This window comes from Porticoccus sp. W117 (assembly GCF_030341905.1).
Taxonomy (GTDB): Bacteria; Pseudomonadota; Gammaproteobacteria; order Pseudomonadales; family Porticoccaceae; genus SCSIO-12696.
The window spans coordinates 1-57,347 of sequence record NZ_JATAAF010000017.1; the positions used below are offsets into that span (position 1 = coordinate 1).

Sequence of the window (57,347 nt, forward strand, 5' to 3'; positions counted from 1 at the left end):
GTGGTCGGCAGGAACTAGCTCGTCAATGCTGACGAACTCCATAGTGGACTGGGTTTGGGGGCGGTCTTTTAACATGCCCCATTATAAAAAGTCCCCGCACGAGGGCGAGGACTTTGTCAGCAGTCTGGAACGGCCAGCAATTTGCTGGCCGTTTTTTTATGGATGGGAAATCAACGGGCAATAACTTGTCTACACTTACCTTCTAAACAGAATAAACAGGGGTAGATGATGGCATTTGTGTCGCGAAATCTGTTGGCAACGATTTGTGGTTTGGTAATCTGTGGAGGGGCTGTGATGGCGGGGCCGGATAGAGTAACCGGGGTGGCGGGCACCACCCGTTCCGAAGTGATTGCCCGTCAGGGCATGGTGGCCACCAGCCAGCCGTTGGCTACTCAGGTGGGGCTGGATATTCTCAAACAGGGCGGCAATGCCATTGATGCGGCGATTGCTGCCAATGCGGCGTTGGGGCTGATGGAACCCACCGGCTGCGGTATTGGCGGCGATCTGTATGCCATTGTCTGGTCAGCCAAAGACAAAAAACTCTATGGCCTGAACGCCAGTGGCCGTTCGCCTCAGGGCCTCAGTTACCAACAATTGCGCACGGAATTGGACAAACTGGGCCGCGACGATTTGCCTCCCTATGGCTTGTTGCCCATCTCGGTTCCCGGCGCTGTGGATGGCTGGTTCCAGTTGCACAACAAATTTGGCCAGATGCCTATGGCCAGTATCTTGTCGCCAGCCATTGAATACGCGGAGCAAGGCTTCCCGGTCAGTGAATTAATCGCCCACTACTGGCAACTCAGTGTGCCGCGTTTGCAGGATCAACCCGGTGCCTTTAAACGCACATTTACCCTTGATGGCCGTGCACCGGTAACGGGTGAGTTGTTCCGCAACCCGGATTTGGCCAGCACTTATCGCTTGTTGGCAGAGCAGGGGCGGGATGCGTTTTACCAGGGGGAGATCGCCGAGCGCATCGACCGCTTTATGCGCCACCATGGTGGTTACTTGCGCAAGGAAGATTTGCAAAATCACCGCTCTGACTGGGTGGAGCCGGTATCGGTGAACTACCGCGGTTACGATGTGTGGGAATTGCCCCCCAATGGCCAGGGGATTGCGGCTTTGCAGATGCTCAATATTTTGGAAGCCTACGATCTGAAAAGTCTCGGCCATAACAGTCCGGAATTGTTGCATCTGATGGTGGAGGCCAAAAAGCTGGCGTTTGAAGACCGAGCCAAATTCTACGCAGACAGCACATTCAACGAGTTGCCGCTGCAAGGTCTTATCTCCAAAAAGTACGCGGCCGAACGCCGCAAGCTGATTGGCGAAAGGGCGGCTAAGCGAGTGGATGCAGGCAATCCCAATCTCTATCAGGGGGATACAATTTACCTCACTACCGCCGATTCAGAGGGCAATATGGTATCGCTGATTCAGAGCAACTACCGGGGAATGGGTTCCGGTGTGGTGGTGCCTGGCCTGGGGTTTGGCTTTCAGGATCGTGGCCAACTGTTTTCCATGGACCCAAAACACGCCAACTCTTACGAACCGGGCAAACGTCCGTTCCACACCATTATTCCCGCCTTTGTGACAAAAGCGGGAAAGCCATTAATCAGTTTCGGCTTGATGGGTGGCGGCATGCAGCCTCAGGGGCATGTGCAAGTGTTGGTAAACATGATCGACTTCGGTATGAACTTGCAGGAGGCAGGTGACGCCGCTCGCTGGCAGCACTTTGGTTCTACCGAGCCTACGGACAGCAGTGAGGCGTACCTGGTGGATGGTGGGCAGCTTGCGGTTGAATCCGGCGTGCCTTACCAGACCGTGCGTGAACTGATGGAGAAGGGCCATAAGGTGAGATACGACCGAGGTGGCTACGGCGGTTACCAGGCGATTCGTTACGACAGGGAGAAGGGGGTGTATTTCGGTGCCTCTGAATCCCGCAAGGATGGTCAGGCGGCGGGGTACTGAGCGGACTTATCGCTTTTGTCACCCTGAGGAGCGCAGCGACGTGAGGGTCTCACAGGCTGAAATTTGAGATCCTCACGTCGCTGCGCTCCTCAGGATGACTGTGGTAGTTGGTTTTGCGTAGAGAGTTAAAACGGCCACGCACTGTGGCTACGCGCCACTGTGAAGATATAGGCAAAGCATAGCGCCGCCGCGACCGCGGCCCAGAGTTTGCCGCGTTTGATTGCCACCGTGCCAAAGCCGATATAGGCCAACAGGCCGATTACTTTGGCAGTGAGCCAGTGATGCACAAACGGGTATTGTTGAATAGTAGCAGCCAGATAGATGGCGCAGCCGAGCAACAGGGTATCGTTGATGTGGGGAAGGGTTTTTACCCAGCGGTTTTGCAGTAGCGAGGATTGTTTACTGGCCCACCAGGCGCGAATCAGAAAAAAGGAAATGCTGATAATCGCGAAGGTGATATGGGCGTGTTTGATATGGAGATAAGACAATGCGTTGAGCTTTTGTAGGGTGGATTAGCCGCAGGCGTAATCCACCGGTTTTTTATGTATTGCTTTGCGGTGGATTACGTCGCTGCGCGACTAATCCACCCTACGATTTGGGGTTTTGCTATTTCCCCAATTCATCTTTCAACTGCTGCAAATAAGCCTGCAGTTTACGGGTATTTTCCGGGCCGCTGCGAATCAGCTGTTTTTGCACTTGCGACAGGGCTTCCAGATTTTTGTCTTTAAAACTGTAGTGCACCGACTCCAACACCAGCTCTGGCGGCTCCTCAAAGGAGGGTGTAGAGAGCAGTTGATCGATGGCTTCCAGCAGTGTCCCCTCATAGGTTCGATCCGGGTAGCCTTGTTCACCGAAAGCCTGCTCCATCAATGGCTGTAGTTGCTTCAGAGCTTGTGCCATTTGCTCCGGTTCCACGGCCACCAATTCATTCACCAGGCTGTCGTAGCGGCGGTAGTTCTGTGTGGAAAGCGTCAGCGTCTGGCCCTGTTTGTCAGCAACAAATTTGCCACTGGGAGCGCTGACCGGAAGAAATTTTTGCAACAGTTGGCCGCGGCTGATGCCATCGGTAACGGCAGTGGCACGACGCACCAGATTGTCCGTTTGCAACCACTTGTTGTTAATGGTGCCTTCACCCAGCTGCGCCAGCGCCTCGCGCACAAAGCTGTCGCTGTTGTCCAGATTGGGCAGTTGTACGGGCTCTGGTTGTGGTACCTCAACGGGTGTTTCTACCACGGTTGGTGGTGTGGGTTCTGGTTCCACTTCTGGTGTTGCCACTTTTTTCGGAATGATTTGCTCTGCTTGCTCGACCATGGGCTCCGGCGCCTCTGTAACAGGCTCTGGCGCAGGTTCCGGAGTACGGCTCGCCCACCAGCCGCCCAGTGCCAACACGCCGATAGCAATGACCAGAATAATGGCTTGGGTACCGCGATTGCGGGGCTTGTCAGAGGGATAGTAATAAGACTGCTCGTTGCGTTCGTCGGGCGCTGGGGTCATGGTTTGTCTCCGGGTAATTCTCAAGGGCCATGATAATTCAATACAGTGCAGAAATAATGGATTTGCCTATAATGGCTGAAAATACTGCGAGCCTGTGCGAATAGTGAGCGAGCCTGTTGACGATAAAATCCAGCGTAACCAGTTGTCGGATATTTACCGGCGCCACTGGGGGCGGTTGTGTGCTTACGTGCGCGCCCAGTTTGGCTCTGGTCCGCCCGACCCGGAAGACGTGGTTCAGCAGGTATTTGAAAAGTTTGCCAGCCTGGATAACGCACATCAGGTGCGCAGCCCCAAGGCGTTCCTCAACCGCATGGCACACAATGTGGTGATTTCCGAAAAACGTCGTCAGGCCACTCGTCATCAGTACGCGGAATCTGCTCGGCAAGAAGATGTTGACTCCGGGGGTTACGATTTGAACCCCGAACGCGTCTTTATAGCAGAGGAGCAGTTTTCCATGGTCCAACAAGCCATTGCCCAGATGCCAGAAAAGCGCCGCCGGATTCTATTGATGAACCGGGTGCACGGCCTTTCCTATGCGGAAATTGCCCGCCAGCTGGGAGTTTCCGGCACAGCCATCAAAAAACAGATGTACAAGGCAATTCGTGAACTGGACGCCGTTGTACAGCAACAACATTCAGAGGAAGGAACGCAGTCATGAGTGAAAGGGACATCAGAGATCAGGTGTATTACTGGGTAACGGAAATGTCATCCGGCAGCGTGGATGCGGACACCATTGCCCGTTTTGATGCCTGGTACGCTGCCGATAAACGTCATGCCAAAGCCTATGATGAGGTAGAAGGACTGTTCTTTGGGCTGGCGGATGTGCCTGGCCTGGATGGTATGGCTGCACTGCAGCCCACCGTTGCCGAGCACCCCGAAAAGCCCGTCGAATCGGGATTGCTGAGCTGGTTGAAGTTGCCAGCGATGTGGGGCGCTGTTGCCGCCTGCCTGCTGGTGGCCGTGGTGGTATTGTTGCAACCCTTTACAGATACTCAACCGGAATCCTTGCAATACAGCTCGCCGGTGGCGGAAAGTCGCGAAATTCCCCTGGATGACGGCAGTAAAGTGACTTTGGGGGCGAGCAGTAAAATTCAGGTGGATTACAGCTCGGATGAACGTCGCATCACACTGATTCGAGGGCAGGCGTTTTTTAATGTCGCCAAGCAGGCGAATCGACCTTTTGTAGTTCATACGGGCAATACCAGCGCCACAGCCGTGGGTACACGCTTTGATGTGCGCCGCGGGGTCACAGAAACTGCTGTCGCTGTGGAGGAGGGGCTGGTGGATACCCGCCACCAAAACTCTGAACCGTTGCGTCTGTCTGCCGGGCAGCAGGTGATGGTGTCCACAGATGCGGGAATGGGTGATGTGCAAGCGCTTGATCAAGTAGGCCAGTGGCGCGAAGGGCGGCTGGCTTACGTCAATGTGAAACTGGTTGAAATGATTGCCGATGCCAATCGTTACCATCCGAGTAATATTATTCTGGCCTCTGACGAAATTGCCGATCTGACCCTGACGGCTGTGTTCCGCAGTGATCAAATTGACGCCATGCTGGAAACCCTGACTCAGGTGTTTCCCATCAAAACCGTTACCGGTGCCGATGGCTCCATTCTGGTGATGCCTCGCCGAGATGATGAGTAAATAATTATTGAAAGGGGGTTACGATTTGGTAACCCCGTGCGTCTACCCTTCGCAAACACAAAAAATGTGTCACCAGACGCAAACAAAATGAGGGGTAAGTAAATGACATTCCTGACAAAACCACTAACACGAAAAATCGCTGCACACAGCCTGCTGTTGTCCGGGGCATTGAGCCTGCCGGTGTTGGCCCAAGGTGCCGAGTTTGATATTCGTGCCCAAAGTCTGGACAAGGCTCTGGCGCAACTTTCCAGCCAGGCAGATATGCCTATTGTGGCACCGCAGAATCTGCTTTCTGGCAAAAGTGCTGAGTCACTGTCGGGCTCTATGTCCACAGAACAGGCACTGGATACTCTGCTGAAAGGCAGTGGTTTGACTTACAACAAAACTGGCAGCGGGCAAATTGTGATCGTTCCAGTTGCCGCAGAAAGCGAATCTGGCGATGCAAGCGATGATGCCGCGTTAAACGAAGCGGACGAAGAAGTCATTGTTACTGGTTCAGCGTTGATTAAAGACCCCGGCCAGGTAACTAAAAATGTAATTTCGTTTAGCCGCGATAAAATTGAACTCAGTGGCGCGACTTCTCTGGAAGAACTTTTGCGCCGTGTGCCGCAAAATGTAAATGCAGCCACCGAAACCGCTTCGGCTTTTGCCGGTAACTTTGGTGGTGCCCGCAATGTGTTCGGCGCTTCCGGTATTAACCTTCGTGGCCTGGGTGAAGCTGCAACGTTGATCCTGATTGACGGTCGTCGTACCGCTGGTGGCGGTATTTTGGGTAATGCGGTGGACATTACCAATATTCCTCTGGCACAGGTTGAACGCGTCGATATATTGTTTGATGGCGCTTCTTCGATCTATGGTGCGGATGCCATTGGCGGCGTGGTAAACATTATTACCCGCAAAGACTACGAAGGTGGCACCGCCTTGGTAGAATATCAGGGTATCGAAGACGGTGGCACATCCCAATCCCGTGTGGTGCTGACCAAATCCTTTTCCTGGGATACGGGTAATCTCGGCATTAATTACAGCTACGAGGGCCGCTCCGCACTTTCCGGCGAAGAGCGCCCGAACTTGCGCTTCCAAGCCTTTGGCAGTGGAATTTCTGGCGCTGCAGGCGCATTGCCGGTTACTGACCCAGCAAGTATCGCTTCCACCAGAACCCAATTCTTCCCCGTTCGGCGGTCATTACCTCTGTTTTACGTGGCACCGGATGGCACACGCTTTCAAGCCACAGAGCTACAGATAACGCCTTTTGGTAGCCTGAGAGTTGTAGATATAACCCCTGACCCTTCGTGGACACCGGTGTTTAATGCGCAATTTCCTGGAGATGGCCAGGATTTAACTTTACAGAATGCGGTTATTGGCGTGGGCGCTGGCGATCCTCCCACGGATGGACGCAATTTGATACCGGCGCGCACGGATCACAGCATTCGCTTTAACCTCAACCAGGAGTTGTGGGGCGAGACAGAACTGTTTGCCTCGGTTGCTTACGGTACCAGTAAATCCTTCGCCAGTGTTACCCAACAAGAGCTGACAGTGGGCAGCCAGCCCTTAATCGTAGAAAACTTTATGGGAGTGGTTAACCCCGATAACCCCTTTCTTGTGCAGTACCAGACAAATGTTGCCCTGCCGGGGCTGCCAAATCAGACAACGTCTACTGGCAGAACCAGCGTTGATGTAAATTTTGGACTCAAAGGTGAGTTGGGTGACGGTTGGCAATGGGAAGTAGGGGCACTGTACTCTGAGCTGGAAAACGATGGCAAAATTCAAAATGAACTGGTAAGTGGCATAAGAACTTTCCTTGAGTTCCCCACCAGAAATACCATTAATATCTTTGATCCGGTTACCCAAATGATTGCGCCGAGAGAGATACAGGGCAATTACAGTATCTCCACCGGGCAATCGTTTTTGGGTGAGAGCCGTGAAACCTTTATGGCGGATTTCCTGAGCCCGGAACAACCCATTTTTGCCAAAAACAACATTCGTGAAATACAGACTACTGTTCAGGGCCCATTGCTCGAACTGCCAGCTGGTAACCTGAACGCGCTTTTCCGTCTTGGTTACAAAGAGGAAGAACAGGAAACTTTGATTATTTCGGCGGTTAACCGAATTGTGGTTGAGCCGGGCCTGTTTGGTCGCCCTTTTGAAAGCAATGCTATTGAATCTCTGGGTACTGAAGAAACCACCTTCCTGGCAGCGGAATTTTTTGTGCCATTGGTGACGGATGTTCCCGGCGTAGCAGACCTGTCTTTGTCGTTGTCCGGTCGTGTTGATGACGTTAACTACTTTGACGATAACACCAGCAATTATGGCTACGGCTTGAACTGGACGATAAACGAAGAATTAAAAATACAGCTTAATCGCAGTGATGCCTTTAATGCCCCGGATTTTGGCGCATTTGCAGCACCTGTTTTTTTGGATCATAACATATCGACGACTCCCTTCTTTTTGGGGGCGACGGAAGATTTTTCACGGAGCTATATCGCCAGTTTTATTACCGGCGGCAATCAGGATTTGTTGCCACTGGAGTCCACCTCTAATTCAGTGTCCCTGCAATACACTCCACGTTGGCTGGAAGGCTTCAATGCCAAAATTACCTGGCATAAAGAACGCTTGAGAAACGAATTCAGTAACCCAGTGAGGCAGGCGATTCAGTCGTTGGATTTCACGACCTTGCCTACAGAAGATTTTCTCGCGCTTTACCCGAATCTGACGGTTGGCAACTACGAGCCTTTTCGCTGTGAAGCGGGGCAGATGGAGATTGATGTGGATGGTATTGTGCTGCCCTGTATTAATGGTAGTGCCTTCAACCTTGAAGGGCGCACAGAAGCGCACTTTATATTTGATCAGCGGGTAACCAATGGCCAGTCCACCAATTCCAGTGGTGTGGATGTTCGTCTCAGCTACTTTACCGACACCGACTACGGCTCTTTTGATGTGCTGGTGGATTATGCACGCCAAAATACTATGGAGCGTCGGGCCATTAATGCCGAAGGCCCCATTGTTGCAGGTGGGTTTAATGGTGCTGATCAGGAGGATGCTCTGGCTAACCAGTTTGTTGATATTGTTGGCAGCACTCCTTCAGGCACCCGTTTTGTGGCAGTACCGGAAGATCGTTTGAGTGCTACGGTGAGTTGGGAAAAAGATGGCCTTAGATTGTCTCTAAATGGCCGTTATGTATCAGATGTCAGCAGCGATCGCTTGGTGGATATCAGTGCCTTTGACCCGACAACATCGGATTTGGTGTTGCAGACCACCACGGTATCCCAGGATCCGATCTTTGACCTGACTGCGATTTATGACTTCAATGAAATGGAAAATGCGCCAGCACTGCTAAAGAATGCCCGGCTTAGGCTGAGCCTGCCAGACATTACAAGTGCTGAAACCACCCGCTCTGTTTCGCCCACATTGCCAACAGACCAGCTGGCGCCATTGGTGCCTCAGTTTGTTAGCTCGTTTGGCCGAACTTACACATTGTCATTGGAGAAAACCTTCTAACCTCAGTACCAAGGCTGCTGAAAAGGGAACCCGATACGGGTTCCCTTTTGAGTTTCTGGGGTTTGAAAATGTAAAGTTTTGTATTTTTGTTTTTTTGGGAGATCAGTATGAAAGTTATTCATTTAATACGTCATTCGGCGCTCGCCCTGTGCATTGTTTTTATTAGTGGTTTCAGCGCTGTATCTGTTGCTGAAAATGAAGTGTCAGGTAAAGCTAAATTTGCCCAAAACTATCAAGCTTCGGCGCAACAACTGTTAAGAACAAAAGTGCGTTTGCAAGACTTTCGCAAAAAGCTGCCTATGGCCAAAGATCCTCAGGAAAAAGCCACCCTGAAAGCAGTGATCGAACAGTTTTCCAATGGCGCTGAGGTTCCTGTGGAACAGCTCAACAATGCAATTGCCACGTTTGAAAATCACAATGGCCAATTTTCTGATGAAGTGATGGATGCCATGATACTGATCAGTGCCTGTGCCTTGTTGGCTGAAGGTGAAACTCAGGCAATAGCCAAGCCGTACTTGCCGAAAGTGCAGGACGCCACACTCACAAAAGCCGCCCTGGCGCGTATTGAAGATCGTTTATCTGGCTTTTCCAGTGATATTAATTTTTACCAAAGTGTGTCGGATTTTTTGCGGGACTATAGATTCATCAATCGGTTATTCGATACCGCCCACAGCAGTCATTTAAAAGACGGTATTGCGGGTAGCGGCACATGGAATATCAACGATTTTGTTACTGCCAGCGACGAACATCGCCCGCTGGTTAAAGCCCAGGTACACAAGTTCAGCGATTACTACCTGAAGCGTTATGACCAGCCAGAAATCGTTAAACAGATGTCAGACTCAGAAAAGCTCAACCTGTGGCGTATGCGCGGTTCACGCTACCATGTGGATTATCTGGATATTGGTATGACATTACCGGAGCTGGCGTTCAACGGTTTGGATGGGAATGCTCATACTACCGACCAGTATCGTGGCAACTTTCTGTTGCTGGATTTCTGGACCACCACCTGTGGCCCCTGTAAAAAAGCCATGCCTGATAAAGATGCCCTGGTAAAACAGATGAAGGCGCAGAGCAAGGCTTTTCAATTGGTGAGTATTGCCTGCGATGAAGATATTGACGATGTGCATCTCTATCGTGAAGAAGATTTTCCCATGGACTGGACAAACTGGCACTTCCCCGCAAATACACAGCATGGAGAATCGTTGGCCATTAGAGCCTATCCCACCTACATTCTGGTTTCTCCGCAAGGAGAAATTCTTGAGACAGGCAATGACTTTGATGCCATGGCTAAAATAGTCCGGGATAGTCTGAAATGAGCAATAAGATGAAGAATATTAGAAATCAGAAAAAAACATTGAGCCTTTCGGCACTGGTGATTGCGGCCTTGCTGTCAGGATGCAATGAAGACAGTAAGCAAATGGCTGCGAAAGGTGAGCACGGCGACCATTCCCCGGAAAACGCTTCGCAAGACAATAAGGCCATCAACCTGAAATGGACGAAAAGTGATACCTTGACCATCAGGAAAAAAATGATCGGCACGCTGACTAGAATTGAGCGCGCTGAAACTGACCAACAGCGCGCCCGTGAACAAAGTGAGCTGGATAAACTGAAAAGTGAATTCGATGGGCTGTTGCCTGCGGTTCGTCAGGCAGTTGACTATGTGCAAAACCATCCCGGTGATCTCAGTGATCAGACTATGGATGCCATGATGCTGATAATGGCTGCTGCCAGGGTGGCAGAAGGTGAGGTGAAAGCACTCGCCGGTGGTTCTGTTGGCGCTGTTGAACAGCTGCTGCTGACAGAAGCAGGCAGTACTCGCCTTATGGAGCGAAGTGTTGATATTGACAATGATCTGTTCGATCTTGAAACGATCGCTTCCTATTCCGAAGACACTGCCTTTCTGGACACTCTGTTCGTCACCATCGATAACAAAAGACTCAAGGATGCCATGGTGGTTTCCGCTACCTGGAACCTGAACAGATTTGTTTCAGGCACTCCCGCGCAACGGCAGGCCTACCGAATTCGCAATCACCTGTACACTGATTATTACCTTGCTGAGTATGGCGCTCCGGAAAAGGTAGAAGCGATGTCTGAAAAAGCTCGCCGGGATTATTGGATTGTTCGCGGTGCTCGTTTTCATGTCGACAACCTGGATATTGGCGATACCGTGCCGGAACTGGAGGTGACAGACCTGCAAGGCCAGCCAGTTGCCGCCGCTGACCATAGCAATAAATGGCGTATCCTGGATTTCTGGACAACTGATTGTGCTTTTTGCAAAAAAGCAATGCCAGATAAACTGGTTTTGGTGAATGAATTGCCAAAAGATCAATTTGAATACATCAGTATTGCCTGTGATCAGGAAGCGGAAGATGTGCTGCTCTACCAGGAAGAAGACTTTGCCATGCCCTGGACGAACTGGCACCTGCCTGCTGAAACCGAGCGGGGCTTTTCTTGGGCAATTCGCAGTTACCCAACCTATTTTATTGTGTCCCCGGATGGCAAGATTATGAAAAAAAGCAGTCACTTCCCATCAATTTCTGCAGCGATGGAAGGGTATTTAAAAGAATAGCCATAAACCTCAGAAAGCAGCGCAAAAAAAACGCCAGCAAAAAAGCTGGCGTTTTTTTTAATCTCTGGTCATCCCCGCGTTGTACGGCTATGCCTCAGCCTTGCGGCTGCCCAAATTAAAAATTTGTCGCGGGGGTGACGTCGTTCAGGTTACTTCCCGTAACCCTCCGGTAATTCCAGCCCGGTGTGCTTGGCAATAAACGCCCACATATCGGAATATTCCTCGATGGTTTTGTGGGTGGGTTTGCCAGAGCCATGGCCGGCGTTGCTTTCAATGCGAATTAACATTGGCTTGTCGCCTGTGTAAGCGTGTTGCATAGCGGCGATGTATTTAAAGCTGTGCCCCGGTACAACCCGGTCGTCGGTATCTGCGGTGTTTACCATAACCGCCGGGTAGTCCAGATCGGCAGCGTTGTGGTATGGCGAGTATTTGATCTGTGCGGCAAATTCATCCGGATTGGCGGAGTTGCCATAATCATCCACCCAGTAGCGACCAGCGGTAAACTGGTTGAAGCGCAGCATATCCATTACGCCCACAGTGGGCAGGGCGGCGGCGTACAGTTCCGGACGCTGGTTGATGGTGGCACCAATCAGCAAGCCGCCGTTGGAACGGCCGTAGCTGGCCAGGTGTTCCGGGCTGGTGTAGCCCTCTTTGATCAGGTATTCGGCACCGGCGTGGAAATCATCGAACACATTCTGCTTGTTCAGTTTGGTGCCCGCTTTGTGCCATTTTTCTCCGTACTCACCGCCACCGCGCAAATTGCACACCGCGTAGATGCCACCCATTTCCATCCAGGCGAGGTTTGCCACTGAAAAGCGTGGTTTAAGGGAGATGTTGAAACCGCCATAGCCATAGATCAGGGTAGGGTTTTTGCCATCCAGCTCAACGCCTTTTTTGTGGCTGATGATCATGGGGATTTTGGTGCCATCTTTGGACGGGTAGAACACTTGTTTGGACTCGTAATCGTCCGGATTGAAAGCCAGTTCAGGCTGCTTCCACAAGGTGCTTTCACCGGTTTCTACGTTGTAGCGGTAGATGGTGCCAGGGCGGGTGTAGCCAGAGAAACTGTAGAAGGTCTCCGGCTCTTCGGCCTTGCCACCAAAACCGCTGGCAGAGCCAATACCTGGCAGCTCAACCGTGCCGGCGGGCTTGCCATCCATGTCGAACAGGCGCACTTCAGTAAGGGCGTCTTTCAGGTATTGGGCGATAAACTTGCCACCGACCAGGCTGAGGCCATCCAGGTTCAGGTCCTGTTCCGGAATTACCTCAACCCAGTTTTCCTCCGTTGGATTGTCCAGATCGATCATTACCACGCGACGCAAAGGTGCATTGTGGGTGGTGACGAAGTAGAGCTTGCTGCCGGCTGAGTGCACCAATCCCCAGGCATAATCAAAGTTATCGATCAGGGTCACGGGCGCCGCATCGGGCTTGGTGCGGTCAATATACTGCACTCGATAACGACGGTCCGTACCGGTACGGGTGTAGATCAACAGATAGCGGTTGTCATCGGTCAGTGATGGCGAGAAACCCCACTCTGGCTCGTCTTTGTTCTCGAAAATCACCACGTCTTCGCTCTGGGGGGTGCCCAGCTTGTGGAAATAGACTTTCTGGAAGTGGTTCAGGCTCTGGAAGTCCGCGCCGCTTTCGGGGATTGGGAAACGGCTGTAGTAAAAGCCGGATTCGTCTTCCAGCCAGTTGACGCCAAAGCCGTATTTGGTGCCGAGGATTTCGTCGTCCAGTACCTTGCCGCTGTCCACATCGAGGATTTTCCCGGTGCGCCAGTCGGAACCATCTTCCTGAATGCCATAAGCGATGTACTTGCCGCTGGGGCTGTAATTCACCTCTGCCAGAGCGGTGGTGCCATCGTCAGACCAGGTGTTGGGGTCCATCACCAACGTTGGCTCGTCGTCCAGGCTGGTCATTTGGTAGACCGGGCTCTGGTTCTGCAGTCCGGAGTTCATGCGCAGGAAGTAGCGGTCACCTTTTTTAGTGGGCATCCCCACTTTGGCGTAATCCCACAGTTGGGTCATGCGCTGTTCAATTTGCTTGCGCTCAGGCATGGACTGCAGGTAGTCGTTGGTGACAGCGTTTTGTTCTTTTACCCACTGAGCCACTTGCGGGTTGTCGCGAACATCATCTTCCAGCCAGCGGTAGGGGTCTGCCACCTTGGTGCCGTGGTAGTCGTCCACAACGGTTTCATCCCGCTTGCTGTCCGGGTAGGTAAACGCCGATTTGGCAGCAGGGGCTTGTTGGTCGCCGCCGGAACAGGCGGTGAGTGTGGCTACCACGGTCAGGCCAACCAATGGTGCCAATAGCTTGCGGGACATACCTCTCTCCTCAGTTTTTAGTCGTAATCTGTACAAATAACCGAGGGAGCCTATTGTTTTTGGAATAAATAGGCAAGGTATTGACTAATTTTGAGAATTTTTAAAGGTTATATTGGGAATTGTGTAGTTTTTGTTTTGATTGATTGGCAAATAATGCCTATTTATTCTTATTGGAAAACTGCCGCTGCACAATATGCTGGATCAGCGCCTCCTGGGCAGCGGTTTCTTCTTCGGTAAAGTTGATGCGCAGGTGGAAGGAGTGCTCGGAATCATCGGCGTTTATTTCGCAGGCAACCACTTCGCCGTTGATCACCAGGTGAGTGTTGGCGGGTTTGAGGGTGATGTTGAGTCGCAATTTCTGGCCCACCGGCAAGCGTTCATCGCCACTGAAGGCAATGCCACAGCCACTGATGTTTACTTCGGTGTCCCGTTGCTGGTGCTCTACCACCAGGCGCTCGTCGCCAATAATTTCATCGGTGAGCACTTCAATTTTCTGGTTGAGTAGCCCCAGCACTTTGGCGGTGGTTGGGTTTTCACGCCACATGACGTTGATTAACCCATTCAGCTCGCGATCAATTTTGGCGAGCACATGGGCTGCGGTAATTCCTACATCCTGAGCATTGTTGGCGGTGTCGTTGGCGGCATCGTCCAGCAGGCTGTAGCTCAGGCCAATGGTGTCGTTGATGCGGAAATAGCGGCGGCGTTCGGTTTGGCTCACGGTTGTTCTCTTTTGTGTTTTCTGGTGGTGGATTACGCCTTCGGCTAATCCCCCCTACATTGGTTATAAATTTGCGTAGGGTGGATTAGTCGCGAAGCGACGTAATCCACCACAAATTCAGCTACAACAAATCTTCCAAAGCACTGATGTCTTCCTGGCTGATGCCATCGTCCACCTGCAGGCTTTGGAACAGGCTGCTGGCACCCTGGTTCAGGGTTTTCAGACTTTCGGTGACATTACTGTTTAGACCCTGGCGAATAATTAGCTCAACCCGGCGATTTTGGGCGCGGTTGCCCTGGCTGTCGTTTTTGGCCACGGGTTTGGTGTCGCCGTAGCCGGTTACCCGAAAGCGCTTGTGATCCACCACGCGGTTTTTCTGTAATTCGTGGTTTACCGCCAGCGCCCGTGCTGTGGACAAATCCCAATTGGAGCGGAACTGGCGTGTGGCGATGGGGATGTTGTCGGTGTGACCTTCCACGGCGATCTTGCCGCCCACGTCTTTCAGCAGGAAGCGTATTTTGTCCAGTACCGGCACAAAGGCGGGGTTGATATCGGCGGAGCCGGAGGGGAACGACCCCTGTTCGAGGATGCGGATAGTGATATTGCGCCCGGCGCTGTTTACTTCTACCTTGCCCGCCTTGATTTCTTCATCCAGGGCTTCGGCAATGCGCTTGGCGTCTGCTTCGGTTTGCTGAATCAGTTTTTTCAGCTGTTCGATCAGGGCTTTGCGGGCTTCATCCGCTTTCAATTCTTCTTCTGTTTGGGCGTCCTGCTCGCCGCCTTCTCCCTCGCCCTTGCCTTTACCCTTGTCGCCTTCATCCACTTCGCCCTGGCCTTTGCCTTTTTCCGATTCGCCTTCTTCCTTGCTGCGAATGTCCAGGGTATTGCGGTTCGAATCCACGGTTTTTTGCCGCACCACGTTTTCCACTGTGGGGTCGTCCGGGCGGGCGGGGCTGAATTCACGGGCGATAATGCTGGTGCCTTTGGGAATGTCTTTGACGTTGACTTCGTTTTGCACGCCAAAGGCGTCTTTCATGGAACCGGCCACTTGCTTGTACTTCTGCACGTCCATTTCTGAGAAGGACAGCAGCAGTACAAAGAAGCACATCAGCAGTGACATCAAATCGGCGAAGGTCGCCAGCCAGGCAGGGAGGCCTCCGGGGGCTTCGTCGTCGTCAGAATCTTCAAATTCGATCATGCTGTTGAGAACCAGTAGGGCGGCAAATCAGGCCGCGCTTTCCTCAGCTTCCAGCTCCCGCTTGGATGGATCCAGATAGGCTTTCAGCGTGGATTCAATCACCCGCGGATTCTGGCCTTCCTGAATACCCATTACCCCGTCGATGCACATGGCCATCACTCGGCCTTCTTCGGTTTTGCGCAGGGTGAGTTTGTCGGCGATGGGGCTGGCGAACATATTGGCGATCATGGCGCCGTACAGGGTGGTGAGCAGCGCCACCGCCATGGCGGGGCCAATGGCTTTGGGGTCGTCCATATTGCCGAGCATTTTTACCAGGCCGATCAGGGTGCCGATCATTCCCATAGCGGGGGCTACGTCAGCGGTGGCTTCAAATACTTTGGCACCCCAGGTGTGGCGGTCGATGGTTTGCTTCATTTCCTTCATCATCACAGTCCTAACCAGATTGGCGTCGTGACCATCCACCAGCATTTTGATGCCGTCATCGAGGAATTTGTTGCTGATTTCCTGGCCGTCCAGAGCGATCAAGCCTTCTTTGCGGGCGATTTTTGCCAACTCGACAATCTGAGGTATCAGTTCTTCCGGTTTTTCCAGCTTGAAAATAAAGGCCCGCATGGCCACCTTGAAGGCCATCAGGTATTCCTTGAGGTTGAACTTCATCAACACCACAAGGATGGTGCCAACCGCCACAATCAAAATAGATGCCGTATCCACAAACGCCATAATGTCGGCGTCTTCACCAGCAAGCATTGCTGCAATAATTGTTGCTGTGGCGCCCAAAAGCCCGAGCAGAGTTGCCAGATCCACAGGATACTCCTTTATTGATAACCTACTGAAATAAATAGGTTTCTATTCTTGTTATCGATAGTTTTAGCCGATGGTAGCAGGGCGAACTCAAAAGGCGCCACAAGCGTGGCTGCGTTTTGAGCAGCAGTCGACTTTTACGGCTTTGCTCTCCGTTATCGTCTGCCAGGGAGATTACTTTAGGTTGTTCTGCATTTTGTTATCACAGGCGGAGCATTTGAATTCGATCAGTGTCCTACTCTTACACATTCGCGACGGTTGCTGATCAAAAAACGGCCAACCTGATAGCGGGTGGCAAAGTGCCGTGGTAGTCTCTGCCCGGTTTAAAAGGGTATTTGCTGAACAGCCGTGCCCACTGTTTATAGATCGATACACTGTGTTCGGAGAAATCCATGAAAATTCTGGTAGCGGTAAAACGCGTGATTGACTACAACGTCAAGGCCCGCGCCAAGCCTGACGGCTCGGCGGTGGATCTGGCCAATGTAAAAATGGCCATCAACCCGTTTTGTGAAATTGCGGTGGAAGAAGCGGTGCGCCTGAAAGAAAAAGGCATCGCTACAGAAGTAGTCACCGTCTCTATTGGCCCCCAGCAGTCTCAGGAGCAGCTTCGCACTTCTCTGGCCCTGGGCGCTGATCGCGGCATTCTGATTCAAACCGACGCCGAGCTGGAACCCCTGGCGGTAGCCAAGTGCCTGAAAGCGGTATGCGATAAAGAGCAGCCAGACATTGTACTGCTGGGCAAACAGGCCATCGATGGCGACAACAACCAGACTGGCCAGATGTTGGCGGCCATCAGCGGCTACCCGCAAGGCACCTTTGCCAGTGTGCTGGAAGTGGCCGATGGCGCTGTGGAAGTAACTCGAGAGGTGGATGGCGGCCTGCAAACCCTGAAACTCAACTTGCCCGCTATTGTGACTACCGACTTGCGCCTTAACGAGCCTCGTTATGCGTCACTGCCCAATATTATGAAAGCCAAGAGCAAGCCCATGGACACTACCAGCCCGGACGAACTGGGTGTGGATGTGACGCCACGCACCAAGGTGCTGAAAGTAGCACCACCAGCCCAGCGTGAGGCGGGCGTTAAGGTGGCCGATGTGGCGGAACTGTTGGACAAACTGAAAAACGAGGCGAAGGTGATCTGATGAGCGTACTGGTAATTGCAGAACACGATAACAACACCCTCAACCCAGCCACTTTGAATGCGGTGGCTGCGGCTCAGGCCATTGGCGGTGATATAGAAGTACTGGTAGCGGGCAGTGGCTGTGACGCTGTTGCTCAGCAGGCGGCGCAAGTGGCCGCGGTCAAAAGGGTACGTGTAGCTGATAACAGCGCCTATGATCACCAATTGGCAGAGAATGTCGCCCCGCTGGTGACGCAATTGGTGGAAGACTCCGCTGGTGGCTACAGTCACGTACTGGCTGCGGCTACCACTACGGGTAAAAACCTGATTCCCCGCGCCGCGGCACTGTTGGACATGCAGGCCATTTCCGACATCAGTGCGGTAGAGAGCCCCGACACTTTCCAGCGTCCCATCTACGCGGGCAACATTATTGCCACCGTACAGAGCAGTGATTCAGTGAAACTGCTCACCGTACGCGCTACCGCCTTCGACCCGGTTGAGGCCAGTGGCGGCAGCGCTTCCGTGGAAGCGGTAGATGGCGCTCACGACAGCGGCTTGTCCAGCTTTGTGCGTGAAGATGTGGCGGAGTCCGATCGTCCGGAACTGACCGCTGCCAAGGTGGTGATCTCCGGTGGTCGCGGTATGCAGAACGGTGACAACTTCGACATGCTGTACCGCATTGCCGACAAGTTGGGTGCCGCTGTGGGTGCTTCTCGCGCCGCTGTGGATGCGGGCTTTGTACCCAACGATATGCAGGTGGGTCAGACTGGCAAGATCGTCGCCCCCGAACTGTATATCGCTGTGGGTATCTCCGGCGCTATCCAGCACCTGGCAGGTATGAAAGACAGCAAAGTGATTGTCGCTATCAACAAGGACGAAGAAGCCCCTATCTTCCAGGTGGCGGATTACGGCCTGGTGGCGGATTTGTTTGCAGCATTGCCGGAGTTGGAAGGTCAGCTTTAATAATGTCCCGTCATTGCGAGGAGCGCAGCGACGCGGCAATCTCGCTAAGCCCACTGCCAGCCTGATAAAGATTGCCGCGTCGCCCTTTGGGCTCCTCGCAATGACGAGTAACAACCAAAAAGGCCCGCGATATCAGTATTGCGGGCCTTTTTGATTGCGAGCAGACTAGCAGCGTTACTCGTCACAGAATTCCTTAATCTGCTTATTCGCTTCATCCAGATACTGCTGGCGCTCATCGTCAGACATCATACGGCGCTCGCCGGTTTCCGGGTCTTCGATTCTCAGGCGCGGGTAATTTTCCAGGTTCCACAGGTTCTTTTTCGCCTGCTCACAGTGTTCCGGGTTCTTGCGGCTCGGAGGGGGTTCTACCTCTGCCGGGGGGGCAACGGCTTGTTGCTGTTGTTCCGGGGCCGGTTGCGGTTGTCTGTCGGCTTTTTTGGAAATATCTACCGAGGTTCCCTTGCGGCCAACTACTTTCACTTTTTCCGCTTTTTGTCCCGCTGGCGGGTGAGAGGAATAGTGAACGACGCCGTTTTTGTCCGTCCATTTATAAATGACTTCTTTGGCCTGCAAACCGGGGGAAAGCAGCATGACAATTGCTAAAATCCATGCACTGGAGAGTATTTTCATTGTTTTGCTCCTTCAATGGTGACCGTATTGTACGCCAGTCAATGGTGCTGAAAACTGTGCACAGGTCATAAAACCGTCTTTTGTGATTATAGATGGTTTTATCGCAATTGGTTGTTTTTGCTCGTTATTGGCCTATCATGTCTGCTATCCAAACTACGGGACACCCTATGGACAACCACAGCGACCGCGATAACCGGGAACCAACGGTGGAAGCAGAGACGAATACACCGCCGAAAACACAGGACGATTCCTCGCAAAATCTCGCCCAGGAGCTGGAACAGGCATTGCCAGTTCAGGAGCACGAAGAGGAAGAGACCGTGGACGGTCGTCCGGTACGGCGCCGCGGTATTTACCTGCTGCCCAATCTGCTGACTACCGGCGCCTTGTTCAGTGGCTTTTACGCCATATTGGCGGGTATGAATGGCCACTTTGAGATGGCCGCTATCGCCATTTTTGTGGCCATGGTGTTCGATGGCCTGGATGGTCGGGTAGCCCGCCTTACCAATACTCAGAGCGCTTTTGGGGTTCAGTACGACAGCTTGTCCGACATGGTGTCTTTTGGTGTGGCACCGGCGGTGGTGTCGTTCAGCTGGGGGCTCAATGAGCTGGGTAAGCTGGGCTGGGCAGTGGCATTTATCTACGTGTCTTGTGCAGCACTGCGACTGGCACGCTTCAACACCCAGGTGGGTACTGTGGATAGCCGATTCTTTATCGGCCTGGCGAGCCCAGCCGCAGCGGCTTTGGTGGCTGCCATGGTGTGGGCTGGGCACGATACTGACATCGGTGTGGGCCTGGCGCTGGTAGCGGCCATTATTACGGGTGTGGCGGGTATTTTGATGGTGTTGAACGTCAAGTATCACAGCTTTAAAGGGCTCGACCTCCGTGGCAGGGTGCCTTTTGTGATGATCCTGATTGCCGTGTTCGTGTTTGTGGTGGTTTCTATCGATCCGCCCAAAATGCTGCTGTTGCTGGGCCTGGCCTATGCGGCTTCCGGGCCGGTTGCGCAGATTGTACGGCGGCTGCGACGGCAGCCTTGATGTTGTACTTGCACTGCCGCTGAAAAACTGCTCAAATTCAGCGCATATCCAGCACAGCGAATGACAGTGAATACTACCTTTATTCAACACAGTAACCGATTCGGCCAGGTTCCCAACCTGGCTGGTGCTGTGCTATCCCCGCTTATTCTCCTTCTGCCTTAATTTCAGGCAGAAGGCTCCCGAATACCCGCTTTATCCGCTCTCCACAGAGCAACCCCGTAAAATCAGTAACCCAGATATAGTTAGAGAGGCAGCAATGAGTAAGGATCGTTTGGTTATCTTCGATACCACCCTGCGCGATGGCGAGCAGAGCCCCGGTGCATCCATGACAAAAGAGGAGAAGCTCCAGGTTGCCCGCACTCTTGAAAAACTGGGTGTCGATGTCATCGAAGCGGGCTTTGCCATTGCCAGCCCCGGCGATTTTGACGCGGTGCGCTCCATTGCCGAGCTGGTAAAAGACAGCACCGTGTGCAGCCTGTCGCGAGCGGTGCGGGCGGATATCGAACGCGCCGGTGAGGCTGTGAAAGTGGCTAACTCCGGCCGCATCCACACCTTTATTGCCACCTCACCCATCCACATGAAGTACAAGCTGCAGATGGAGCCGGATCAGGTAGTGGAGCAGGCTGTTAACGCGGTAAAAATGGCCCGCAACCTGATTGATGATGTGGAATTTTCTCTGGAAGATGCCAGCCGCTCGGAATTTGACTTTATGTGTCGCATTACCGAAGCGGTGATCGCTGCCGGTGCCCGCACCATCAATGTGCCGGATACCGTTGGTTACGGTACGCCAGAGGAATACGGCGATGTCATTGGCCGCATGATCGCCAATATCCCCAATTCCGATCAGGCGATTTTCTCTGTTCACTGCCACAACGACCTGGGCCTGGCGGTGGCCAACTCGTTGTCTGCGGTTCACCAGGGTGCTCGCCAGGTGGAGTGCACCATCAACGGTTTGGGTGAGCGTGCCGGCAATGCTTCCCTGGAAGAAATTGTCATGGCCATTCGTACCCGCCAGGATCTGTACCCGGTACAGACCGGCATTCGTACCGAAAACATCGTGCCCGCATCGAAACTGGTGTCTGCCATTACCGGCTTCCCGGTGCAGCCCAATAAGGCCATCGTTGGTGCTAATGCCTTCTCCCACGAATCCGGCATTCACCAGGATGGTGTGCTCAAGCACCGGGAAACCTACGAAATCATGAAGGCTGAGGATGTAGGCTGGAACACCAACAAGCTGGTGTTGGGCAAACTGTCCGGTCGGGCGGCGTTTTCCTCTCGCCTGGATGAGTTGGGCATCGGCTTTGATACCAAGGAAGAACTCAACGACGCCTTTGCCCGTTTCAAACTGCTGGCGGACAAGAAGCGGGAAATTTACGACGACGACCTGCGCAAGCTGGTATCGGAAATGCACAACGAACATCCCCCGCTCGATACCGAGGGCCATGTGTTCAAGCTGGTGACCATGGACGTGGATTCCCGTATGGGTGAAACCCCTGTGGCCCATATGGTGATTAAGGAAGACGGCATCGAACACGACCTGAAAGGGGAGGGCAACGGCCCGGTGGATGCGGTGTTTAAAGCCATCGAAGGCCTGGCCAACAGCGGTTGCGAGCTGGAGCTGTACAACGTTAATGCGGTGACTGCCGGTACCGAATCCCAGGCGGAAGTAAAAGTGTCTCTTAACAAGGGCGATCGCAAGGTAAATGGCTCCGGTGCCGACCTGGATATTCTGGTGGCCAGCGCCAAGGCCTATATCAATGCCCTTAATGCCCTGGGGCGGGAAGAGCGCACTAACCCTCATATTGGCGCGGTGTAAACTGTGCTGCAGCGGGACTATTTATTAAAGAACCTGGGAATCGTGCAATACGTTCCCAGGGAATTTATGGTTCCGCAAACTCCTTCACCTCAAGCGTCAGAAACAGTATCGGAAACAGATGTAGAGTCAGTTGTGGCTCGGCCTGCAACGCCGAAAAAGCCGCCCATCGGCCTGAAAGCCCCAGAGCCCAGCACAACGCCTGCGCCGGTACAAAAGCCGGAAACCAGCGCCAATTCAGTGAACGAGGATGCAGAGCCCCTGCGCTTTGCCATCTGCCACTGGCTGGTTGGCGATACTCTGGTGTTCAGTGCCCTGGACTACGATCAGAACCCACCCCAGAACCAGCACCAGCTACTCGCCAATATCTTGCGCGCCATCGGTCGTTTGAATTCATCGCTTGCGGAGCCGGAACTGGTGCAATGGCCGTTGGTGACGAATGCCCCCGGCGGCGAGCAGGAAGCCAAAGCCATGTTCAGCTCGTTGCTGCGTGGCCGTGTGGAACAAAGCAATTGCAATCTGGTATTGGTGATGGGGCAGCGGGCTGGCCAATTCCTGTTGCCTGAGGAACAGCGCGATCCAAACCGCTATCCACTGTCCGAACAGTGCCAACTGGTGGTTACGCCCGGCCTGGATGAGATGCTGGCGGATGGAGCCACTAAGCGTATTACCTGGGACTTGTTGCGCACTTTGGTTAGTAACGCGAACCAGTGAGCGATGCGACCATACGCCCCATGGAGTTGGGGGATATTGAAGCGGTAACCGCCATTGAGGCGCAGGTATCCCCACACCCCTGGAACCGCACTCAATTCCAACAAAGTTTGGGCAGTTCTCATCGCTGTTGGGTGTTGGAGTCCAGCGGCCAGGTGATAGGCTATTACCTGTATTCGCTGGTGGTTGGCGAAGCAGAAATTCTCAATATTGCGGTGGCGCCGCAACGGCAAGGTGCAGGCTTGGGGCGCTTGCTGCTGGATCACTGTTTGCTGGAAGCGGCCAAAAAAGCCCGCATGATTTTTCTGGAAGTACGTGCCAGCAACTTTGCCGCTATCCATCTTTATCTGGACAGTGGTTTCAATCAGATTGGTGAGCGCCGCGACTATTACCGAACCGCCAAAGGCAGTGAAGATGCACTGATGATGGCAAAGGAGTTGGTGTGACTAAGCAGGTAAAACTGACTATTCCGGGCAAACTGCTGTTATTGGATTTACTGGGGGTGGTGCTGATCGGTTTTGGTTTGTACATGAAACTGACCAAAACACCCGGTAGCCTGCCAATATTGTTGATTGTGCTTGGCGCTGCTCTGACGCTGCCGCTGATTATTTTTATTGTTAAACAAGCGGGCAGCAAAAAAGCTCGTGGTATAAAGGGCATTATTAAATAAGGAGCGCACTATGGAATTGGACCTCGCCTATTGGCACTGGTTGATCTTTGGCATCGCACTGGTTGCCGCAGAAATCTTTTTACCCAGCTTTACCATCCTCTGGTTTGGCCTCGGTGCCATTGTTGTGGGGCTGATCAAGGCGGTGGCGCCGGAAATGGAGTTTGCCACAGAGCTGTTGATCTGGTTGGTGGCTTCCTGTGCCTTTACCGTATTCTGGTTTAAATATTTCAAACCCCGGATGGCCGACCGCACTACCGCTGGCATCAGCGCCGAGGCGGTGGTGGGTGAAACCGGCCATGTGATTCGCGCTCCGGTAGAGGGCAATCGTGGACAGGTGCGCTTTGCCACACCGGTACTTGGGAACGATGAGTGGGAATTTATCTGCGAGCAAGATGTTGAGGTGGGAGATCGGGTATCCATAACCCGTATTTCCGGAAACACATTAGTAGTGTCCAAGAAATAACTTTAATTGGAGTAATAAAACATGGATTCAATCATTACCCTTGGTATTGGCGTTGTCTTTTTATTTATTGTTTTAACCAGCGGCATAAAAACCGTTCCACAGGGAATGAAATATGTGGTGCAACGGCTGGGGAAATACCACAAAACCCTGCCGCCGGGCTTGAACTTTATCGTGCCTTTTTTTGATGCTGTGGCCTACAAGGTAACCACCAAGGATATCGTTCTGGATATTCCCTCTCAGGAAGTGATTACCCGCGACAATGCCGTCATCATTGCCAACGCGGTGGCCTATATCAATATTGTGACTCCTGAAAAAGCAGTGTACGGCATCGAAAACTACGAGATTGCTATTCAAACTCTGGTGCAGACTTCGCTGCGTTCCATTATCGGTGAGATGGACCTGGACGATGCCCTGTCGTCTCGCGATCAGATCAAGGCCAAACTGAAAGGTGCGATTTCCGACGATATTGCCGACTGGGGTATTACCCTGAAAACCGTAGAAATTCAGGACATCAACCCGTCGACCACCATGCAGAAGGCGATGGAAGAGCAGGCCGCTGCCGAACGTGAGCGCCGTGCCACGGTAACCCGTGCAGACGGTGAAAAAGAAGCCGCTATTCTGGAAGCCGACGGCCGCTTGGAAGCCTCACGCCGTGATGCCAAGGCAAAAGTGGTGTTGGCGGAAGCCACCAAAGAAGCGGTGGAGCGTGTTGCCTCTGCGGTTCAGGATAAAGAACTGCCGGTGATGTACCTGCTGGGTGATAAATACGTAGACGCTATTCAAGATATGTCAGCGTCGGAGAATGCCAAAACTATTGTGTTGCCAGCGGATATTCCTGCGGCGGTACGGGGGATTATGGGGGGGAGATAAAATCTTTGAGTTGACTCGTAGCCCGGGTAGAGCGTAGCGGAACCCGGGAAACAGCGACCTTGAAAACTCTGTTCACCTTCTGTCCCGGGTTCCGCTACGCTCTACCCGGGCTACAGGATTAATGTTAATCCAGCCTACGGTTGCGGGAGTTTTTCAATCAACATCGCCAATTCCTGCTCCGCTTGTTTTAACTCACCGTTTTCCAACAGTGCAATAATTTCTTCCACTTGCGTTTCAGTTTCACTGTCCACTTGCAGGGCACTTCCAGTGACAACCACTTCTTCGTCCAATTGACTCTCTACATCAGCAACCTCAAAAATTTGATCCGACTCCTGTCTGGATAAGCGCCGCTCGCGCAATTCCGCAGCCACTTGCGGTGATGTCAGAGCTTCTTTTTTACGGGTTTGAGCGACTTGTGGTGCGCTGGCCGACACGGGTGTTGGCTCCACAACCGCTAAATCCGCAAATCGCGCTGCTTGCGGCTCAGACGATATTTGCGTCTGCTGATAGAGCATCACATTAAACCCCACAGAGGTCGCCAGCAGCAGGCAGGCAGCCGCCGCTACCGGTGTGCTCCAGCGTCGCCAGCCGGAGTATTTCACGACAGTGGCGGTGGGTTTGCGCTCAGCGGCCAGATCCGCATTGGCGGCGGCCAGGATTTTGTCGTCCAGGTCGCGAGTATTCATGGTTTCCTCCCGGCTCTGCTGATAGAGCTCGGAAATGGCTTTGTCGTGTTCATGTTCGTGTTCAGGCATCGCAGTATGCCTCCATACCTTGTTGCAATTTCTTGATGGCGTAGCGCAGTCGGCTTTTGGCCGCTTCCAGGCTGCAGTCAATCAACCGGGCGATCTCCGGTACTGTAAAGCCCGCTTCTTCTTTTAGCAGAAAAACTTCCCGTTGTTCTGTGGGCAGGGTTTTTAACAGCGCCAGCAGGCGTTGCACCTGCTGATGGTTGGCAGATTCCCCCTGAGGGTCTGAGGCGGCTAACAAAGGTTGCGTCTCATCCCATTCCATCATCGGCTGACGCTGTTGGCTGCGGTAGTGATCCAACAGCCGGTTGCGGGCAATGGTGTACAGCCAGGTTTTAAAGCTCGCGGTGGGGCGGTAGCGCAACCGGGCTTTGATCACCTTCATCCATATATCCTGGAACAGTTCTTCCGCCGCAGAGTCGCCCACCTGACGCCACAGAAAGCGCAGCAGCGAATCCTTGTGGTGGCGGTAGAGCTGCTCAAAGGCGGTTCCATCGCCTTCCTGCCAGGCTCGCATCAGTGCGTGGTCGTCCATAGATACCCCCAGTTTACCGAGCAGACAGATGCTCGTTGACCTGTAGTGATTGTGCCATTTTAACCAACTGGATCATTTCTGCGCGATAGCCTTGGCGATCATTGCCTCGTGCGCCCTGTGCCAGTGCCAGCAATTCTGCGTAGCCAAAATCCTGCAGCCAGGTGTTGCCACTCAGGTGTTGGGCAAATGCCGCCGCTGCCGCGCTCCAGCGGAAGTTCTCGCTGCTGTTATCCAATGGCGTAATTTGCTGGCGTTTAATGGCCTGCTGTAACAGGGTACTGGTTGTCTGCTCCGGCAGCTTGTAACGCAGTTTTAAATAAGCCAGTTCGTCGCCTTTCTCCTGGGACTGTGGCTGGTTGCTGTAACGCAGGGGGTCAACGGTGAGTGCGTTGCTATCTGTTAGCACTATTTCATAGAGTGCGGTGACACTGTGCCCGGCGCCGATTTCACCGGCATCTACTTTGTCGTTGTTAAAATCCTCCCGCTTCAGCAGGCGGCTTTCGTAACCGATCAGGCGGTACTCTGCCACTTGTGGCGAAAATTCAATTTGTATTTTGACGTCTTTGGCAATGGTATACAGGGTGCCGCTGAGTTGCTCCACCAGCGCTTTGCGGGCTTCTTTGGCCGTGTCGATATAGGCAGCATTGCCGTTGCCAATTTCCGCCAGTTCATTCATCAGGGCGTCGTTGTAATTGCCTGTGCCAAAGCCAAGCGTTGTAAGCTCGATACCACTGCCCCGTTGCTGTTTAACCAAATCTTTTAACGCCTCTATATTGGTTACCCCCACATTGAAATCCCCATCGGTAGCGAGGATAACCCGGTTAACGCCATCGTCTTTAAATTCTTGCCGGGCAATCTGGTAAGCCAGCTCAATGCCCGCAGCTCCGTTGGTGGAGCCGCCCGCCTGTAGCTGTTTCAAGGCCCGATAAATAGCATGGCGGTCATTGCCTGCGGTGGCTGGCAACACCACACCTGAAGCCCCCGCATAAACCACGATGCTGACAGTGTCGTTTTTACGCAGTGATTTACTCAGTAGCTTCAGGGAGTTTTTCAGCAAGCCGAGTTTATTGGGGTAGTTCATGGAACCGGAGACATCCACCAAAAAAACCAGGTTAGCTGGTGGCAGTTGTGAGGATTCTATTTCATAACCCTGCAACCCCACATGCAATAGATGGCGACCCATTGCCCAAGGACTGGGAGCCACTTCTGTGGTGATGGAAAAGGGGGCTTTGCGATTGTCTGGAGCCGGGTACTGGTAATCAAAGTAGTTTATAAATTCCTCACTGCGAATAGCGTCTGCCGGTGGCAGGGCGCCGCTGCTGAGATAACGGCGCGCGTTGGCGTAAGCGGCGCTGTCTACGTCAATGCTAAAGGTGCTAACAGGCTTTTCGCTGACCTGTAGAAAACTGTTGGCATCGCGGTGGCGGTAGTTTTTCCGGTTTGGCTCCTGGTGATATTGGGGGGAGGATGGTGCCATCACACGTGCCAGTAGTGGGCGAGCACTGTTGGGATCAAACTTTTTGAAGTTATCTTGCGGAGCATCTGACATCTCGGCAACCGTATGAACCTCTTCTTCCTGAAAAATATTTGCATCCGCCTGGCTGACGCGATCTTCTTCTACGGTGGTGCAAGCCACCATAGCCAGAACGCTGAGCAGTGTCGTAGTGGCGGCAAGTGTGCTGATGCTCGCTACTGTTATCGCAGAATTGATGTTTTTCATCGCTGGCTCCTTGTTGTGAGCGTTGTATTGGTAAACGCCAGCGGTGCCAAATCGGGTTGCTGTCAACGCCGGGTCGACTGTGCCGTTTTCCCTCAAAGCAACTTTTTGAGGGTAGTCTGATGAAACTGGTTTTATCTCTGGTCTGCTGTCTGTTTCTGGTGGCTTGCGCCAACACCTACCGCGGCTATGGTTACAGCGGGGTGATTATTGATGAGAAGGGCGTTGATATGGCTGCCTTTCACGGTGATCTGGCGGACTGCGAGGGTTATGCTGGCTATATCAACAAAGGCGAGCGGGTAGCTGGCCGCGCCGCTGAAGGTGCTGTTGTCGGCGGCGTGTTGGGTGCTATTTTTGACGGTAGCGATGGGGCCGCCAAAGGTGCCGGAACCGGTGCGGTATTGTCCGGTGTTAGAGGTGCCCGTTCCGCCGAGTGGGAGAAAAAACGCGTGGTACGCAACTGCTTAAGAAATCGAGGATACAGAGTACTTAATTAGAATTTTGGTGGATTACGCCTTTGACTAATCCACCCTACGATCAGGCGCTGTAGGGCGGATTAGCTGCGCAGCAGCGTAATCCGCCAAGGCTACTGCCGAATCGTCAAACTATCCCCTTTTTGCACCAGCTCAAGGTGCTGCAAGACGCTCATCCCCAGCAGAATCTCATTCGCCTTCATGTGCGGGTTAATACTGGCGCGCACATTGCGCATTTCTATGCCACCGAGGGTAAATGTATCCAGAGTGGTGCCATAAACCTGAATAATGCCGTTAGCGGTAGAGGCATTGAAACTGCGGCCGCGGCTTAAGCCCAGTTTTTTCTCAAGATGGCCGGGAATAGACACATCGGTGGCACCGGTATCCAGTAGATAGGTAACTGTCTTGCCATTGATGGTGCCGTTGGCCACATAGTGGCCCCAGCGGTTTCTTTGCAGGCTGACTTCCACCTGACCGCCGCTGGAGGTCGTGGCGACATTCTGGTTGGGGTTGTAGCGGCTTTCTTCCCAATTGCCAAATACCCAGGTGAGCAGGGCAAGCACGATCAACCAGCCAGCGATCATCATGCCGCGGCCTATGGACTTGCCGGGTTGTTGGGCAGGGTGCTGCGGTGGCTCCATAAATACTTCCCGTTAAAATTTTACGTCTATAGCCTGACACAAAAATTTCATAAGCGGGGTGGCGCTGTCAAATTGTTTGGCAATTTTGTTGACCAGGCTTTTCTCAAAAAGGACTTTTTCATCCAGCTCGGTAACCGCAATAAAGTCTTTGCGCTTTAGTTCTTCCACCAGTGGGTGCTCGGCATCAAAACCCCGCGGTGGCCTTTTTAAGGAATCCCCCGCCATAGAAAAGTGCTGAAAGGGTTTGTGCGCCAGTGCTTGCTGATACGGTTTTGGCTTTTCGGTGATGGCCGTTCGTATTTTCAGCAGTGTGGCGCTGTCCGGGCGCCAGATGCCCACGCCAACGAATACTTCCCCCGGTTCAATGTGAAGGTAAAAGCCGGGGGCATGCACATCCTTGCCCAAGCGGTGGCGAAACTGAATACCAATGTTGGTTTTATAGGGGGTTTTGTCTTTGCCAAAGCGGGTGTCGCGGTAAATTCGCATCAGCGACCCGCCGACTTTTTTAGGGATGGCTTCAAACTGCGGGCTGATTTTTGCCAGCGGTGCGGCCATCTGCTCAATAAACTCCAGAGCTGGCGTGCGCACAACATCTTCGTAGTCCTGCTTGTGGTCGTTAAACCAGTCGCGATTGTTGTTGGTGCGGAGTTGCTGCAAAAAGGAAATGGTTTTTGTGGTGAACGGCATGGTGCAATCCTCGTGGCTGTTTTACACAGGACGAACAGCGGCTAATGGTTTCGACAATTTCCTAAGCAGCCTGTTATTTTTTCACCGGTCTCTTTTGTAATTTGCGTTGCAATGTTCGCCGGTGCATGCCCAATTGCCGTGCACTGGCAGAGATGTTGTTGTGGTTTTCTGCCAGAACCCGTTGGATATGTTCCCACTCCAGGCGATCCATAGAGGGCGGTGTGTCGGCGATAGCCGTATCCGGATCGCCATCTTCCCCGTCGAAGGCAGACAGTATGTCCGCCAGGGTGACGGGTTTGCAAAGGTAGTTAAGGGCGCCCAGTTTGATGGCTTCCACGGCGGTGGCGACGCTGGAATAGCCGGTAAGAATCACCACCTGGCAGTCGGGCAACAGTTGTTTGAGCTCTTGCAACAGGTGCAGGCCTGATGACTCTGCCAACTTCAAATCAAGCACCGCATGTGAGGGCTGCTCTTTTGCCGCCAGGGCCAGGGCATCCTCCGCGGTATTGGCCACGGCGACTTGTTCGTCGCGCCGCTGCAGTGAACGACAAAGAGTGGCAGAGAAGGTGGCGTCATCATCCACCAGCAGCCATTTGCGTTTGGTATCGGTCATTGTGGCGGCACCTCTGCCAGTGGCAATAGCACTTGCGTCATAGTGCCGCCGCCTTCCACGTTATCCATCAACACCTGGCCACCGATGCGGTTAAAGGTGGTGTGGGTAAGAAACAACCCCAGCCCCATACCGCTGGCTTTAGAGCTGGTAAACGGTTGGCCCATTTGCTCCCGCTGCTCAGGGGTAAGGCCATCGCCGAAATCCCGCACCGTCAGCTGCAATTGCTGTCTGCCCCACTGGACGGCAATTTCTACACGCGGGCTGGCATCGGCGGCGTTGTTGAGTATGTTGTGAATGGACTGAGCCACTGTGGGTGGGTAATGCACATCCACCGTCGGGCAGTTGTCGTGCCAGCTAATTTCCGGGCGGGCATCCGGGCGCATCACTTGCCAACTGGTGAACAGCTCTTCCAGATACTGGCGCAAATCGCGCCCCGGTTGTTGCTGGTCGCTGTCGATTTCAGCGGTGTTTACCAGGCGCTGCAACGTGGCTCGACATTGTTTGACCTGTTCTTGCAGCACGCTTATGTCGTCACTGTCCTGATGTTTGCTATCGGCCATATCGTCCAGCAATAGCTGCATGGTGTTCAGCGGCGTACCCAGTTCGTGAGCCGTACCCGCTGCCAGTGTGGCCACTGCCAATACCTGGTTATTGCGCAGCTCATCTTCCCGCAAACGATTGGCTGTGGCTTCCTGGCGGCGCAGGTCAGCGGCCATGCGAGAAATAAAAAAAGTGATCAATGCGGCGCTAACCGCGAAGTTCGCCCACATGCCCACAAGGTGAAGGTTGGCACCATCACCGCCGCCGTGGTGATGGTGATGAGGTGCCAACGCCATCACCGGATGGTTGTAGTAAAACAACGCGCTGTAGGCCAGCAGAGACAGTGCAGCAATCAGCCAGCTGTAACTTCGCGGCAGGGTGGCTGCAGCGATGCAAATGGGCACCAGGTAGTAGGAAACAAAGGGGTTGCTGGCACCACCGCTGAAATAAAGCAGGGCGGAAAAGAACACCATATCCGCCAACAGGTGGGCAAAAAACTCCGCTTCCGTCAGCGGCGCCCGCCAGTGGCTGCGCCATATGCTGGCGGCCAGTACTGCACTGTAAATCAACAGGACAATGGCGAGTATATTGCCGGGCAGGCCAATGTCTGACAGTACCCAAAAATAGTACAGCGCCAGAAATTGACCGCCGATGGCGATGCAGCGAATCAGGTTGAGGCGTTTGAGATTGCGGCGAATCAGCGCACTGGAATTGGGGGGCAGGGTAGGCATGCGCCTATGGTACCTGCGGACAAAAAAAAGGAAAGCCGAGGCTTTCCTTTAATGGGGTTTTGATCGCATGTTGCAGGTTTTAGCCTTTACGCGGCCCGTTGAGCAGAGCGTCCCGGGTTACGTCAACCAGCAGGTCAATCTCCTCGTCGCTAATACCAAACCAGGGTGTAAAGCGCAGGGAGTTGGTGCCGCCATGAATGACGTTAACGCCACGAGTGCGCATATACTCTTCAGTACTGTCGGCACCGTAGCATTTGTAGGTGTCGCTCAGTTCCACACTCATCAGCAGCCCAGTACCTTGCACGGCGGTGATGGCACCGTTCATTTCTGCCTGCAATGCGGTGAATTTGGCGACCAGCTGTTCGCCAGCAGACACAATGTTGGTGCGAAGATCGTCGCTCATATTGTTGAGAACCGCCACGGCCACATCCATAGCGCGAGGGTTGGTAGTCATGGTATTGCCGTACAAACCCTTCTGGTAAAGGTGGTCGGCTTTTTCATTCAGCGCCAAAACCGACAGCGGGTATTGACCGCCATTGATGGCCTTGGAGTAGGTTTCCATATCCGGCGCTGACAGGTTTTCAAAACCGGGGTAATCGGTAATAGACAAGTTGCCAGTGGTGCGCAGCCCAGCTTGAATGGAGTCTGCCAGCAGCAGTGCCCCGTGTTCTTCAGTCAGGCGGCGGGCCAGTGCGTAGAATTCCGGCGTGGTGGCCAGACCAGGGTTGCCTTCACCCATCACAGGTTCGAAGAACATGGATTCGATAAACAGTTGTTCTTTATCGGCGTATTCAAAGGCAGCCTGCAGCCCTTCGCAGTCATTGGCAGCCACGGTGAGCAGATTGTCGCCCTGTTGGAAACTGGCTAGGTACTTTTTGTAAGTGCTCATGCTGGAATCGGAGTACTGGGCCGGGCGGTCGGTGCGACCGTGGAAGGCGCCCTTCAGCGCCAGGCGCACAATGCGCTTGCCTTCATGCTTGCCACCGGCTTCTGTCATCAGCTTGGCGTTAATGTCCGAGATACGGGCCGCCACAGACACCGATTCGCTGCCGGAGTTTATGCACAGGAAGCTGCGGTACGGGCAGCCTTGGCTGCGGTTGTGGCCAACCTCCCGGCGCAAGGCTGCCATCAGTGCCATTTGGCTGATGTTTGGCGTCATGATATTGGCCATCACATGGGGCTGGTTCATGGCGTCAAGAATCACCTCTGGAGCATGCCCCAGACCCAGCATGCCGTAACCGCCGGTGTCGTAGAGTACCGCGCCTTTCAGGGTTACGATCCAGGGGCCGGCAGCGGCAGCGGCAACGTAGGGGTTGATGGCGTCGCTGTTGTAAAAATTCAGGTAGCCCTGCTGGATCTGTTCAATCTGCTGTTGTTCATCCAGATCCACCAGCTGCGGGTATTGCCCGGCAATGGTGTTGGCGTAGGTCACCGCCGCGTCAATGGCTTGCAGCAACTTCGGATCACGGCTGGCAAAGGTTTCAATCTGCTGATCGCTGAGGCCGGTAGTCAGGCGCTCACCTGCAAAACGGCGCAGGGGGGAAAGGCGGTCGATAACGGGTAATTGTTCAATCATGGTCATAGGGCTATCCGGTTGGTGCGGCTGTGTTTTTTTAATTTTAGTGGCCAAGGATGGCATTATGAATTGGCAAAATAGGCATATTGACGTAATTAATAATCAATATGGAGGTCATATTGGTCAATATGACTATTTCTAGAAAGCCTATCTTATAGGGAGAAAGGAACTTTTCCTGTTTTTACCTGAAAAGTACTTAAGTAGGCATGGTTTTTCTTGAGTTCATGCTGGAAGTGAGCGAGCCTGAAGTTCAATGAAAATTGTTGGTGGCATCGAAGATGAAAGAAATTGATGAAGCTAGAAAGCGTGAGGCAAAGCAAAATCTTACGATATTGCCTTCGGTAGTTGTTTATCTCGTCTTATTTTTAGGTGTGATATGGACCCTTATGTCTGAAGAAGTGGTATTTATGGGAGTAAAGTATTATGGAGTTGTAAAGTCGCTCTGGTTTTTAAACTTGATTGTTATGGGGGTCGCCGCATTAGTTGTCGGCCTTGTTGGAATCTCGGTTTTGATCTTTATCAGAGAAGTGGCTAACAGTTTAAGGGCTATGCTGCGCCTTCCTAAGCTGATCGGAATTTCAGCTTTTTTATTGGTGTTAAGTGGTGGGTTGTTTTTTCTGGCACTCTATATAAATGAGTACTTATCGGCGGATGTATATCGGTTGAACTTTAAAATTGAGAATGCCGTTGGTGATTTTAAGATTATTCACGATTACACCGAATTTATATTACTCATAGGATCTATGTTTATTGGTGCTTTGATGTTTGTTGTTATTTCCTGGGCTTTTTTATTGCCTTCTTACGCTAGGAATCTGGCTAAAGAGATATTGAAGTTGGCTGTTGACAAGCCTGTGTGCTCTGAGGATTTGAGCCGCAGTCATGATTAAAGAAGATATATCAGTCAATTAAGGTAAGTATTGAGGGTTGCTGTGAACAAAAAAATCCGAAATCTTGAGAAAACACTTCTATCAGACAACTGGTACTTGTTAAACAAATACTCTTTTGAATATCAAAATTTTGAAGGTGACTGGCATTATCAAGAGCGTGAAGCCTATGATCGCGGCAATGGCGCCACCATACTTCTTTACAATAGTAAAAAGAGTACAGTCATCTTAACTCGGCAGTTCCGCTTGCCAACTTATATCAACGGTAATTCCGATGGCATGATGGTTGAGGCCTGTGCCGGGTTACTGGATGGCGACAATGCGGAAGATTGCATTAAAAAAGAGGCTGAGGAAGAAACCGGATTCCGTATTTCATCTGTGGAAAAAATCTTTGAAGCCTATATGTCGCCCGGTACCGTGACTGAAATACTTCATTTCTTTCTTGGCGAGTATGACGATTCCATGAAGGTATCATCTGGCGGTGGCTTGGCTGAAGAGCAAGAAAATATTGAGGTGCTTGAAGTCAAATTTTCTGAAGCACTTGAAATGATGGCGTCTGGTGAAATTAAGGACGCTAAAACGATCATGCTCTTGCAGTACGCCCAGCTCCATCAACTTTGCTAAGGCGCTTCCGCTACAAACACCGCCCGCAACGGCGCAGGGTGGCCTTCTACTGTTTTTCCGGCATCAGTCGGATCGAGAAAATCTTGCAGTGATTCAAAGCGCATCCACTCGGTGGCGCGCTGTTCTTCGGTGGTGGTAACGCTGCTGTCCACCAGCCGAGGGTTTCGAAAACCACATTTATTCAGCCAGCTGATCAGGGTGTCGGAGGAAGGCAGGAACCAGACGTTGGGCATTTTCGCGTAGCGACCTTCAGGCACTAAAACATGGCCTTGCGGGCCTTCCACGACCAAGGTTTCCAGCACCAGTTCACCGCCGGGGCGCAGGCAAGCTTTGAGTTCGCGCAAATGATCCATGGGGGAGCGGCGGTGGTAGAACACGCCCATGGAAAATACGGTGTCGAATGCTTGCAGATTGGCTGGTACCTTTTCGATGCCTACCGGCAGTATGTCTACTGCCACTGGGCCCAGGTATTTTTTTAAAGCGTAGAATTGCATTACAAAACGGGGGGATGGGTCGATGCCGATAACCCTGTGGGCGCCCTCGCCGAGCATACGCAGGCAGTGATAGCCGTTGCCGCAGCCCACATCCAGTATGGTGCGATTTTTGAGCGGTGACAGGTGGGGCAGCACTCGATCCCACTTCCAGTCGCTGCGCCATTCGGTGTCGATATGAACGCCGAATAATTCAAACGGGCCTTTGCGCCAGGGGTGCAATTCCATTAATGCATTGCGTAAATGTTCTCTAGTTTCTTCGTCGCAATCTTCAGCGTTGCCAATGGTGACGTTGGCTTTTAACTCCACAGTGCCGGGTTCAATGTCAGGCAATTGTTCCAGTGCGGCCTGCCATTGGGGCAGGTCGCCCCAGCGGGATTGGCTTAGTCCTTGGGCGATTTGTTGGGGTAGCAGTTCTGCCCAGGGTTTGAGTTTGCCTGTGGAAATGGATTCGATAAGGGGGGAATAATCAATCATGGTTTGTTGCATTGTGTAGGGCGGATTAGCGCAGCGTAATCCGCCATAAATAAAGCAAGCGGTGGATTACGCTGCGCTAATCCACCCTACGGTATGGTGGTTATCTGATGATGTCATTTTATTGCAATAATGGACGCAAAGTTAAAACACTGAAACCACACATCGACGCTGGAAAAGCCGGCTTTTTTCAGGCGTTGCCGGTGAGTTTGCAAGGTTTCTGGCAGCAATACATTTTCCAGTGCGGTGCGTTTCTGGCTCACTTCCAGATCGCTGTAGCCGTTGCCTTTTTTAAAACTGTGATGCAGGTCGATCATCAGCTCGTCGTGGGTCTGGTCGTCGAATACCAGTTTTTCCGACAGCACCAGTACGCCCCCTGGTTTTAGTCCATTGGCGATATTGGCCAGCATGGCTTCGCGATCGGCTACGGGGATAAATTGCAGGGTGAAATTCAGCACGGCCATGGAGGCGTTTTCAATGGCAACGTCCTGGATGTTGCCCAGTTGCAGTGTTACCGGTACATCGCTGTGGTCGTTATCGATGAGTTGTTGGCAGCGTTCGATCATCGCCTGGGAGTTGTCCACAGCAATGATTTCGCAACCGGGCTGGGTGATGTGCTGGCGCATGGAAAGGGTGGCAGCCCCCAGTGAGCAACCCAGGTCGTAGCAGCGGCTATCGGTTTGCACATAGCGTTCTGCCAGCGTGCCGATCATGGCGATAATGGATTCGTAACCGGGCACCGAGCGTTTGATCATATCGGGAAAAACGCTGGCCACCCGTTGGTCGAATTTGAAACCGGCGATTTCTGCCAGGGGACTGGCGAATACTTTGTCTGTTTTTGAGTTAGTCATATTGCGTTTTTGTCATCCTTCGCTGCGCTCAGGATGACACAGAAAAAAGTTAAATAATTAAATCCGCCAGCCGTTCCCGCACGTCATCCGGTATGACTTTGGAACACTGTTCGCTGTAATCAAAATAAACCATAACCGTGCGTGCCACCGCGGCAAGCTGGTCGTTCTGCCAGGCTTCCTGGTAGACAGTCATGGATTTGGAACCGATTTTTTCTACGCCGGTTTTCAATGTGACGTCGTCACCAATGTGAAGCTGGGCTTTTAAATCCAGTTCGATACGGGCCAGGATCAGTGGCCAGTCGTGGGTAGTCATGGCTGGATGAATACGGCGGAAAAAGCCTTCACGGGCACCTTCAAACCAGATCGGCAGTGTGGTGTTGCTGATATGGCCGAGCATATCGGTTTCTGAAAAGCGGGGGGTGATTGTAGTGGTGTCCATAAAAAAACCTAATTATGTTCGTCATAGATTCTTAAGTCACTGGATTGCCACGCCGCTTTGCGGCTCGCAATGACGGACTTCGCTCGATCAGCGCGAAGCCCGCAGCTCGGTGCTCGCAGCTTCAAAGTGCAATCTGCTCCAGATATAGCTCACCCAACAGCGCCGCTTTATCAGGGCTGGTAATAACCGCCACGCTGGCCTGTTCTTCCACCAGATAAGTGGCTGCCACGCGTTTCAGGTCGTCCAGTGTCACCTGCAAAATCCGGTTGCGGAATTGTTCGCGCTTTTCCCGGCTGCGACCGTACAGCTCGGCGTGGTAGGTCTGCTTGGCTTCGCCGGCGGGGGAGCCAGGTTTGTCGATGGCGGAAATTACGCCCAGCACGGCTTCTTCCAGTTGTTCTTCGCTGTGTTGCTCGTCGTGAAGCCAGGCCAGTGAAGCGTCAAAGTCTGCCAGTGTGCCTTCAATGCGCGGGTCGCGGTAAGAGAAAAAGCGGAACGCGCCGATGTGGTTGTCCTGGCCGGCGCCACCGCCGTAGGCGCCACCCTGTTCGCGAATGGCCCGGTGCAGATAGCCATTGCGCAAAAAGCCACCCAGTACGGTTAGCGCCGGGGAGTCCGGGTGGTCCATGGCAACCGTTGGATAGGCCTTGGCGCAGAAATTCACCTGGGTGCTGGTGGTCCAGCACTGGCGTCGTTGTTCGCGTATAGCGGGTTGGCCAAAGGGCAGGAAGTCGTCGTTTTCCGGCAATGCCGACGCCACGGAAAAATGGCGCTGGTAGTCGTGCAGCTGATCCGCGTCGGCTACCAACAGCAGTTTGCGCTCGGCGCTGAGCATCTGTTGGTGAATGTTCTGCAGCTGTTGCGCCAGTGCCTCCAATTCCTGTTTGGAATTCAGCTTGTCATCCAGTTGTTTGATCAACTGAATACCGCGCATGCCACCCCAGCGATGTGCCAGTAAGGCGCCGGGGCCAATGCCGCTGCTGGCGGCAGTCATAGCCAGTTGGTGGCCGCTGCCGGTAACGCCCATTTCACGGCGGGCGCGGCTTTGGGCCACCAGTTCGCGGATGCGCGGCAGCTCGTCGAAACGCACCTGGGTGAGGGTGGTGTTCATCAATTCGGTGATGGCTTGCTGGTTGCTGCCCAGGCCTTTGGCGCTGAGAGTCAGGTAGCCGTTCAGCTGCTGGACATCGTCTGGCGTGCCACGCGCGGTCACGTAGGCGCTGATGGAACCGCACACCTGGGATTGGTGCAATTGGGTTTGCAGGTAATCCTGTTCGCCACAACCCAGCTCGGTGAGGCAGGTGGTGTAGATAGGCAGCAAGTCCAGCTGTTCGTCCGTCAGCTGTGGCAGTGGCATGACAATCTGCTGGTACACCAGCCCATTGGTGCCGGCGGCGTAACTGGTAATGGCGTGGTCACTGTGGGTAGTTTCCACATAGGCCATATCCTGGGGAATATCGTCGCGGCCCACTTTGGGCAGGATGGAGGCGTCGTCCACCTGGTGCTGTCGCTGCTCCAAGGCATGGGCGCGTTCAACAATCTGTTGCTTTTCCTGATCGCTGAGGCCTGCCTTGATGGCTGCCAGGCGAGCGGCCTCGGCGGCGTCTTTGCGCTCTGCCATCTGTTGGTCCGGGCGCAGGGTGAGGCGCACCCGGTGGCGGTTTTCCAGCAGCAGGTTGCGGGCCAGGTCTTTGATAAAGTCCGGGTTTTGAATGGCTCCGCGCAGGTAGTTCAACACCGGATCGAGGTTGAGCAGGGCGATGGGGTCACCGCGATGGGTGGCGCTGGTCAGGGCGGTGAGTATCAGCTGCAGGCCGTAGGGGTAGCTGTCGCCGCCAATCTCACGCTGTTGCAATTCCAACTGGTGCAGTGATGCTGCCACCTGTTCGTAGGGCACGCCGTTTTCTGCCACGTCCTGCAGTACGTCGAGAATCATCTGCTCTACGGCGCCTTCCTTATCCGGGTCACTGCCTTCCAGACCGCACACAAAACAGAGTTCGCGCTGGGAATCGTCCAGCCCACACAAGGGGGATGGCGCGGTGCCCAGGTTGGAGGTTTCCAGGGCTTTTTGCAGGGGCGAGGCGCTGTTATCCAGCAATACGCTGCACAGCAGGTTGGCTTCCATACTGGCTTGCAGATCGGTGGCTTTGCCCAACAGCCAGCCCAGTACCACGTGGGTTTTGTTGTTCAGGTCACCTTCTTCAGTGAGGGCGTAGGCTTCCTCTACCTGCAGCGGTTCCTGGTAGCGTTTTTCGTCTGCTACGGCGATGTGCTCATCCAGTTTTTCAAAGCGATGCAGGGCTTGTTGCTGGAATTTTTGCTGGTGGTCTACGGCCGGGATATCGCCAAAGGTCATAAAGATGGCATTGGAAGGGTGGTAGTGAGTTTTGTAGAAATCCCGCAATTGCTGGTAGCTGAGGTCAGGTATGCACTCCGGTTCACCACCGCTGTTGTGGTGGTAAGTGGTGGTGGGATACAGGTATTTGCACAGGGCGTGCCACAGGGTGGAGGGCACCGAGCTCATGGCGCCTTTCATTTCGTTAAATACCACGCCTTTGTACACCAGAGGGGAATCCGGGTTGTCGGCTTCGGCAAACTCTACCCGGTGGCCTTCCTGGGCAAAATCCAGTTCGTCCAGGCGCGAGAAAAATACTGCGTCCAGGTACACATCCAGCAGGTTGTTGAAGTCTTTGAGGTTCTGGCTGGCGAACGGGTAGGCGGTCCAGTCGGAGCTGGTAAAGGCGTTCATAAATGTGTTCAGAGAGCGCCGGATCATCATAAAAAACGGATCGCGCACCGGGTACTTTTCGCTGCCGCAAAGGGCCGTGTGCTCCAGAATATGAGCCACCCCGGTGGAATCTGTGGGTACCGTGCGCAGGGCCACCAGAAAGACGTTTTCTGTATTGTCGCTGGCCAGGTGAATGTGTTGGGCGCCGGTGACTGTGTGGCGATACTCCTCGATGGTGAGGTTGAGGGATTCAACGGCTTCGCTGCGCAGGAATTCAAAAGCGGGGTCGCACTTGGGGTGGTGGCTCATGTACTGCAATCCTGATTGTGGACAAAAGCGGTTATTCTACCTGATTCTGTTAGCGCGACACTGGTGAAATAGCCTAGTTATCGTTTGGCCAATATGGCCTGAAATTTGTCCAGAAATTACGTTACTTTTGTTGCCAATGTACTTATCATTCCATGCCATTGATGGAGAGGCGACTCTGTACACATCGGGGGTTTGGACACAGATTTCAACCTGCTTTTATCGGCGCCACAGTTGACAGCGCGTTATGGATGTACGTACATTGTCGGCTCTTGTTGAATTGCCACCTCACAGTCGGTGGCCAAAGGTTGAAATCAATGTTGGTTGTAAAACCTGTTCGTTTGCTGGTCGTTCTTCTCAGCGTGGTGCTTCTAAAGCAACTGCGGGGACGTTCGTTTATCTGACAGCAGCAACAAGATAAACAGATACCAAAGCCCCGCAAACACCATGCGGGGCTTTTTTTTGGCAGTTTTAGACAGTGTTTAAAGCACATTAACCGAGGGTGAAACGGTGGATTTATTATCTGGCGGTGAAATAGTAATCAGGGCGCTGCGCGACAGTGGCGTCAAGCAGGTGTGGGGCTACCCCGGTGGTGCTGCTTTGCACATTTACGACGCCATGTTCCAGCAGGAGCAGATTGAACACATTCTCGTGCGCCACGAGCAGGCCGCAGTACACGCTGCTGACGGTTACGCCCGCGCCACCGGTGAGGTGGGCACGGTACTGGTGACTTCCGGCCCCGGCGCCACCAACACCATTACCGGTATTGCCACCGCTTATATGGACTCCATCCCCCTGGTGATTATTTCTGCCCAGGTGGTACAGGAAAAAATCGGTGAAGACGCCTTCCAGGAAACCGATATGATTGGCGTTTCCCGCCCAGTGGTGAAGCACAGCTTTCTGGTGAAAAAGCCGGAAGACCTGGCCGCTACCATCGCCAAGGCCTACCACATTGCCAAAACCGGTCGCCCCGGCCCGGTGGTAGTGGATATCCCCAAAGACGTTACCTACCCCGGTTACAAGATTTCCTACAGCTACCCGGAGCAGGTGGATATTCGTTCCTATCAGCCTCGCAGCAAGGGCCACCCACGCCAGATTCAAAAGGCCATGGCGCTGATTGCCTCCGCCAAAAAGCCCATCATTTACGCCGGTGGCGGCGTTATTCTCGGTGAGGCTCACAAAGAGCTGACCGAGCTGGCCCATCTGGTGCAGTGCCCGGTAACTCTGACCCTGATGGGGCTGGGCGCCTTTCCCGGCAACGACCCGCAATTCCTCGGTATGTTGGGCATGCACGGTACCGTGGAGGCCAACCTGGCCATGCACGAGGCCGACCTGATTCTGGCGGTGGGTGCCCGTTTCGATGACCGGGTAACCAACGCTTGCGACAAGTTCTGCCCCAACGCGCGCATTATCCACATCGATGTGGACCCAACGTCTATTTCCAAAACCATCAACGCGGACGTACCGATTGTGGGCGACTGCAAACTGGTGCTGACGGAGATTGTGCGCCGGGTGAAAATCGACCTGGATGAAAACAACACCGATGAGCGCAAACGCACGCTGGATAGCGATGCCATCGCCGCCTGGTGGGCGCAGATTGAGCAGTGGCGCGAGCAGTACGGGATCTACCGCCAACAGCGTTACGCGCCCAGCACCAGTGAAGTGATCAAGCCTCAGGATGTGGTCAAAACCCTGTGTACCGTCACCAACGGCGATGCCTACGTATGCTCCGATGTGGGCCAGCACCAGATGTTTGCCGCCCAGTATTACCAGTTCAACCATCCGCGCCGCTGGATCAACTCCGGTGGCCTCGGCACCATGGGCTTTGGCCTGCCTTCGGCTATGGGGGTGAAAATGGCTGCCCCGGATGCAGATGTGGCGGTGGTAACCGGGGAGGGCAGTATCCAGATGTGCATCCAGGAACTGGCTACCTGCACCCATTACAACTTGCCGGTGAAAATCATCAATCTCAACAACCAGGCGCTGGGCATGGTACGCCAGTGGCAAGACATGCAATACGCCGGTCGTCACTCCTCCAGCACCTACGGTGAGTCGCTGCCGGACTTCTGCAAACTGGCAGAGGCTTACGGTCATGTGGGCATTAAAGTAACTCGCCTGGAAGATTTGCAACCGGCCCTGGAGCAGGCGTTCGCCATGAAAGACCGCACGGTGTTTGTTGACGTGCAGGTGGACCAGAGCGAACACGTGTACCCCATGCAGATTCAGGGGCAGGCCATGTGCGATATGTTAATCAGCAAAACGGAGACCATCTGATGCGCCGTATTCTTTCACTGACCATGGAAAACGAGCCCGGCGCCCTGTCCCGTATTGTGGGGTTGTTTTCCCAGCGCTGGTACAACATTGACAGTATGACCGTAGCCGCTACCGACGACCCGGCCCTGTCAAAAATTACCATCACTACTAACGGCGATGAAAAAGTCATTGAGCAAATCACCAAGCAGCTCAATAAGCTGGTGGATGTGTTCAAGGTAGTTGACCTCACCGAGCGCGAACACATTGAACGTGAACTGATGCTGATTCGGGTAAACGCCACCGGCAGCAAGCGGGAAGAAGTAAAACGCTGCGTGGATATATTCCGCGGCCTGATCGTCAGCGTCACCGCCAATACCTACACCGTGCAGGTGGCAGGCGATACCAGCAAAATTGAAGCCTTTATTGCGGCTATGAAGGATATTGGTATTGTCGAAGTCACTCGCTCTGGTGTGGTGGGGATGCAGAGGGATTAGTTAAATACAGATGTCATTGCGAGCCGCGTAGCGGCGTGGCAATCTCCTGAATGAGTTGCGAGGGCGATGGAAATAGTAGTTTTCTGTCGCCTTATTTTTAACGCTAACGAATGAGGCAGCTTACACTTACCTCCAAATTTATCTGGTGTCCAATCTGTGCTGAAGGCTAGTAAAGTAATTTGTGTACTTCTGCTTGTTCCACTTATTCATGGGTGTATGCCTGAAGGCTCTTCGGGTGATGGTGGGAGCAAATATAAAATTCCAAATGGCTATGACCCTGAGCCGTCTTCCTGGGGCTCTAACGCCAAATTCACAATCGTTGATTCTGGTGAGTTTTCCCTGATGCTGACAGGGGAGATATTGGCAAAAAATATTCAAGGTTTTGATCCAACGTTAAATGGACGATCACACGATACTATGGTGATCGTCAACGTTTATGACCCCACAATACATGATGGCTGGGAGCCACCGGAGCATATCGTAAAAAATTGGGATGATATGTGGAAAATGGAAGGGAATTATAAAGATGCATGTATTGGAAGAAAAAAGGATAATTTGACTGGCTATTACAGGTACTACATGTCTTGCCATCCGGATCCTCACCCTAACTCCAACTTTTTCTTAATTGATCGAATCCCTGAATTGAATAAGCCAAGGCCAAAAAACCAAGAATATATCAAAGGCAATTGTACTATTGTTAATGGCTTTATTCGGCCAGAAGAGGGCCGTTACCATTCCTGTCACTTTTTTCGATATACAAAATCGAAAGATCGTTATTCGTTTCGATTGTATGGGAAAAATGTTCGACTTCTTAACGAAGTGGAGAACTTTCTTGATGGCAGGTTTACTGAGTGGTTGGTTTCTTCAGAATAAATCGTCGAGCTTGCGCCTAAATTTTGCGGTTGCCGAAATCAAAAAGTTGTCGCGAAAATAAAGGGCAGCATTGAGGCAGCTAATGCTGATCGTAATGACCACCAATCGCAAAAATATAAATACTGGTATCGTCGTAGCGATAAATCAGCCGGTCTCTCTGTGAAATACGCCGGGACCACAGCCCGGACAATTTGTGTTTAAGCGGCTCTGGTTTGCCGAGCCCGGCGGTTAGATCGTCGGAGCGGAGCATTTCTTTCAGCAATTTGCACAGGGCTTTGTGCAGCCGCTTATCTTGCTCACGAAGTTTTTCGTACTTTTCCCAGGTATTGCCTTCAAACACCAGTGATTTCATTCAGCTCACCATCCGTTGGTTTGTATCCTTTGCCCTGAGAGTGTGTTTTGGCAGAATCCGCGATCTGCTGCATTAAATCGCTGTTTTGCAAAATGTACAGGCTTTCCTGCTCGCGTTCCCAGTCTTCGGCGCTTATCACGACAAAATCCTCACCGGCACGGCGCGTCACCTTAATGGGCTCGTGGCTGCTAACGGCTTGTTCTACAAAACTTTTCAAGTTGTCTCTAAACTTGTTTACGCTGATGGTTTCCATGTTGTGCCTGTTGTATACGCATTTATGTACGGTAATTCCGTACAATTTTAATGGAGGTTTATAGGCATGGTCAATCGGTAGTTGCCGGTAATTACTCGGCACTCCCCAAAAACACGCCGCCGCTAAAGCTACCGCGTGTGTCCAAAAACACAGTTCTCAGACGTTGTATACGTGCTACACATTGATTCACACTCATGGTAACTCGCAAGGAGAACGACAATGTCAAACCTGTATATGTGCGTATTGCGCAATTCCGAAGGCGGCTGTAAAGAACCCACTCCCTCAGAAATGGACGAGGCGTTCGCTAAGTTCCAACAGTGGCAAGAGAAGTTTGCGGATAACATCGAAGACATGGGCGGTAAATTGGGGGATGGCAAAATACTCACCGAAAAAGGTGTTGTCGACGGCCCATTTATGGAGATTAAGGAGATTGTTGGCGGTTATATGGTTGTGCGCGCAGAGAGCCTGGACGAAGCTGTACAGGTAGTGAGAGAGTGCCCGCCTGTTGCTGCATCGCTGAAATCATCAACCAGCGTTGAAATTCGTGAACTTTGCAAAATGTAATGCTTGAACAGCACGACGAGCATTTTTTCAGACATCAATACGCTAGCCTTGTAGCCACACTCACCCGCAAGGTTGGCGTACAACACATAGCTCTTATTGAAGATGCCGCGCAGACAAGCCTGCTGAAGGCCTGGGAATTATGGAAGGTGAGTGTGCCTGCCAACCCGGAAGCCTGGCTTCACCGCGTTGCCCACAATGCACTGATAGATACCCTTCGAAAACAACGCCTGCTGACGCCTGAAGATCACGCAAATTTGCCGTTACAAACGCATGAAGAGTCGGCAAACCTTGCGGGTGACCTCGATGACTTTTTACACCTTATCTTTGTTTGTTGTGACAAGGCTGTACCGCAGCCATTCAGCCTGACACTTGTTTTAAAGGTATTGTGCGGGTTCAGTGTGAAGGAGATAGCCGCTCGTTTGTTTATCTCTGAAACCAATGTTTACAAACGGTACCGACGGGCCTGTGATGTTCTAAAAAAACGCTCGGGGTATTTTAACATTCTGACTCTTGCGGAATCGTCTGAACGCCTGGATTCGGTATTGTGTGTGTTGTACCTGCTGTTTACCGAAGGCTATCTTTCATATTCAAAAGATGGAGCTATCCGGCGTGAGCTCTGTGAAGAAGCAATTCGCTTAGCGGGATTATTGGCAAGCAAAGATTTTTGCCAAAAGCCGGTAATTATGGCCTTGCTCGCACTGATGTCGTTTAACCTGGCGCGCCTTGCCTCTCGCCAGAGTGAAAGTGGCGAATTGTTATTGCTTGAAGAGCAAGACCGCAGCCAATGGGATGCGCACAGAATTGCACAAGGTTTTCATTACTTAAAGCTGTCAGCGCAAGGGGAGCGGATAAGCCGTTATCATCTTGAAGCAGCTATTGCTGCTGAACACTGCCGTGCAGCCAGTTTCGCACAAACAGACTGGGCATCCATTTGCCGCAGCTATCAACAGTTAGAAGTGATACAACCCTCTTATCTTTATCGCCTCAATCGCGTGGTGGCATTGGCCGAGTGGCAAGGGGCTGACGCGGGTTTAAAGCTGTTGTTGGAAAATTCGCCTCCTACCTGGATGACTCGGTCGTATCTTTGGTATGTGGTGGCTGCAGATATCCATAGGCGCTGTGATCATCGCGATGAATATAAGCGTTTTGCGGATCTCGCGCTGAAATGTGCGCCAAACGAATATGTTCAACGGCTTATTAAAAGAAGATTCAACTCAGGGGGGTAATAAGAATTGAATTGCACGCTGTGACTGCCGTTGTTATTCAATACATTCCCAAAACGCCGCCACCAGCGGGTTTTTTAACTTCTTCTCCAACACGCAAAGCCCTACATCGTAGGGTTCCAATTCAGGCTTGATATCCAGCACCTGCACACGCCCGGCGATGGGACTGTGGTCGAGGACGATCTGCGGCACGATGCCAATGCCCAAGCCCAGACCTACCATGCTGACTATGGCTTCGTTACCGGTGACCTGGGCGTAAATTTTCGGTTTTACCCCCAGCTCGTGAAACCAGTGATCGATGCGTTTTCGCGCCACGCCGCTTTCCGCCAGAATTACCGGCAGGTTTTGCCAGTTTTCCGTTTTGGTTTTGCCCGCCAATGCGGTGAGGTCGAAGCCGCTGGTGGCCGGGGCGATAAAGCGCAATGGGGTGGTAGTGACGGTTTTAAAGGCCAGCCCTCTCTGCAGCCGATCCGGGCGGGCGGCGATGGTGATGTCTTCGTCGCCGGCGACAATGCGTTTGATGGCTTTGTCCGGGTCGCCGGTGTGCAATTTAAAATCCACCAACGGGTAGCGCTGGCGAAAGTTGGCGAGCAAATCGTAGAGTACGCTGTAGCTGGCTGTGACGGAGCAATACATGCTCAGTTCACCGCTGAGGGTGTCGCTAGCTTCCAATAAGTCGTTGCGAATCAGTTCCCACTGGGACACGGTTTCCCGGGCGTAGTTTAAAAATTTTTCTCCTTCTACCGTTAATTCAACGGTTCTGTTGTCGCGGGTAAACAGAGTGACGCCCAGGGCTTCTTCCAGCTGTTTGATACTGCGCGACAGCGCTGATGGGCTGATGTGGCAACCCTCGCTGGCGCGGCCAAAATGCAGGCAGTCAGCCAGGGCCAGAAAGTGTTTCAGGGTGCGCGTGTCCAATGCTTAATCCTGCTGCCGCCATTTGATATTGCAACCGATGCTGGGGTGTTGCTGGGGGTTAATTGCTTCTCCAGCCAGCAGGGCATCCATTGCGGCGCGCAAATCGGAACCAGTTACAGGTATGTTATTCCCAGGCCGTGAATCGTCCAATTGTCCCCGGTAAGCCAACTTCAGGTTGGCGTCGAACAAAAAGAAATCCGGTGTGCAGGTGGCGTCGTAGGCGCGGGCTACTTGTTGACTCTGGTCATACAAATAGGGGAAAGGGGTGTTTTTTTGAGCTATCTTTTGTGGGCCATCTTGCGGGTAAGTATCGGCATCGTTGCTGCTGATGGCCACTATGCCAATGCCACTGTTCTGATAATCCATCCCCAGTTGTTTCAGCTGATTTTCAACATGGATAACAAAGGGGCAGTGGTTGCAGATAAACATCACCAGCGTACCTTTATCGCCCGCCAACTGCTGCAAACTGTATTGCTCGCCAGTTTTTGGTGCGGGCAGTGTAAAGTCCGGTGCCGATGTGCCCAGAGGCAGCATATTGGAAGGTGTTAGAGCCATGGTGTCGTACCCTTGCGCGGTGTTGTGGCTTGTATTTCAGGCGTTATTGCAACTCTTTGTTGCAGAAAATGGTTTATTGTATTGCGTATATATCGTTTTACGCAATGCTGTTATTGCCCTAAGGTGTGCGCCACTCGTTCAAACACATCATTTAACCAGAGCACGGTGAACTCTATGCAACTCTATTACGACAAAGATTGTGACCTCTCCATTATCCAGGGCAAAAAAGTATCCATTATCGGTTACGGTTCCCAGGGCCACGCACACGCTTGTAACCTGAAAGACTCCGGCGTTGACGTTACCGTTGGTCTGCGTGCGGGCTCTTCTTCTCGCGCTAAAGCCGAAGCTCATGGCCTGCAGGTTGCTGACGTGGCTGATGCGGTCGCTTCTGCCGACCTGGTTATGATCCTGACTCCCGATGAGTTCCAGGGCCAGCTGTACAAAAACGAAATTGAGCCCAACCTGAAGCAGGGCGCCACTCTGGCGTTCGCTCACGGATTCGCCATTCACTACAACCAGGTTGAGCCTCGCAAAGACCTGGACGTGATCATGGTTGCCCCTAAGGCGCCGGGCCACACTGTACGCTCTGAATTTGTTCGCGGCGGTGGTATCCCCGACCTGATTGCCATTTATCAGGATGCTTCCGGCAACGCTAAAAATGTTGCTTTGTCTTACGCCATGGGCGTGGGCGGCGGTCGTACCGGTATTATCGAAACCACCTTTAAAGACGAAACCGAAACTGACTTGTTCGGCGAGCAGGCGGTACTGTGCGGCGGCTGTGTTGAGCTGGTAAAAATGGGCTTCGAAACTCTGACCGAAGCAGGCTACTCCCCGGAAATGGCATACTTCGAGTGTCTGCACGAGCTCAAGCTAATCGTTGATCTGATGTTCGAAGGCGGTATCGCCGACATGAACTACTCCATCTCCAACAACGCCGAGTACGGTGAGTACGTGACCGGTCCGCAGGTGATTAACGAAGAATCCCGCTGGGCCATGCGCGAAGCGTTGAAAAACATCCAGAACGGCGAGTACGCCAAGAAGTTTATTCTGGAAGGCCAGACCAACTACCCAGAGATGACTGCCTGGCGCCGCAATAACGCCGCGCACCCCATCGAGCAAGTGGGTGCTCAGTTGCGTGCCATGATGCCCTGGATTACTGAGAACAAGATCGTCGATAAAGAGAAGAACTGAGTTCTGATCTCAAGATAGTGTTCGAGACAGGCTTGGTGCGTGAGTACCAGGCCTGTTTTTGTAGGTCGGCCTTCAGGCCGACATAGAGTGTCGGGCTAAAGCCCGACCTACAGGGGTTTTAGCGTGCGACGTGCGACGTCAGACGTGCGACCAAACAACGTATAATCGAAGCTCGATATCCCCGAATAGCACCAAGCCAAAACCGGAGTACAAACAATGCCCAAATTACGATCTGCCACCACCACCGAAGGCCGCAATATGGCCGGTGCCCGTGCCCTGTGGCGCGCCACTGGCATGGGCGAAGAAGATTTTGGCAAACCCATTATCGCGGTCTGTAACTCATTCACCCAGTTTGTGCCGGGCCACGTGCACCTCAAGGATTTGGGCCAGCTGGTGGCCGAGGAAATTCGCGCCGCCGGTGGCGTTGCCAAAGAATTCAACACCATCGCCGTGGACGACGGTATCGCCATGGGCCACGGTGGCATGCTCTACAGCCTGCCGTCCCGTGACCTGATTGCGGATTCCGCCGAATACATGGTTAACGCTCACTGCGCCGACGCCATTGTGTGTATATCCAACTGCGACAAGATCACCCCGGGAATGCTGATGGCCGCTATGCGCCTGAATATTCCGGCGATTTTTGTCTCCGGCGGACCTATGGAAGCGGGCAAAACCAAACTGGCGCCGCAAAAAATCGACCTGGTGGACGCCATGGTGGCGGGCGCGCAGGATGATGTAAGCGACGAAGAAAGCGAGGCCATCGAGCGCAGCGCCTGCCCAACCTGTGGCTCCTGCTCCGGCATGTTTACCGCCAACTCCATGAACTGTTTGACCGAAGCGCTGGGGCTGTCCCAGCCAGGTAATGGCTCTATGTTGGCCACTCACGCCGATCGTGAAAAGTTATTCCGCAGCGCCGGCCGACGTATTGTTGACCTGTGCAAACAGTATTATCGCGACGACGACGATTCCGTACTGCCTCGCAACATCGCCACCAAAACCGCGTTCAACAACGCCATGGTGCTGGATATCGCCATGGGCGGTTCCTCCAACACCGTATTGCACTTGCTGGCGGCTGCTCAGGAAGCGGAAGTGGATTTCACCATGGCGGATATCGACGCCCTGTCCCGCAAAGTGCCGCACCTCAGCAAAGTATCCCCGGCCACGCCGCTCTACCATATGGAAGACGTGCACCGGGCCGGTGGCATTATGGCGCTGATGGGCGAGCTGGACCGCGCCGGTTTGATCGACACCAGCGTCGGTCACGTATCCGGTGAAAATCTGGCTGACGTGATCAATCGCTGGGACATCAAAAGCCCCAACTGCCCGGAAGAAACCAAAGAATTCTTCCGCGCCGGCCCCGCCGGTATTCGCACCACCCAGGCGTTTAGCCAAAACACGCGCTGGGAAACCCTGGACGACGACCGGGAAAACGGCTGTATTCGCTCCATCGACAACGCCTACAGCCCGGAAGGTGGCTTGGCGGTACTGTTCGGTAACATCGCCAAAGACGGCTGCATCGTAAAAACCGCTGGTGTGGAAAAAGAGTGCTACCAATTCACCGGCCGCGCCCGCATTTTTGAAAGCCAGGATGCGGCAGTAGAAGCCATTCTGGGCGACCAGGTGATAGCGGGTGACATAGTGGTTATTCGCTACGAAGGCCCGAAAGGTGGCCCCGGTATGCAGGAAATGCTGTACCCCACTACCTACCTGAAATCCAAAGGCCTGGGCACCAAATGCGCCCTGATTACCGATGGCCGCTTCTCCGGTGGCACCTCTGGCTTGTCCATTGGTCATATTTCCCCGGAAGCGGCTTCCGGCGGCACCATTGGCCTGGTGGAAGAGGGCGACAGCATCGAAATCGATATTCCCGCCCGCCGTATTGAGCTGATGGTCTCCGACGCCGAACTGGCCCAACGCCGAGAAGCCATGAACGCCAACGGTAAAAAAGCCTGGAAGCCGGTGGATCGCCAACGGGAAGTGTCGGTAGCGCTGCGCAGCTATGCCATGCACGCCACCAGTGCGGATCGTGGTGCGGTTAGGGATTTGAGCCTGTTTGAAGAGTAATTTTGAAGGTTAATTCCTCAAGTTAATAATCGAAAAGCCCGGCAGAGATGCCGGGCTTTTTCTATTCTGTAGGTCGGGCTTCAGCCCGACATCTTGGTGTAAATAAGAAAGTGTTGTCGGACTAAAGTCAGATCTATATACCCCGCTAAATTTTTTTGCCTTCGGCAGGTGGCAAAATTCTGTCAAATCCACTCTATACTTCTGACACCAATAGAAACAGGCAGCCGTTTTGGCCACTGAAACTCGCCCAAAATCACTGATGGCGCGGCTTTTTGCCGAGCACAGTGGTCGTTTGCAGCATTATTTGCGCAAACGGCTGGCCAGTGATGCCGATGCCCAGGAGCTTTCCCAAGAGGCTTATTTGCGCTTGCTTCGGGTCAAGAAAATAGACTTGATTCGCCACCCAGAGGCTTATTTGTACCGCATTGCCCGCAATCTGGTGCATGAACTCTACAGTGGGCGCCCTCAAAAAGAGTCTCACTCCATTGATGAGTTGGTCGAGGCCGAAAGCCCGTCGTTACAAGGTACTCCGCTGGAGGATGAGGCGGATAAAACCAGGCGCCTGGCGCGTATAGAAAGCCTGCTCGGTGAACTGTCTCCGAAGTGCAGGGCGGTGCTGATCTTGTATTGGCGCGATGGTCTGACCCAACAAGAAATTGCTAACGAGCTGGGGCTGTCTCGCTCAATGGCACAGAAGTATATGGCGCAAGGACTGGCATATTGCCAGAAAAAACTGGATGGAAAACATGATGAATAAACGCGAAAAACAGCAAGGAAAGTATGACCGTTCCATTGATGAAGCCGCTCAGTGGTTTGTGGTTATGCAGGCTGATGATCACTCTCAGCACGAAAGAGAGGCCTTTGCCGAGTGGTTGCTCAGCTCCAGAAATCATGTGATGAGCTACATGAAAATTGCCATGCTGGGTGACGATATTGCCAGCCTGAAAGAGGCGGACTTTCCGGGTGCGGAGCAGCTGAAAGCGGTTTTGCGAGCCGATGACTCCAGTGCGGAAGTTGTTGAGCTATTCGATAGCGATACCGCCACTATTAATAACGTTCGCCATCAAACATCTGCTGGCAGCACTCACAAAGCGCTTTTCAGATGGCCTGTTATGGCGGCTGCAGCGGTGATGATTGTGGCAGTGTGCCTCACTCTGCTTTGGCCAACGCTGTCTTCTTCGCCAACCATGTATCAGACAGCTATTGGCGAGCAATCGTCTCTGGTTCTGGAAGACGGCTCTACCATTACCATGAACACGCTGACACAAGTGAAGGTGGATTACAGTGGCACTTACCGGGATTTGTATCTGCAAAACGGTGAAGCCCTGTTCGACGTTGCCAAAAAACCGTCGCGCCCATTTCGGGTGCACGTAGACGGTGTGGTCGTCACGGCCATTGGAACCCAGTTCAACATTCGCCAGCTTGCGGGCACTGTTGAAACCACCCTGTTGGAAGGTGTAGTGGAAGTTGATTCCGGTTCCAATGAGAAAGCAGTTCGACTCCGGGTGTCCGACCAGGCCGTGATCAACCGCTCCAGTCGCGAGATGACAGTTGCGTCTGTAGATATGGATTCGATTATGGCGTGGCGGCAGAGAAAGCTGATTTTTGATGGTCATTTATTGAAAGACGCCGTTGCTGAATTCAATCGCTATAACCGCAAAAAAATCGTTATATTGGATAGCGAACTGGAGCTCACACCAGTGAGTGGGGTTTTTAACTCAACGGATATTGATTCATTCGGACTATTTCTGGAAGCTGCGGGAATATCAAAAGTTAATCGCAGTGAAAGAGGAATTGTTTTAGCGGAAATAAAATAAACCGAACTGTTTTTTAACGAAATGTTAATTTTTTAAACTCTTTTTTAAGAAACAGGGTGGCAAAAATTATCGAACATCACTCTTGTTATGTGAAATCACATTCTAAAAACATAAACAAGAGAGAGGTGGGTAAGTGAGTTTATTCAAGAAGACATCGCTGGCGATTGCCGCAGCATCCATTTTATCTTCGCAAGCTGTTATGGGCGAAGATAAGTCTGTCGTATTCGATATTTCCGCTCAGCCGTTAATGGCGGCGCTCAAAGATTTTTCTGAACAATCCGGTTTGCAAGTTGGTTACAGCGGAGACATTGCTGAGGGCGTTTACACCAATGGTGTATCCAGCGCCAACAATGCGGCTACTGCTCTGGAAAATATTTTGCAAGGCACCGGCCTTGGTTTTGAATTTGTCAGCGACAGAATGGTTATTCTGAAAGCGTTGGAAAATGAAGAGAGCGACGCTGCGGAACAAGAAGTTGAAACTAACGAGAAAAACACCATAGAGGTAGACGAAGAAGTTGTCACCACAGGAACCCGTTTAAAAGGGTTAAACCCGGCGGCACCGGTGATTGTTTTTGACCGTGAAAAACTCAACCGCCATGGTTTTACTTCCCTCGAAGACGTATTTCGCACTTTGCCTCAAAGCCTGAACAGTACGAACTCGGTATCCGTAGAGGCCTTGCAAGGGGAGTTTGCCGACGACCCCACCTCAAAACCCAACTCGTCCCTTGGTGCCACCGCCATTAACCTGCGCGGTTTGGGGAGTGCTTCCACACTGGTGTTGGTCAATGGCCGCAGAAAGGCAACTTCCGCCAACAGTCGAGGCGCCTTTTTCGATGTTTCCTCCATCCCGCTTTCTCAGGTAGAACGTATTGAAGTATTGACGGATGGCGCGTCAGCAATTTACGGGTCAGATGCCGTTTCTGGCGTGGTCAATATTATTTTGCGCAAAGACTACGAAGGGTTGGTGTTGAATGTGCGCAACGAGGAATCTGCTTCCGGTGCCAATGTCAGCCGGGCAAATATTGCCTACACCTTTAACTGGGACAGCGGCTATCTGACTGCCAGTGCGGATATATCCAGAAATAAATCCGCCGACATTAACCAGTTTGTTCACTCCGGCCCTGCTGGCCCCGGCGATTTTACCGACCTTAATGGTGCCAACACCCGCTGGCGGGGTATCGCCGAACCAGGCACGACTTATTCGGCGTTTGGCAAATTTGGTTCTTATGTTTTTACAACGGGCCAGATTGGCGGGCCTGACCCGGACGATGTCTCCATTCTCAACCTGTTCAGTTTAGGACCGAAGACCGAGTCTGAAGCGCTGCGCTTTAATGGCGTTCAGGATCTGTTGGGAAGCCATCAGTTAACCTTCGAATTGACCCATACCAAGCAAGAAGATGCCCGTTTCTGGGAACCGACTCTTTCCCCAAACGACTGGCGCTTTTTGGGTTTTAACGATACGGATGCGGGGTTAACCTTTATCACGGCGGATAACCCCAATAACCCGTTTCCCGGTCGGAATGTCGCGGTGGGTTACAGTTATACCAACGAATTTGCCCAGCTGGGTTTTAGCGAGGAGCGTGAGCAAGAAAACTACCAGCTGGGTTTTGGCTTGAATGGTGACCTGCCACTGTGGGAAGGCTGGGAATATCAGCTGGATATTGGTTTCAGCAAGGAAGAGGGGCAGGCTGCCCAGTTGATTGACGATGGTTCGGTAAATCCGGCAGCGCTTTACAGTGGCTTGAATGTATTTACCGACGGCTCTGACCCGGACATTGTTGCCAGTAACGTAGAATTGTTACGCACCCTGGTGAATCGTTTTCGCAGCAATTTCGAGTCCGACTCCCGTATTTTGGAAGGATCGATCAACGGCAATCTGTTTGCACTGTCGGGGGGTGATGCTCAACTGGTAATGGGCTTTCAGTATCGGGATTCTTCCCTGGAAAGTGTGCAGCTCGACCGGCCGAACTCCATACCGTTTAGCTCCGAGAGTGAGGTAAGCGCTTATTACATGGAACTTGGCCTGCCGCTATTGGCTGACTTGCCGTTAATGCATGAACTAACCATGACAGTCGCTCTACGCCATGAGAAAACCGATCAACGTGGTATCAGCTCGGCGATGGATCAGTCGGCTTTCCCCGGCGAAACGCCCATAGCCACTCCAGGGGTGGATATTGAGGAATTGATTGGCCTGATGTTGCCACCGGAAACTTTTGTCAGCGGGCCTGCCACCGAAGTAGAGCGCTCCTACAGCAAAACCACGCCCCAGGTGACCCTGCGTTGGGTGCCGGCGGATGGCTTGAGCCTTCGTTCTACCTGGGGAGAGTCATTTCTTGCTCCCCGTGCCAGCCAGCAATTTGGTTTTATCAATACCTTTGATGGCGGCTTTTCGTTCGACCCATCTGACTTGCCCCCAGGTAAAGACTTTGTCTATGAAATACTTGGCCCGAACCCCAACCTGCAACCGCAAACCGCGGATACCTTTACCGTCGGGTTTGATTTTGCGCCAACCTCGATTCCTGATCTGAATATTTCGGCAACGTACAGCAAAACCGATTTTCAAAATTACATCGGCGCGCCGACATTTGGTATTGGTGTGGAGGAGTTAATCGCTAATCAGGACTTGTTTCCGGGGATTTTTATTCCTGCAGACAATAATGTGCTGGTTTACGACTCACGCTTGACCAATTTGGCGGGAAGAACGTCCAGAACCGTGGATATTCTCGCCAACTATTCCGTAGACACTGATTTGGGAAACTGGTTGTTCTCGCTCAATGCAGTACGGACTCTGGAGCTCAGCCACCAAGGTGCTTCAGTATCGCCAGTGCAGGAATTTCACGATTCCGAGTACGGCCCCAGTGATTGGGCGGGCAACTTGTTTGTAAGTTGGGATTACGCCAATTACCACGCAGCCGTTACTCTTAACTACAGCTCCAGCCACAGAGTGCTGAACCCTCTGTCGGAAACGGATTTCTTTAATCCCAACCCAACGCCTACCCGCTTCAGTAGTGCTTACAAAACCGTTGATTTGCAGCTGGGTTATCACTACCCGCAAGACGACAGCTGGCTTGGCGGCGTAAAAGTCAGCGTTGGCGCACAGAATCTGTTGGATGCTGAATTTCCCTTTGTGGATAACAGCATCGGCTATCTGGCCAATCGCGTGAGCACCCGTGGCAGGGTTTTCTATCTCGACCTGGTAAAAGAGTTCAATTTTTAAGGTCGAACAGCTGCAGGGGCAGGGAATGCCCTCTAAGCCTCCCGGGTTGGGGACTTTCCTCTTAGTAGTCTTTCAGCGATTTTTTCAACAGTTTTTCTCGCTTGCTAAGCGAGAGTCTTGTCAGGAACACCTATGAATACACCCAAAGCCACATTTGCCTGTTTGCTTCTGTTCGTATCGGTGCTGTCTCAGGCAGCACATTTTCAATTGACGATAACCGGGGATGGTTTTGCTTCAGATGCCGTTATTGAATTGTACGAAATCCCACTTGAGCGAACCCCGCAGGGTATGGAAATTCTTGCTTCAGGTTCTTTTGGCAAAGGTTTTTTTAAGCACAGTGGCAATCTGGGAGATATTCGTAATGTGTCGGTATTTGTACGTTCGTCGGATGGAAAGTCCAAGTTTGCAAAAGCGGACTTTATTCTGGAAGCGGGAAAAATTGCGATTCAGCTAAACAGAAACTGGACCTACAAAGTGGATGGAGGAACCTACAACCAACTGTTGATAGCTCCCTGGTGTGAGCAAAAAAATGATGTATTGAAAATGGAAGTGCTTAAAAAAATCGCCCAAACCAGTGAAGACCCTCTGGCTCGGGTAATGGCTTACTCGCTGGGCTATCAACTTGAGGTGGACGCCCAGACCAATGTGGATGTTGCCAGGGGCTTGTATGCCCTGTTGGGCGAGCAACGCGCGGCCCTAGTGCGTCTGAAAGGGGCTGAGGGACGCCTGGCAAGAGCGCGAGCCAGGGCTGCCATGCAAAAAGGGGTGGTTATTAGTGATTTTGAGGCACAAAACCTTGCTGGGAAAACAGTGAAACTGTCCACCGCCATGAAAGGCAATAACCTGGTTCTGGTAGAGTTTTGGGCGTCCTGGTGCGCGCCCTGCCGCAGTTTTATCCCTCACTTGAAAGACACCTACCAGCGTTTCCACAACCGTGGTTTTGAAATCGTCTCCTTCACTATCGACGCTGACAAAGAAGAATGGCAGATCGCTTCCGAGGAAGAAGACTTGCCCTGGTATAACCTTGGCGACTTAAAAGGGCATGCCAGCCCCATCGCTACCAGTTTTGGTGTGTCAGGAGTGCCAGCGACATTTTTAGTTGATGCGAAAACCGGGCGGCTGGTCAGCAAAACCCGTGACCACGATGAGTTGAACGCTCTGATTGATAGTAGTCTTCCGGGAGAATAGGAATGGGCAGTAAAGTGTTTACGTGGTGCTTTGGTAAGGGATGGGCAAACCAAAGGCTTGGTTGTCCTGCGTAGCCAGTTTGTTAGAGAGAGCTTGTATGCTTCCAGCATGTAAACGTCTGTTTTTCGATGCTATTCATCCCCTTAATTACAAATCCCGGAAGTTTTTTCAAATTTTCTATAACTGCTTTATCACCGTTAGACCCCAGAGGAAAAGAGATTTCATGGGAATTTGATTTTAAGATAAACCATACATCCATACCCCAAGATTCGTAAGTTTGTACTTCAATAACAGACAGCTCATTCCATGAAATCGACTGCCTGTTCCCGTCTGGATAAATCACTGAGATTCGGATTCCATCATCATGCACAATAAAATCTGATTCTGGTATTTCAGAGCTATCTTTGAACAATCTTGGGAGTAGTTTCATTTTGCTCTCTAATGCTGTGCAAACGCCACTTGCGGCGTCCGAGCGGCGCAGTCGTGTTGTGCTGCGCCTGGTGACGTCTTTTTTGCCAGCTTTTCCTGATAGGGTGTAAGTTAAAAAAGATAGCACTAAGAGTATGAATAGCCACATTGAGCCGTGCATATACCAATAAGCCATATATTGAAAGCCGTAATTATTGGCATATAGGTCTGGTGATGGATGTGCTATTAGTACCTCCATCATATTCTTTGCGTGAGAATCGGCAAGAAGGTGGACACCAACTAGACCGACAAAGAAGAATAAAACTGATATTAATCCTCTCTTCCATTCAGCCATAATTTTTACACATGACCCGTCAAAAATAGGCTCGCGCAAGTGAGTCCTAGCCCAAAGAGTCCTTGCTGGTTTGCTTTGTTA

Annotated in this window: 53 protein-coding genes; 29 read left to right on the forward strand and 24 right to left on the reverse strand. The window is 52.5% G+C overall.

The window, feature by feature from the left end; all coding sequences use genetic code 11:
* The first annotated feature begins 294 nt into the window (after window positions 1-294).
* Window positions 295-1,962, forward strand: a complete 1,668-nt coding sequence (ggt, locus tag QSV34_RS11480; protein ID WP_289154849.1) for a gamma-glutamyltransferase — start codon at window positions 295-297, stop codon at window positions 1,960-1,962.
* A gap of 125 nt (window positions 1,963-2,087) precedes the next feature.
* Here ggt and QSV34_RS11485 read toward each other — a convergent pair whose 3' ends face one another.
* Window positions 2,088-2,450, reverse strand: a complete 363-nt coding sequence (locus QSV34_RS11485; protein ID WP_289154851.1) for a SirB2 family protein — start codon at window positions 2,448-2,450, stop codon at window positions 2,088-2,090.
* Window positions 2,451-2,568: 118 nt separating this feature from the next.
* A complete protein-coding gene (locus tag QSV34_RS11490; protein ID WP_289154853.1) occupies window positions 2,569-3,456 on the reverse strand; it encodes a DUF3014 domain-containing protein in 888 nt (295 codons plus the stop codon).
* Window positions 3,457-3,559: 103 nt separating this feature from the next.
* Here QSV34_RS11490 and QSV34_RS11495 point away from each other — a divergent pair, with 103 nt between their 5' ends.
* The 5 genes from QSV34_RS11495 to QSV34_RS11515 all read left to right on the forward strand — a co-directional run bounded on the left by QSV34_RS11495 (window position 3,560) and on the right by QSV34_RS11515 (window position 11,161).
* Window positions 3,560-4,114: an RNA polymerase sigma factor gene (locus QSV34_RS11495; RefSeq protein ID WP_289154855.1), complete on the forward strand. Its 555-nt coding sequence runs from the start codon at window positions 3,560-3,562 to the stop codon at window positions 4,112-4,114.
* Window positions 4,111-5,097 (forward strand): FecR family protein, encoded by a 987-nt coding sequence (locus tag QSV34_RS11500; protein ID WP_289154857.1) that lies wholly within the window; start codon window positions 4,111-4,113, stop codon window positions 5,095-5,097. Before QSV34_RS11495 ends, QSV34_RS11500 begins: the two co-directional genes overlap by 4 nt.
* Before the next feature lie 102 nt (window positions 5,098-5,199).
* Window positions 5,200-8,592: a TonB-dependent receptor plug domain-containing protein gene (locus tag QSV34_RS11505; protein ID WP_289154858.1), complete on the forward strand. Its 3,393-nt coding sequence runs from the start codon at window positions 5,200-5,202 to the stop codon at window positions 8,590-8,592.
* A gap of 107 nt (window positions 8,593-8,699) precedes the next feature.
* Window positions 8,700-9,908: a TlpA family protein disulfide reductase gene (locus QSV34_RS11510; protein ID WP_289154859.1), complete on the forward strand. Its 1,209-nt coding sequence runs from the start codon at window positions 8,700-8,702 to the stop codon at window positions 9,906-9,908.
* The gene (locus tag QSV34_RS11515; protein ID WP_289154860.1) at window positions 9,905-11,161 is read left to right on the forward strand and encodes a TlpA family protein disulfide reductase; all 1,257 of its coding nucleotides are present in this window, start codon (window positions 9,905-9,907) and stop codon (window positions 11,159-11,161) included. The genes QSV34_RS11510 and QSV34_RS11515 overlap by 4 nt, the downstream gene beginning before the upstream one ends.
* Before the next feature lie 149 nt (window positions 11,162-11,310).
* On the opposite strand, the gene QSV34_RS11520 is transcribed toward QSV34_RS11515, so the two are convergent.
* The 4 genes from QSV34_RS11520 to pomA all read right to left on the reverse strand — a co-directional run bounded on the left by QSV34_RS11520 (window position 11,311) and on the right by pomA (window position 16,208).
* Window positions 11,311-13,488: a prolyl oligopeptidase family serine peptidase gene (locus tag QSV34_RS11520; RefSeq protein WP_289154861.1), complete on the reverse strand. Its 2,178-nt coding sequence runs from the start codon at window positions 13,486-13,488 to the stop codon at window positions 11,311-11,313.
* 157 nt (window positions 13,489-13,645) lie between these two features.
* The gene (locus tag QSV34_RS11525) at window positions 13,646-14,206 is read right to left on the reverse strand and encodes a PilZ domain-containing protein (protein WP_289154862.1); all 561 of its coding nucleotides are present in this window, start codon (window positions 14,204-14,206) and stop codon (window positions 13,646-13,648) included.
* A gap of 121 nt (window positions 14,207-14,327) precedes the next feature.
* On the reverse strand, window positions 14,328-15,404 hold the full coding sequence (locus tag QSV34_RS11530; protein WP_289154863.1) for a flagellar motor protein MotB: 1,077 nt from the start codon (window positions 15,402-15,404) through the stop codon (window positions 14,328-14,330).
* 27 nt (window positions 15,405-15,431) lie between these two features.
* A complete protein-coding gene (pomA, locus tag QSV34_RS11535; protein ID WP_289154868.1) occupies window positions 15,432-16,208 on the reverse strand; it encodes a flagellar motor protein PomA in 777 nt (258 codons plus the stop codon).
* A gap of 389 nt (window positions 16,209-16,597) precedes the next feature.
* Between pomA and QSV34_RS11540 the strand changes: the two genes are divergently transcribed.
* On the forward strand, window positions 16,598-17,347 hold the full coding sequence (locus tag QSV34_RS11540) for an electron transfer flavoprotein subunit beta/FixA family protein (protein ID WP_289154870.1): 750 nt from the start codon (window positions 16,598-16,600) through the stop codon (window positions 17,345-17,347).
* Window positions 17,347-18,288, forward strand: coding sequence for an FAD-binding protein (locus QSV34_RS11545; protein ID WP_289154871.1), 942 nt, complete (start codon window positions 17,347-17,349; stop codon window positions 18,286-18,288). The genes QSV34_RS11540 and QSV34_RS11545 overlap by 1 nt, the downstream gene beginning before the upstream one ends.
* A gap of 174 nt (window positions 18,289-18,462) precedes the next feature.
* On the opposite strand, the gene QSV34_RS11550 is transcribed toward QSV34_RS11545, so the two are convergent.
* Window positions 18,463-18,918, reverse strand: a complete 456-nt coding sequence (locus QSV34_RS11550; RefSeq protein ID WP_289154873.1) for a DUF4124 domain-containing protein — start codon at window positions 18,916-18,918, stop codon at window positions 18,463-18,465.
* A gap of 167 nt (window positions 18,919-19,085) precedes the next feature.
* On the opposite strand from QSV34_RS11550, the gene pssA reads away from it, so the two are divergent.
* The 7 genes from pssA (at window position 19,086) to QSV34_RS11585 (ending at window position 24,482) form a co-directional block, all read left to right on the forward strand.
* Complete coding sequence (gene pssA / locus QSV34_RS11555) at window positions 19,086-19,955, forward strand: CDP-diacylglycerol--serine O-phosphatidyltransferase (protein ID WP_289154875.1); 870 nt, start codon at window positions 19,086-19,088, stop codon at window positions 19,953-19,955.
* Window positions 19,956-20,211: 256 nt separating this feature from the next.
* A complete protein-coding gene (locus QSV34_RS11560) occupies window positions 20,212-21,771 on the forward strand; it encodes a 2-isopropylmalate synthase (RefSeq protein WP_289154877.1) in 1,560 nt (519 codons plus the stop codon).
* A 132-nt stretch (window positions 21,772-21,903) separates the two neighbouring features.
* Complete coding sequence (locus QSV34_RS11565) at window positions 21,904-22,482, forward strand: hypothetical protein (protein WP_289154879.1); 579 nt, start codon at window positions 21,904-21,906, stop codon at window positions 22,480-22,482.
* The gene (rimI, locus tag QSV34_RS11570; RefSeq protein ID WP_289154881.1) at window positions 22,479-22,925 is read left to right on the forward strand and encodes a ribosomal protein S18-alanine N-acetyltransferase; all 447 of its coding nucleotides are present in this window, start codon (window positions 22,479-22,481) and stop codon (window positions 22,923-22,925) included. The genes QSV34_RS11565 and rimI overlap by 4 nt, the downstream gene beginning before the upstream one ends.
* Window positions 22,922-23,149, forward strand: coding sequence for a hypothetical protein (locus QSV34_RS11575; RefSeq protein ID WP_289154882.1), 228 nt, complete (start codon window positions 22,922-22,924; stop codon window positions 23,147-23,149). The genes rimI and QSV34_RS11575 overlap by 4 nt, the downstream gene beginning before the upstream one ends.
* Before the next feature lie 10 nt (window positions 23,150-23,159).
* Complete coding sequence (locus QSV34_RS11580) at window positions 23,160-23,612, forward strand: NfeD family protein (RefSeq protein WP_289154884.1); 453 nt, start codon at window positions 23,160-23,162, stop codon at window positions 23,610-23,612.
* 21 nt (window positions 23,613-23,633) lie between these two features.
* Window positions 23,634-24,482 (forward strand): SPFH domain-containing protein, encoded by an 849-nt coding sequence (locus QSV34_RS11585; RefSeq protein WP_289154886.1) that lies wholly within the window; start codon window positions 23,634-23,636, stop codon window positions 24,480-24,482.
* Window positions 24,483-24,616: 134 nt separating this feature from the next.
* Here the strand turns inward: QSV34_RS11585 and QSV34_RS11590 are convergent, their stop codons facing one another.
* From QSV34_RS11590 to QSV34_RS11600, 3 genes are read right to left on the reverse strand one after another with little or no spacing between them, the layout of a single operon-like run.
* The gene (locus tag QSV34_RS11590) at window positions 24,617-25,237 is read right to left on the reverse strand and encodes a hypothetical protein (protein ID WP_289154887.1); all 621 of its coding nucleotides are present in this window, start codon (window positions 25,235-25,237) and stop codon (window positions 24,617-24,619) included.
* Window positions 25,230-25,766: a sigma-70 family RNA polymerase sigma factor gene (locus QSV34_RS11595; protein ID WP_289154889.1), complete on the reverse strand. Its 537-nt coding sequence runs from the start codon at window positions 25,764-25,766 to the stop codon at window positions 25,230-25,232. Before QSV34_RS11595 ends, QSV34_RS11590 begins: the two co-directional genes overlap by 8 nt.
* Before the next feature lie 13 nt (window positions 25,767-25,779).
* Window positions 25,780-27,486 carry a vWA domain-containing protein gene (locus tag QSV34_RS11600; protein ID WP_289154891.1) on the reverse strand — a complete coding sequence of 569 codons (1,707 nt, stop codon included), beginning with the start codon at window positions 27,484-27,486 and terminating at the stop codon, window positions 25,780-25,782.
* Window positions 27,487-27,605: 119 nt separating this feature from the next.
* Here QSV34_RS11600 and QSV34_RS11605 point away from each other — a divergent pair, with 119 nt between their 5' ends.
* Window positions 27,606-27,980, forward strand: coding sequence for a glycine zipper family protein (locus tag QSV34_RS11605; protein WP_289154893.1), 375 nt, complete (start codon window positions 27,606-27,608; stop codon window positions 27,978-27,980).
* An 89-nt stretch (window positions 27,981-28,069) separates the two neighbouring features.
* On the opposite strand, the gene QSV34_RS11610 is transcribed toward QSV34_RS11605, so the two are convergent.
* From QSV34_RS11610 to QSV34_RS11630, 5 genes are all read right to left on the reverse strand, one after another.
* Entirely contained in the window at window positions 28,070-28,597 is a 528-nt protein-coding gene (locus tag QSV34_RS11610) for a retropepsin-like aspartic protease family protein (RefSeq protein WP_289154895.1), read from the reverse strand.
* 12 nt (window positions 28,598-28,609) lie between these two features.
* Window positions 28,610-29,284, reverse strand: coding sequence for a DUF2461 domain-containing protein (locus tag QSV34_RS11615; RefSeq protein WP_289154897.1), 675 nt, complete (start codon window positions 29,282-29,284; stop codon window positions 28,610-28,612).
* A 73-nt stretch (window positions 29,285-29,357) separates the two neighbouring features.
* Window positions 29,358-29,897 (reverse strand): response regulator transcription factor, encoded by a 540-nt coding sequence (locus QSV34_RS11620; RefSeq protein ID WP_289154899.1) that lies wholly within the window; start codon window positions 29,895-29,897, stop codon window positions 29,358-29,360.
* Window positions 29,894-31,168 carry an ATP-binding protein gene (locus QSV34_RS11625; RefSeq protein ID WP_289154901.1) on the reverse strand — a complete coding sequence of 425 codons (1,275 nt, stop codon included), beginning with the start codon at window positions 31,166-31,168 and terminating at the stop codon, window positions 29,894-29,896. The genes QSV34_RS11620 and QSV34_RS11625 overlap by 4 nt, the downstream gene beginning before the upstream one ends.
* Before the next feature lie 79 nt (window positions 31,169-31,247).
* Complete coding sequence (locus tag QSV34_RS11630; protein ID WP_289154902.1) at window positions 31,248-32,750, reverse strand: aminotransferase class III-fold pyridoxal phosphate-dependent enzyme; 1,503 nt, start codon at window positions 32,748-32,750, stop codon at window positions 31,248-31,250.
* 272 nt (window positions 32,751-33,022) lie between these two features.
* On the opposite strand from QSV34_RS11630, the gene QSV34_RS11635 reads away from it, so the two are divergent.
* The gene (locus QSV34_RS11635; protein WP_289154903.1) at window positions 33,023-33,631 is read left to right on the forward strand and encodes a hypothetical protein; all 609 of its coding nucleotides are present in this window, start codon (window positions 33,023-33,025) and stop codon (window positions 33,629-33,631) included.
* Window positions 33,632-33,673: 42 nt separating this feature from the next.
* Window positions 33,674-34,252 carry a GDP-mannose pyrophosphatase NudK gene (gene nudK / locus QSV34_RS11640; RefSeq protein ID WP_289154905.1) on the forward strand — a complete coding sequence of 193 codons (579 nt, stop codon included), beginning with the start codon at window positions 33,674-33,676 and terminating at the stop codon, window positions 34,250-34,252.
* Here nudK and cmoB read toward each other — a convergent pair.
* The 4 genes from cmoB to QSV34_RS11660 form a co-directional block, all read right to left on the reverse strand.
* Window positions 34,249-35,220 (reverse strand): tRNA 5-methoxyuridine(34)/uridine 5-oxyacetic acid(34) synthase CmoB, encoded by a 972-nt coding sequence (gene cmoB / locus QSV34_RS11645; RefSeq protein ID WP_289154907.1) that lies wholly within the window; start codon window positions 35,218-35,220, stop codon window positions 34,249-34,251. The genes nudK and cmoB overlap by 4 nt on opposite strands.
* Window positions 35,221-35,333: 113 nt before the next feature.
* Window positions 35,334-36,068: a carboxy-S-adenosyl-L-methionine synthase CmoA gene (cmoA, locus tag QSV34_RS11650; protein ID WP_289154909.1), complete on the reverse strand. Its 735-nt coding sequence runs from the start codon at window positions 36,066-36,068 to the stop codon at window positions 35,334-35,336.
* 49 nt (window positions 36,069-36,117) lie between these two features.
* Window positions 36,118-36,507: an acyl-CoA thioesterase gene (locus tag QSV34_RS11655; RefSeq protein ID WP_289154910.1), complete on the reverse strand. Its 390-nt coding sequence runs from the start codon at window positions 36,505-36,507 to the stop codon at window positions 36,118-36,120.
* A 121-nt stretch (window positions 36,508-36,628) separates the two neighbouring features.
* Window positions 36,629-39,544 (reverse strand): insulinase family protein, encoded by a 2,916-nt coding sequence (locus QSV34_RS11660; RefSeq protein WP_289154913.1) that lies wholly within the window; start codon window positions 39,542-39,544, stop codon window positions 36,629-36,631.
* A 507-nt stretch (window positions 39,545-40,051) separates the two neighbouring features.
* Here QSV34_RS11660 and QSV34_RS11665 point away from each other — a divergent pair.
* From QSV34_RS11665 to QSV34_RS11675, 3 genes are all read left to right on the forward strand, one after another.
* Entirely contained in the window at window positions 40,052-41,815 is a 1,764-nt protein-coding gene (locus QSV34_RS11665; protein WP_289154915.1) for an acetolactate synthase 3 large subunit, read from the forward strand.
* A complete protein-coding gene (gene ilvN, locus QSV34_RS11670; protein WP_289154917.1) occupies window positions 41,815-42,288 on the forward strand; it encodes an acetolactate synthase small subunit in 474 nt (157 codons plus the stop codon). The genes QSV34_RS11665 and ilvN overlap by 1 nt, the downstream gene beginning before the upstream one ends.
* A gap of 216 nt (window positions 42,289-42,504) precedes the next feature.
* A complete protein-coding gene (locus tag QSV34_RS11675; protein WP_289154919.1) occupies window positions 42,505-43,161 on the forward strand; it encodes a hypothetical protein in 657 nt (218 codons plus the stop codon).
* A gap of 79 nt (window positions 43,162-43,240) precedes the next feature.
* On the opposite strand, the gene QSV34_RS11680 is transcribed toward QSV34_RS11675, so the two are convergent.
* Window positions 43,241-43,513, reverse strand: coding sequence for a Txe/YoeB family addiction module toxin (locus tag QSV34_RS11680; protein ID WP_289154920.1), 273 nt, complete (start codon window positions 43,511-43,513; stop codon window positions 43,241-43,243).
* Window positions 43,494-43,766 carry a type II toxin-antitoxin system Phd/YefM family antitoxin gene (locus QSV34_RS11685; RefSeq protein WP_289154921.1) on the reverse strand — a complete coding sequence of 91 codons (273 nt, stop codon included), beginning with the start codon at window positions 43,764-43,766 and terminating at the stop codon, window positions 43,494-43,496. The genes QSV34_RS11680 and QSV34_RS11685 overlap by 20 nt, the downstream gene beginning before the upstream one ends.
* Window positions 43,767-43,985: 219 nt before the next feature.
* Here QSV34_RS11685 and QSV34_RS11690 point away from each other — a divergent pair, with 219 nt between their 5' ends.
* Together QSV34_RS11690 and QSV34_RS11695 are read left to right on the forward strand one after the other, a co-directional pair.
* Entirely contained in the window at window positions 43,986-44,330 is a 345-nt protein-coding gene (locus tag QSV34_RS11690) for a YciI family protein (protein WP_289154922.1), read from the forward strand.
* Entirely contained in the window at window positions 44,330-45,556 is a 1,227-nt protein-coding gene (locus QSV34_RS11695) for an RNA polymerase sigma factor (protein WP_289154924.1), read from the forward strand. The genes QSV34_RS11690 and QSV34_RS11695 overlap by 1 nt, the downstream gene beginning before the upstream one ends.
* Window positions 45,557-45,589: 33 nt before the next feature.
* Here the strand turns inward: QSV34_RS11695 and ilvY are convergent, their stop codons facing one another.
* Together ilvY and QSV34_RS11705 are read right to left on the reverse strand one after the other, a co-directional pair.
* A complete protein-coding gene (gene ilvY / locus QSV34_RS11700; protein WP_289154926.1) occupies window positions 45,590-46,471 on the reverse strand; it encodes an HTH-type transcriptional activator IlvY in 882 nt (293 codons plus the stop codon).
* 3 nt (window positions 46,472-46,474) lie between these two features.
* Window positions 46,475-47,026, reverse strand: coding sequence for a thioredoxin family protein (locus QSV34_RS11705; RefSeq protein ID WP_289154928.1), 552 nt, complete (start codon window positions 47,024-47,026; stop codon window positions 46,475-46,477).
* A gap of 174 nt (window positions 47,027-47,200) precedes the next feature.
* On the opposite strand from QSV34_RS11705, the gene ilvC reads away from it, so the two are divergent.
* From ilvC to QSV34_RS11735, 6 genes are all read left to right on the forward strand, one after another.
* Entirely contained in the window at window positions 47,201-48,217 is a 1,017-nt protein-coding gene (ilvC, locus tag QSV34_RS11710; protein WP_289154930.1) for a ketol-acid reductoisomerase, read from the forward strand.
* A gap of 216 nt (window positions 48,218-48,433) precedes the next feature.
* A complete protein-coding gene (ilvD, locus tag QSV34_RS11715; RefSeq protein ID WP_289154932.1) occupies window positions 48,434-50,281 on the forward strand; it encodes a dihydroxy-acid dehydratase in 1,848 nt (615 codons plus the stop codon).
* A 229-nt stretch (window positions 50,282-50,510) separates the two neighbouring features.
* A complete protein-coding gene (locus QSV34_RS11720) occupies window positions 50,511-51,038 on the forward strand; it encodes an RNA polymerase sigma factor (protein WP_289154934.1) in 528 nt (175 codons plus the stop codon).
* Entirely contained in the window at window positions 51,028-52,098 is a 1,071-nt protein-coding gene (locus tag QSV34_RS11725; RefSeq protein ID WP_289154936.1) for a FecR family protein, read from the forward strand. Before QSV34_RS11720 ends, QSV34_RS11725 begins: the two co-directional genes overlap by 11 nt.
* Window positions 52,099-52,231: 133 nt before the next feature.
* Entirely contained in the window at window positions 52,232-55,315 is a 3,084-nt protein-coding gene (locus tag QSV34_RS11730; RefSeq protein ID WP_289154937.1) for a TonB-dependent receptor, read from the forward strand.
* 132 nt (window positions 55,316-55,447) lie between these two features.
* Window positions 55,448-56,503: a TlpA family protein disulfide reductase gene (locus tag QSV34_RS11735; protein WP_289154939.1), complete on the forward strand. Its 1,056-nt coding sequence runs from the start codon at window positions 55,448-55,450 to the stop codon at window positions 56,501-56,503.
* Window positions 56,504-56,585: 82 nt separating this feature from the next.
* Here the strand turns inward: QSV34_RS11735 and QSV34_RS11740 are convergent, their stop codons facing one another.
* Window positions 56,586-57,266 carry a hypothetical protein gene (locus tag QSV34_RS11740; RefSeq protein WP_289154940.1) on the reverse strand — a complete coding sequence of 227 codons (681 nt, stop codon included), beginning with the start codon at window positions 57,264-57,266 and terminating at the stop codon, window positions 56,586-56,588.
* Window positions 57,267-57,347 lie beyond the last annotated feature (81 nt).

Excerpts from the sequence above, each read along its gene's own strand:
- ggt (WP_289154849.1), top strand. The coding sequence starts at position 295 with ATGGCGGGGCCGGATAGAGTAACCGGGGTGGCGGGCACCACCCGTTCC.
- QSV34_RS11490 (WP_289154853.1), bottom strand. The coding sequence starts at position 3,456 with ATGACCCCAGCGCCCGACGAACGCAACGAGCAGTCTTATTACTATCCC.
- QSV34_RS11500 (WP_289154857.1), top strand. The coding sequence starts at position 4,111 with ATGAGTGAAAGGGACATCAGAGATCAGGTGTATTACTGGGTAACGGAA.
- QSV34_RS11505 (WP_289154858.1), top strand. The coding sequence starts at position 5,200 with ATGACATTCCTGACAAAACCACTAACACGAAAAATCGCTGCACACAGC.
- QSV34_RS11510 (WP_289154859.1), top strand. The coding sequence starts at position 8,700 with ATGAAAGTTATTCATTTAATACGTCATTCGGCGCTCGCCCTGTGCATT.
- QSV34_RS11515 (WP_289154860.1), top strand. The coding sequence starts at position 9,905 with ATGAGCAATAAGATGAAGAATATTAGAAATCAGAAAAAAACATTGAGC.
- QSV34_RS11520 (WP_289154861.1), bottom strand. The coding sequence starts at position 13,488 with ATGTCCCGCAAGCTATTGGCACCATTGGTTGGCCTGACCGTGGTAGCC.
- QSV34_RS11530 (WP_289154863.1), bottom strand. The coding sequence starts at position 15,404 with ATGATCGAATTTGAAGATTCTGACGACGACGAAGCCCCCGGAGGCCTC.
- QSV34_RS11540 (WP_289154870.1), top strand. The coding sequence starts at position 16,598 with ATGAAAATTCTGGTAGCGGTAAAACGCGTGATTGACTACAACGTCAAG.
- QSV34_RS11545 (WP_289154871.1), top strand. The coding sequence starts at position 17,347 with ATGAGCGTACTGGTAATTGCAGAACACGATAACAACACCCTCAACCCA.
- QSV34_RS11550 (WP_289154873.1), bottom strand. The coding sequence starts at position 18,918 with ATGAAAATACTCTCCAGTGCATGGATTTTAGCAATTGTCATGCTGCTT.
- pssA (WP_289154875.1), top strand. The coding sequence starts at position 19,086 with ATGGACAACCACAGCGACCGCGATAACCGGGAACCAACGGTGGAAGCA.
- QSV34_RS11560 (WP_289154877.1), top strand. The coding sequence starts at position 20,212 with ATGAGTAAGGATCGTTTGGTTATCTTCGATACCACCCTGCGCGATGGC.
- QSV34_RS11580 (WP_289154884.1), top strand. The coding sequence starts at position 23,160 with ATGGAATTGGACCTCGCCTATTGGCACTGGTTGATCTTTGGCATCGCA.
- QSV34_RS11585 (WP_289154886.1), top strand. The coding sequence starts at position 23,634 with ATGGATTCAATCATTACCCTTGGTATTGGCGTTGTCTTTTTATTTATT.
- QSV34_RS11590 (WP_289154887.1), bottom strand. The coding sequence starts at position 25,237 with ATGCCTGAACACGAACATGAACACGACAAAGCCATTTCCGAGCTCTAT.
- QSV34_RS11595 (WP_289154889.1), bottom strand. The coding sequence starts at position 25,766 with ATGGACGACCACGCACTGATGCGAGCCTGGCAGGAAGGCGATGGAACC.
- QSV34_RS11600 (WP_289154891.1), bottom strand. The coding sequence starts at position 27,486 with ATGAAAAACATCAATTCTGCGATAACAGTAGCGAGCATCAGCACACTT.
- QSV34_RS11605 (WP_289154893.1), top strand. The coding sequence starts at position 27,606 with ATGAAACTGGTTTTATCTCTGGTCTGCTGTCTGTTTCTGGTGGCTTGC.
- QSV34_RS11610 (WP_289154895.1), bottom strand. The coding sequence starts at position 28,597 with ATGGAGCCACCGCAGCACCCTGCCCAACAACCCGGCAAGTCCATAGGC.
- QSV34_RS11615 (WP_289154897.1), bottom strand. The coding sequence starts at position 29,284 with ATGCCGTTCACCACAAAAACCATTTCCTTTTTGCAGCAACTCCGCACC.
- QSV34_RS11620 (WP_289154899.1), bottom strand. The coding sequence starts at position 29,897 with ATGACCGATACCAAACGCAAATGGCTGCTGGTGGATGATGACGCCACC.
- QSV34_RS11625 (WP_289154901.1), bottom strand. The coding sequence starts at position 31,168 with ATGCCTACCCTGCCCCCCAATTCCAGTGCGCTGATTCGCCGCAATCTC.
- QSV34_RS11630 (WP_289154902.1), bottom strand. The coding sequence starts at position 32,750 with ATGACCATGATTGAACAATTACCCGTTATCGACCGCCTTTCCCCCCTG.
- QSV34_RS11635 (WP_289154903.1), top strand. The coding sequence starts at position 33,023 with ATGAAAGAAATTGATGAAGCTAGAAAGCGTGAGGCAAAGCAAAATCTT.
- cmoB (WP_289154907.1), bottom strand. The coding sequence starts at position 35,220 with ATGATTGATTATTCCCCCCTTATCGAATCCATTTCCACAGGCAAACTC.
- cmoA (WP_289154909.1), bottom strand. The coding sequence starts at position 36,068 with ATGACTAACTCAAAAACAGACAAAGTATTCGCCAGTCCCCTGGCAGAA.
- QSV34_RS11655 (WP_289154910.1), bottom strand. The coding sequence starts at position 36,507 with ATGGACACCACTACAATCACCCCCCGCTTTTCAGAAACCGATATGCTC.
- QSV34_RS11660 (WP_289154913.1), bottom strand. The coding sequence starts at position 39,544 with ATGAGCCACCACCCCAAGTGCGACCCCGCTTTTGAATTCCTGCGCAGC.
- ilvN (WP_289154917.1), top strand. The coding sequence starts at position 41,815 with ATGCGCCGTATTCTTTCACTGACCATGGAAAACGAGCCCGGCGCCCTG.
- QSV34_RS11675 (WP_289154919.1), top strand. The coding sequence starts at position 42,505 with ATGCCTGAAGGCTCTTCGGGTGATGGTGGGAGCAAATATAAAATTCCA.
- QSV34_RS11680 (WP_289154920.1), bottom strand. The coding sequence starts at position 43,513 with ATGAAATCACTGGTGTTTGAAGGCAATACCTGGGAAAAGTACGAAAAA.
- QSV34_RS11685 (WP_289154921.1), bottom strand. The coding sequence starts at position 43,766 with ATGGAAACCATCAGCGTAAACAAGTTTAGAGACAACTTGAAAAGTTTT.
- QSV34_RS11690 (WP_289154922.1), top strand. The coding sequence starts at position 43,986 with ATGTCAAACCTGTATATGTGCGTATTGCGCAATTCCGAAGGCGGCTGT.
- QSV34_RS11695 (WP_289154924.1), top strand. The coding sequence starts at position 44,330 with ATGCTTGAACAGCACGACGAGCATTTTTTCAGACATCAATACGCTAGC.
- QSV34_RS11705 (WP_289154928.1), bottom strand. The coding sequence starts at position 47,026 with ATGGCTCTAACACCTTCCAATATGCTGCCTCTGGGCACATCGGCACCG.
- ilvC (WP_289154930.1), top strand. The coding sequence starts at position 47,201 with ATGCAACTCTATTACGACAAAGATTGTGACCTCTCCATTATCCAGGGC.
- ilvD (WP_289154932.1), top strand. The coding sequence starts at position 48,434 with ATGCCCAAATTACGATCTGCCACCACCACCGAAGGCCGCAATATGGCC.
- QSV34_RS11725 (WP_289154936.1), top strand. The coding sequence starts at position 51,028 with ATGATGAATAAACGCGAAAAACAGCAAGGAAAGTATGACCGTTCCATT.
- QSV34_RS11735 (WP_289154939.1), top strand. The coding sequence starts at position 55,448 with ATGAATACACCCAAAGCCACATTTGCCTGTTTGCTTCTGTTCGTATCG.
- QSV34_RS11740 (WP_289154940.1), bottom strand. The coding sequence starts at position 57,266 with ATGGCTGAATGGAAGAGAGGATTAATATCAGTTTTATTCTTCTTTGTC.